This window comes from Sphingobium sp. TomTYG73, from assembly GCF_055394245.1.
On sequence record NZ_AP027340.1, the window covers coordinates 285,001 to 342,330 of the forward strand.

Annotated in this window: 46 protein-coding genes, 1 tRNA gene, 2 rRNA genes, 5 pseudogenes and 1 other annotated feature (2 of these 55 cut by a window edge); of the genes and pseudogenes, 25 read left to right on the forward strand and 29 right to left on the reverse strand. The window is 61.1% G+C overall.

The window, feature by feature from the left end:
- The 4 genes from ACZ5TH_RS14220 to ACZ5TH_RS14235 all read left to right on the forward strand — a co-directional run.
- Positions 1-1,762: ribosomal RNA gene (locus tag ACZ5TH_RS14220) — 23S ribosomal RNA — on the forward strand (it extends 1,037 nt beyond the left edge of the window).
- Positions 1,763-1,896: 134 nt separating this feature from the next.
- A 5S ribosomal RNA gene (rrf, locus tag ACZ5TH_RS14225) occupies positions 1,897-2,011 on the forward strand.
- Between the two features lie 85 nt (positions 2,012-2,096).
- A tRNA-Met gene (locus ACZ5TH_RS14230) sits at positions 2,097-2,173 on the forward strand.
- A gap of 160 nt (positions 2,174-2,333) precedes the next feature.
- Positions 2,334-2,549 (forward strand): hypothetical protein, encoded by a 216-nt coding sequence (locus ACZ5TH_RS14235; RefSeq protein ID WP_464795624.1) that lies wholly within the window; start codon positions 2,334-2,336, stop codon positions 2,547-2,549.
- A 261-nt stretch (positions 2,550-2,810) separates the two neighbouring features.
- Here ACZ5TH_RS14235 and ACZ5TH_RS14240 read toward each other — a convergent pair.
- From ACZ5TH_RS14240 to ACZ5TH_RS14270, 7 genes and pseudogenes are all read right to left on the reverse strand, one after another.
- Positions 2,811-2,867: pseudogene (locus ACZ5TH_RS14240) on the reverse strand (hypothetical protein); the annotation flags it as partial.
- Positions 2,868-3,018: 151 nt separating this feature from the next.
- A pseudogene (locus ACZ5TH_RS14245) lies at positions 3,019-3,153 on the reverse strand (hypothetical protein); the annotation flags it as partial.
- Between the two features lie 11 nt (positions 3,154-3,164).
- Positions 3,165-4,234 (reverse strand): annotated as a pseudogene (locus ACZ5TH_RS14250) (IS3 family transposase).
- Positions 3,986-4,102, reverse strand: a sequence feature (AL1L pseudoknot). Its footprint overlaps the pseudogene before it by 117 nt.
- Positions 4,134-5,268: pseudogene (locus tag ACZ5TH_RS14255) on the reverse strand (IS3 family transposase). The pseudogenes ACZ5TH_RS14250 and ACZ5TH_RS14255 overlap by 101 nt, the downstream one beginning before the upstream one ends.
- Before the next feature lie 236 nt (positions 5,269-5,504).
- The gene (locus ACZ5TH_RS14260; protein WP_464795625.1) at positions 5,505-6,386 is read right to left on the reverse strand and encodes an ankyrin repeat domain-containing protein; all 882 of its coding nucleotides are present in this window, start codon (positions 6,384-6,386) and stop codon (positions 5,505-5,507) included.
- A gap of 343 nt (positions 6,387-6,729) precedes the next feature.
- The gene (locus tag ACZ5TH_RS14265; RefSeq protein WP_464795626.1) at positions 6,730-7,104 is read right to left on the reverse strand and encodes a hypothetical protein; all 375 of its coding nucleotides are present in this window, start codon (positions 7,102-7,104) and stop codon (positions 6,730-6,732) included.
- Positions 7,105-7,665: 561 nt separating this feature from the next.
- On the reverse strand, positions 7,666-12,462 hold the full coding sequence (locus ACZ5TH_RS14270) for an autotransporter domain-containing protein (protein WP_464795627.1): 4,797 nt from the start codon (positions 12,460-12,462) through the stop codon (positions 7,666-7,668).
- 292 nt (positions 12,463-12,754) lie between these two features.
- Here ACZ5TH_RS14270 and ACZ5TH_RS14275 point away from each other — a divergent pair, with 292 nt between their 5' ends.
- Complete coding sequence (locus tag ACZ5TH_RS14275) at positions 12,755-13,765, forward strand: helix-turn-helix transcriptional regulator (protein ID WP_464795628.1); 1,011 nt, start codon at positions 12,755-12,757, stop codon at positions 13,763-13,765.
- Positions 13,766-15,207: 1,442 nt separating this feature from the next.
- On the opposite strand, the gene ACZ5TH_RS14280 is transcribed toward ACZ5TH_RS14275, so the two are convergent.
- On the reverse strand, positions 15,208-16,050 hold the full coding sequence (locus ACZ5TH_RS14280; RefSeq protein ID WP_464795629.1) for an SDR family NAD(P)-dependent oxidoreductase: 843 nt from the start codon (positions 16,048-16,050) through the stop codon (positions 15,208-15,210).
- Positions 16,051-16,204: 154 nt separating this feature from the next.
- Between ACZ5TH_RS14280 and ACZ5TH_RS14285 the strand changes: the two genes are divergently transcribed.
- The 6 genes from ACZ5TH_RS14285 (at position 16,205) to ACZ5TH_RS14310 (ending at position 27,451) form a co-directional block, all read left to right on the forward strand.
- Positions 16,205-17,008, forward strand: coding sequence for an SDR family NAD(P)-dependent oxidoreductase (locus tag ACZ5TH_RS14285; protein ID WP_449469658.1), 804 nt, complete (start codon positions 16,205-16,207; stop codon positions 17,006-17,008).
- A 237-nt stretch (positions 17,009-17,245) separates the two neighbouring features.
- A complete protein-coding gene (locus ACZ5TH_RS14290; protein ID WP_464795630.1) occupies positions 17,246-18,958 on the forward strand; it encodes a type I secretion system permease/ATPase in 1,713 nt (570 codons plus the stop codon).
- Positions 18,958-20,325 (forward strand): HlyD family type I secretion periplasmic adaptor subunit, encoded by a 1,368-nt coding sequence (locus tag ACZ5TH_RS14295; RefSeq protein WP_464795631.1) that lies wholly within the window; start codon positions 18,958-18,960, stop codon positions 20,323-20,325. Before ACZ5TH_RS14290 ends, ACZ5TH_RS14295 begins: the two co-directional genes overlap by 1 nt.
- 145 nt (positions 20,326-20,470) lie before the next feature.
- Positions 20,471-24,208 (forward strand): cadherin domain-containing protein, encoded by a 3,738-nt coding sequence (locus ACZ5TH_RS14300; protein WP_464795632.1) that lies wholly within the window; start codon positions 20,471-20,473, stop codon positions 24,206-24,208.
- A 477-nt stretch (positions 24,209-24,685) separates the two neighbouring features.
- On the forward strand, positions 24,686-25,960 hold the full coding sequence (locus tag ACZ5TH_RS14305; RefSeq protein ID WP_464795633.1) for an MFS transporter: 1,275 nt from the start codon (positions 24,686-24,688) through the stop codon (positions 25,958-25,960).
- 186 nt (positions 25,961-26,146) lie between these two features.
- Positions 26,147-27,451: an NtaA/DmoA family FMN-dependent monooxygenase gene (locus ACZ5TH_RS14310; protein ID WP_464795634.1), complete on the forward strand. Its 1,305-nt coding sequence runs from the start codon at positions 26,147-26,149 to the stop codon at positions 27,449-27,451.
- A 60-nt stretch (positions 27,452-27,511) separates the two neighbouring features.
- Here ACZ5TH_RS14310 and ACZ5TH_RS14315 read toward each other — a convergent pair whose 3' ends face one another.
- The 5 genes from ACZ5TH_RS14315 to ACZ5TH_RS14335 all read right to left on the reverse strand — a co-directional run bounded on the left by ACZ5TH_RS14315 (position 27,512) and on the right by ACZ5TH_RS14335 (position 32,393).
- On the reverse strand, positions 27,512-27,886 hold the full coding sequence (locus ACZ5TH_RS14315) for a group III truncated hemoglobin (protein ID WP_464795635.1): 375 nt from the start codon (positions 27,884-27,886) through the stop codon (positions 27,512-27,514).
- Positions 27,887-27,904: 18 nt separating this feature from the next.
- Positions 27,905-29,089 (reverse strand): cytochrome P450, encoded by a 1,185-nt coding sequence (locus ACZ5TH_RS14320; protein ID WP_464795636.1) that lies wholly within the window; start codon positions 29,087-29,089, stop codon positions 27,905-27,907.
- A gap of 147 nt (positions 29,090-29,236) precedes the next feature.
- Positions 29,237-31,183, reverse strand: coding sequence for a flavin-containing monooxygenase (locus ACZ5TH_RS14325; RefSeq protein WP_464795637.1), 1,947 nt, complete (start codon positions 31,181-31,183; stop codon positions 29,237-29,239).
- Positions 31,184-31,242: 59 nt separating this feature from the next.
- Positions 31,243-31,662, reverse strand: a complete 420-nt coding sequence (locus tag ACZ5TH_RS14330) for a VOC family protein (RefSeq protein WP_449469672.1) — start codon at positions 31,660-31,662, stop codon at positions 31,243-31,245.
- Complete coding sequence (locus ACZ5TH_RS14335; protein ID WP_464795638.1) at positions 31,659-32,393, reverse strand: TetR/AcrR family transcriptional regulator; 735 nt, start codon at positions 32,391-32,393, stop codon at positions 31,659-31,661. Before ACZ5TH_RS14335 ends, ACZ5TH_RS14330 begins: the two co-directional genes overlap by 4 nt.
- A 214-nt stretch (positions 32,394-32,607) precedes the next feature.
- Here ACZ5TH_RS14335 and ACZ5TH_RS14340 point away from each other — a divergent pair, with 214 nt between their 5' ends.
- Genes ACZ5TH_RS14340 through ACZ5TH_RS14350 form a run of 3 tightly spaced genes read left to right on the forward strand, consistent with a single transcriptional unit; the run spans position 32,608 to position 34,082 of the window.
- Positions 32,608-32,934, forward strand: coding sequence for an SDR family NAD(P)-dependent oxidoreductase (locus ACZ5TH_RS14340; protein WP_464795639.1), 327 nt, complete (start codon positions 32,608-32,610; stop codon positions 32,932-32,934).
- Between the two features lie 32 nt (positions 32,935-32,966).
- A complete protein-coding gene (locus ACZ5TH_RS14345) occupies positions 32,967-33,353 on the forward strand; it encodes an SDR family oxidoreductase (protein ID WP_464795640.1) in 387 nt (128 codons plus the stop codon).
- Positions 33,354-33,377: 24 nt separating this feature from the next.
- On the forward strand, positions 33,378-34,082 hold the full coding sequence (locus ACZ5TH_RS14350) for a pentapeptide repeat-containing protein (RefSeq protein ID WP_464795641.1): 705 nt from the start codon (positions 33,378-33,380) through the stop codon (positions 34,080-34,082).
- Between the two features lie 58 nt (positions 34,083-34,140).
- Here the strand turns inward: ACZ5TH_RS14350 and ACZ5TH_RS14355 are convergent, their stop codons facing one another.
- The 4 genes from ACZ5TH_RS14355 to ACZ5TH_RS14370 all read right to left on the reverse strand — a co-directional run bounded on the left by ACZ5TH_RS14355 (position 34,141) and on the right by ACZ5TH_RS14370 (position 37,359).
- Positions 34,141-34,464, reverse strand: coding sequence for a hypothetical protein (locus ACZ5TH_RS14355; protein ID WP_464795642.1), 324 nt, complete (start codon positions 34,462-34,464; stop codon positions 34,141-34,143).
- Between the two features lie 110 nt (positions 34,465-34,574).
- Complete coding sequence (locus tag ACZ5TH_RS14360) at positions 34,575-35,132, reverse strand: PRC-barrel domain-containing protein (protein WP_464795643.1); 558 nt, start codon at positions 35,130-35,132, stop codon at positions 34,575-34,577.
- A gap of 150 nt (positions 35,133-35,282) precedes the next feature.
- Complete coding sequence (locus tag ACZ5TH_RS14365; RefSeq protein ID WP_464795644.1) at positions 35,283-35,696, reverse strand: GlcG/HbpS family heme-binding protein; 414 nt, start codon at positions 35,694-35,696, stop codon at positions 35,283-35,285.
- A 79-nt stretch (positions 35,697-35,775) separates the two neighbouring features.
- A complete protein-coding gene (locus tag ACZ5TH_RS14370; RefSeq protein ID WP_464795645.1) occupies positions 35,776-37,359 on the reverse strand; it encodes a hypothetical protein in 1,584 nt (527 codons plus the stop codon).
- Positions 37,360-37,563: 204 nt separating this feature from the next.
- On the opposite strand from ACZ5TH_RS14370, the gene ACZ5TH_RS14375 reads away from it, so the two are divergent.
- Complete coding sequence (locus tag ACZ5TH_RS14375) at positions 37,564-37,959, forward strand: polyketide cyclase (RefSeq protein WP_464792947.1); 396 nt, start codon at positions 37,564-37,566, stop codon at positions 37,957-37,959.
- Positions 37,960-37,974: 15 nt separating this feature from the next.
- On the opposite strand, the gene ACZ5TH_RS14380 is transcribed toward ACZ5TH_RS14375, so the two are convergent.
- Entirely contained in the window at positions 37,975-38,514 is a 540-nt protein-coding gene (locus tag ACZ5TH_RS14380; RefSeq protein WP_464795646.1) for a pseudouridine synthase, read from the reverse strand.
- A gap of 3 nt (positions 38,515-38,517) precedes the next feature.
- Entirely contained in the window at positions 38,518-39,657 is a 1,140-nt protein-coding gene (locus ACZ5TH_RS14385; protein ID WP_464795647.1) for a JmjC domain-containing protein, read from the reverse strand.
- A gap of 163 nt (positions 39,658-39,820) precedes the next feature.
- On the opposite strand from ACZ5TH_RS14385, the gene ACZ5TH_RS14390 reads away from it, so the two are divergent.
- Positions 39,821-40,630, forward strand: a complete 810-nt coding sequence (locus ACZ5TH_RS14390; protein ID WP_464795648.1) for an SDR family NAD(P)-dependent oxidoreductase — start codon at positions 39,821-39,823, stop codon at positions 40,628-40,630.
- 52 nt (positions 40,631-40,682) lie between these two features.
- Here the strand turns inward: ACZ5TH_RS14390 and ACZ5TH_RS14395 are convergent, their stop codons facing one another.
- Positions 40,683-41,336, reverse strand: a complete 654-nt coding sequence (locus tag ACZ5TH_RS14395) for a TetR/AcrR family transcriptional regulator (RefSeq protein ID WP_464795649.1) — start codon at positions 41,334-41,336, stop codon at positions 40,683-40,685.
- Positions 41,337-41,456: 120 nt separating this feature from the next.
- Positions 41,457-41,927: an Lrp/AsnC family transcriptional regulator gene (locus ACZ5TH_RS14400; protein WP_449469697.1), complete on the reverse strand. Its 471-nt coding sequence runs from the start codon at positions 41,925-41,927 to the stop codon at positions 41,457-41,459.
- Between the two features lie 109 nt (positions 41,928-42,036).
- Here ACZ5TH_RS14400 and phhA point away from each other — a divergent pair, with 109 nt between their 5' ends.
- The 5 genes from phhA to maiA are packed head-to-tail and all read left to right on the forward strand — an operon-like array spanning position 42,037 to position 47,170.
- Entirely contained in the window at positions 42,037-42,885 is an 849-nt protein-coding gene (gene phhA / locus ACZ5TH_RS14405) for a phenylalanine 4-monooxygenase (RefSeq protein WP_449469698.1), read from the forward strand.
- Positions 42,886-42,890: 5 nt separating this feature from the next.
- A complete protein-coding gene (hppD, locus tag ACZ5TH_RS14410) occupies positions 42,891-43,922 on the forward strand; it encodes a 4-hydroxyphenylpyruvate dioxygenase (RefSeq protein WP_449469699.1) in 1,032 nt (343 codons plus the stop codon).
- Positions 43,923-43,929: 7 nt separating this feature from the next.
- On the forward strand, positions 43,930-45,231 hold the full coding sequence (hmgA, locus tag ACZ5TH_RS14415; protein WP_464795745.1) for a homogentisate 1,2-dioxygenase: 1,302 nt from the start codon (positions 43,930-43,932) through the stop codon (positions 45,229-45,231).
- Positions 45,231-46,529, forward strand: coding sequence for a fumarylacetoacetase (fahA, locus tag ACZ5TH_RS14420; RefSeq protein WP_464795650.1), 1,299 nt, complete (start codon positions 45,231-45,233; stop codon positions 46,527-46,529). The genes hmgA and fahA overlap by 1 nt, the downstream gene beginning before the upstream one ends.
- Complete coding sequence (gene maiA / locus ACZ5TH_RS14425; RefSeq protein ID WP_464795651.1) at positions 46,526-47,170, forward strand: maleylacetoacetate isomerase; 645 nt, start codon at positions 46,526-46,528, stop codon at positions 47,168-47,170. The genes fahA and maiA overlap by 4 nt, the downstream gene beginning before the upstream one ends.
- Here the strand turns inward: maiA and ACZ5TH_RS14430 are convergent.
- From ACZ5TH_RS14430 to ACZ5TH_RS14445, 4 genes and pseudogenes are all read right to left on the reverse strand, one after another.
- A pseudogene (locus tag ACZ5TH_RS14430) lies at positions 47,167-47,820 on the reverse strand (glutathione S-transferase family protein). The gene maiA and the pseudogene ACZ5TH_RS14430 overlap by 4 nt on opposite strands.
- 58 nt (positions 47,821-47,878) lie before the next feature.
- Positions 47,879-48,598: a 7-beta-hydroxysteroid dehydratase Hsh3 gene (gene hsh3, locus ACZ5TH_RS14435; protein ID WP_464795652.1), complete on the reverse strand. Its 720-nt coding sequence runs from the start codon at positions 48,596-48,598 to the stop codon at positions 47,879-47,881.
- A gap of 26 nt (positions 48,599-48,624) precedes the next feature.
- Positions 48,625-49,386: an SDR family NAD(P)-dependent oxidoreductase gene (locus ACZ5TH_RS14440; protein WP_464795653.1), complete on the reverse strand. Its 762-nt coding sequence runs from the start codon at positions 49,384-49,386 to the stop codon at positions 48,625-48,627.
- A 57-nt stretch (positions 49,387-49,443) separates the two neighbouring features.
- On the reverse strand, positions 49,444-50,208 hold the full coding sequence (locus tag ACZ5TH_RS14445; RefSeq protein WP_464795654.1) for an SDR family oxidoreductase: 765 nt from the start codon (positions 50,206-50,208) through the stop codon (positions 49,444-49,446).
- Between the two features lie 102 nt (positions 50,209-50,310).
- On the opposite strand from ACZ5TH_RS14445, the gene ACZ5TH_RS14450 reads away from it, so the two are divergent.
- On the forward strand, positions 50,311-51,198 hold the full coding sequence (locus tag ACZ5TH_RS14450; RefSeq protein ID WP_464795655.1) for a helix-turn-helix transcriptional regulator: 888 nt from the start codon (positions 50,311-50,313) through the stop codon (positions 51,196-51,198).
- Between the two features lie 76 nt (positions 51,199-51,274).
- Here the strand turns inward: ACZ5TH_RS14450 and ACZ5TH_RS14455 are convergent, their stop codons facing one another.
- Genes ACZ5TH_RS14455 through ACZ5TH_RS14465 form a run of 3 tightly spaced genes read right to left on the reverse strand, consistent with a single transcriptional unit; the run spans position 51,275 to position 54,181 of the window.
- Positions 51,275-52,216, reverse strand: a complete 942-nt coding sequence (locus ACZ5TH_RS14455) for a haloalkane dehalogenase (protein WP_464795656.1) — start codon at positions 52,214-52,216, stop codon at positions 51,275-51,277.
- Positions 52,217-52,218: 2 nt separating this feature from the next.
- A complete protein-coding gene (locus ACZ5TH_RS14460; protein WP_464795657.1) occupies positions 52,219-53,394 on the reverse strand; it encodes a sulfotransferase family protein in 1,176 nt (391 codons plus the stop codon).
- A 40-nt stretch (positions 53,395-53,434) separates the two neighbouring features.
- Positions 53,435-54,181 (reverse strand): SDR family NAD(P)-dependent oxidoreductase, encoded by a 747-nt coding sequence (locus ACZ5TH_RS14465; RefSeq protein WP_464795658.1) that lies wholly within the window; start codon positions 54,179-54,181, stop codon positions 53,435-53,437.
- 143 nt (positions 54,182-54,324) lie between these two features.
- Here ACZ5TH_RS14465 and ACZ5TH_RS14470 point away from each other — a divergent pair, with 143 nt between their 5' ends.
- The gene (locus tag ACZ5TH_RS14470; protein ID WP_449469716.1) at positions 54,325-54,783 is read left to right on the forward strand and encodes a nuclear transport factor 2 family protein; all 459 of its coding nucleotides are present in this window, start codon (positions 54,325-54,327) and stop codon (positions 54,781-54,783) included.
- A 185-nt stretch (positions 54,784-54,968) separates the two neighbouring features.
- Complete coding sequence (locus tag ACZ5TH_RS14475) at positions 54,969-55,637, forward strand: TetR/AcrR family transcriptional regulator (protein ID WP_460988485.1); 669 nt, start codon at positions 54,969-54,971, stop codon at positions 55,635-55,637.
- An 18-nt stretch (positions 55,638-55,655) separates the two neighbouring features.
- Here the strand turns inward: ACZ5TH_RS14475 and ACZ5TH_RS14480 are convergent, their stop codons facing one another.
- Positions 55,656-56,657, reverse strand: a complete 1,002-nt coding sequence (locus ACZ5TH_RS14480) for a cyclase family protein (RefSeq protein ID WP_464795659.1) — start codon at positions 56,655-56,657, stop codon at positions 55,656-55,658.
- A 522-nt stretch (positions 56,658-57,179) separates the two neighbouring features.
- On the opposite strand from ACZ5TH_RS14480, the gene ACZ5TH_RS14485 reads away from it, so the two are divergent.
- Positions 57,180-57,330, forward strand: partial view of a TonB-dependent receptor gene (locus ACZ5TH_RS14485; RefSeq protein ID WP_464795660.1) — the beginning only. It continues 2,411 nt past the right edge of the window; 151 of the gene's 2,562 nt are visible here — the first part of the coding sequence; its start codon is at positions 57,180-57,182; its stop codon lies off the right edge, out of view.

A 57,330-nucleotide genomic window follows, 5' to 3' on the forward strand; every position in this document is an offset into this window, starting at 1 on the left:
CCCCAAGTCACGTCTAAGTGGGAAAGCATGTGGAACTTCCAAAACAACCAGGAGGTTGGCTTAGAAGCAGCCATCCTTTAAAGAAAGCGTAACAGCTCACTGGTCTAAATAAGAGGTTCTGCGGCGAAGATGTAACGGGGCTCAAGACGTGCACCGAAGCTTAGGGTGTGATCGTTTACGATCACGCGGTAGCGGAGCGTTCCGTAGGCCGTTGAAGCGATCTGGTAATGGGTCGTGGAGGTATCGGAAGTGCGAATGCAGACATGAGTAGCGATTAACAGTGTGAGATGCACTGTCGCCGAAATTCCAAGGGTTCCTGCTTAAAGCTAATCTGAGCAGGGTAAGCCGGCCCCTAAGACGAGCCCGAAGGGGGTAGTCGATGGGAACCACGTTAATATTCGTGGGCCTGGAGGTGTGTGACGGATGGCGTAAATGGTCTGGCCTTATTGGATTGGTCCAGGCTGTGAAGTTGTCCCAGGAAATAGCCCCTCCGTATAGACCGTACCCTAAACCGACACAGGTGGAATGGTAGAGTATACCAAGGCGTTTGAGAGAAGTATCCTGAAGGAACTCGGCAAATTGCCTCCGTACCTTCGGAAGAAGGAGGCCCCACATCAAGGCAACTTTTTGTGGGGGGCACAGGCCAGGGGGTAGCGACTGTTTAGCAAAAACACAGGGCTCTGCTAAGTCGGCTTCAAGACGACGTATAGGGCCTGACGCCTGCCCGGTGCCTGAAGGTTAAGAGGAGGAGTGCAAGCTCTGAATTGAAGCCCAGGTAAACGGCGGCCGTAACTATAACGGTCCTAAGGTAGCGAAATTCCTTGTCGGGTAAGTTCCGACCTGCACGAATGGCGTAACGACTTCCCCACTGTCTCCAGGATATGCTCAGCGAAATTGAATTCTCCGTGAAGATGCGGAGTACCCGCGGTTAGACGGAAAGACCCCGTGCACCTTTACTGCAGCTTCAGAGTGGCATTAGGAAAGAACTGTGTAGCATAGGTGGGAGGCTTTGAAGCGATGACGCCAGTTGTCGTGGAGCCATAGGTGAAATACCACCCTGTTGTTTTCTGATGTCTAACCTCGCACCGTTATCCGGTGCAGGGACCCTCTGTGGCGGGTAGTTTGACTGGGGCGGTCGCCTCCTAAAGAGTAACGGAGGCGCGCGATGGTGGGCTCAGGACGGTTGGAAACCGTCTGTTAGAGTGCAATGGCATAAGCCCGCCTGACTGCGAGACTGACAAGTCGAGCAGAGACGAAAGTCGGTCATAGTGATCCGGTGGTCCCTCGTGGAAGGGCCATCGCTCAACGGATAAAAGGTACGCCGGGGATAACAGGCTGATGATTCCCAAGAGCTCATATCGACGGAATCGTTTGGCACCTCGATGTCGGCTCATCACATCCTGGGGCTGGAGCAGGTCCCAAGGGTTTGGCTGTTCGCCAATTAAAGTGGTACGTGAGCTGGGTTCAGAACGTCGCGAGACAGTTTGGTCCCTATCTGCCGTGGGCGTCGAAATTTGAGAGGAGTTGACCCTAGTACGAGAGGACCGGGTTGAACATACCTCTGGTGTACCTGTCGTCCTGCCAAGGGCGCAGCAGGGTAGCTATGTATGGACGGGATAACCGCTGAAAGCATCTAAGCGGGAAGCCTCCCTCAAGATAAGATTTCTTCGAGCGGTCGTAGACCACGACCTTGATAGGCCGGATGTAGAAGTGTGGTAACATATGGAGCTAACCGGTCCTAATTGCTCTGATCGCGCCTGAGAGTCCCACCATCAATGACAATGCTGGAAACAGCGTCGGCCATTGAGCGTGGTGATCACCTCAAGCCAGATAACAAATACAAACACCAAATACCGTGCACGGCATCGATTATAACCCAAAGCGCAAGCTTCATTGCTTGGTGACCATAGCGTCTGTGACCCACCCGATCCCATCCCGAACTCGGCCGTGAAACCAGACTGCGCCGATGGTACTGTGGCTCAAGCCCCGGAAGAGTAGGGCGTCGCCAGGCATTGAAGCTTGCGCTTTTGGAAATAAAAACCCATCACATGTTCACAAAAGGGCGGCCCATAAAGCCGCCCTTTTGCCTTTGGTGACGCGGGATGGAGCAGCCCGGTAGCTCGTCAGGCTCATAACCTGAAGGTCGCAGGTTCAAATCCTGCTCCCGCAACCAACGGTGTACCACTTAAAGGCCCAGTTCCATGGAACTGGGCCTTTCGTGCGTTCTGAACCTTGACGCTTCCAGCAACAGCAGCCTCAGTAAGCGCGACCATTTGGAACAGGTCGCCGTGCAACTCTAGTCGGCGATGCTTGCCGCGCCGGCAGTTGCCCGCGTGGACAACCACACCCTCGATCAGTGCGCGGATCGCGCTACGCGAGACATTGGCCTCACGCGTGGCCAGATGCTGCTTGAGTTCGGCGATAGCGGTGCGGTAGATAGCTTCGTAATTGGTAGGGAGGCGGATCACCGTGCGCTCCGGCAGCTCCGCCAATTCGCGTTCCAGCTGTTCCTCTTCGGCCTCCAGCTCCTTGAGCCGTGTGGTGAGTGAGCGCGGTGCAGCCTCGTCCTCCTCGACCCGGCGGAGAATTTTGGCGGCGCGTTGACGCGTCTCGACCAGCGCGTCTTCGAGTTCATAGCGGCGGCCATAGGCCGCACGCTGCTCCGCATCGAGCTCGCGTTGAAGATGCACAGCGAAGCGGCAGATGATGTCTGGAGTGAGCAGACGGTCCCGCCGGCCGGACAAAGCCCGCTCTTCAAGATGGTTGCTGGTGATCGAGCTGTTGCTACACGCCTGCCTATTGGCGGCCTTGCACCGCCGCCGACCGCCGACGCTGACGAAATCGTCGCCGCAGAAGCCGCAGCGCACCAGACCGCTGAGAAAAATAGGCAGCTCGCTTGGCGCCAGCAAGTGGATTTCCGATGAGGCCGAAGTTCACGTCCCGAGCCGCGCGGGCTTCCGCCTGGCGAGCTTTGACCCGGCCCCAGAGCTGCTGATCGATGATGCGCAGGTCTGGTTCATCGCGCACAATCCATTCGCTTTCCGGATTGAGGCGCGGGCGGCGTGAGAAGCCGCGATTCTCGTTCGGAATCTCGACCCACTTGCGACGGTTGAAGACGCGCCGACCGAACCGCGCCGGGTTTGCCGGAGGCATAGGGTTGTGAGTCACGCTGCCCTACCGATGTTGTCTGCGGCAGCATAATATTGATCTTCGGCTTCGGCAGGCGGGATGTTGCCGATGGGCTCCAGCAGTCGGCGATGGTTGAACCAATCGACCCACTCGAGCGTGGCATATTCGACAGCTTCGAAGCTGCGCCACGGTCCTCGCCAGTGGATCACCTCTGCCTTGTAGAGGCCGTTGACGTCTCGGCCAAAGCATTGTCGTAGCTGTCGCCGACGCTGCCGACCGATGGCTCGATCCCAGCTTCTGCGAGGCGCTCGGTGTATTTGATAGACACGTATTGCGACCCGCGGTCGCTATGATGGATGAGGCCGCCCCGATGGGTCGGCCGTCGATCGTGAAGCGCTTGTTCCAGGGCATCGAGGACGAAACTGGCATGAGCCGTCCTGCTGGCCCGCCAACCGACGATCCGCCTGGCGTAGGTGTCGATGACGAAGGCGACGTAGACGAACCCCGCCCAAGTCGCGACATAGGTGGAGTCCGACACCCACAGCATGTTCGGCGCTGGCGCGTAGAACCTGCGGTTGACGTGATCGAGCGGGCACGGCGCGGCCTTGTCGCTGATGGTCGTGCGCATCGGCTTGCCACGGATCACCCCTGCCAAACGCATCAGTCGCGCAACGGTACAGCGGGCGCTCGGAAAGCCCTCCCGCATCATCTGCCGCCAGACCTTGCGGACGCCGTAGACTGCAAAGTTCTCCGCGAACACGCGGGCAATCTCAGGCTTGATCGACTGGTCCCGTTGAGCCCGCGCCGACAGGCGTGTCGGATCGCGACGCTGCGCGACGCGCTCGTGATATGTCGATGGGGCGATCGGCAGAACGCGGCAGATCGGCTCGACCCCAAAGGCATCGCGGTGATCGTCAATGAAGGCGATCATCGCCTGAACGGGCGGTCGAGTTCTGCCTGGGCAAAATGGACATGTAACGGTTTTGTGCCTGTCACTTATCTCATTATGCCACCTTGGCTTCGAAGGCGAGCGGGCTAATGCCGCCCAGATATGAATGGCGACGACGGGCGTTGTAGAAGCCGTTGATGTATTGGAAGATGGCAGCTTCTGCCTGCCGTCGCGTTGGCCAGCGCTGCCGCCAGATGAGTTCCGCCTTCAGGGATTTGAAGAACGTCTCGACGGAGGCATTGTCGTAACAATTACCCTTGCCGCTCATTGATGGACGCAGGCCATAGGCCTGCAGCTTTTTCTGATAATCGTAAGAACAATATTGGCTGCCGCGATCCGAATGGAAAAGGCAGCCCTCTGGTGGCTGGCGCAGGCGTACCGCCATATCCAGTGCCCTGATCGCCAAATCCTTCTTCATCCTGTCGCTGACAGCCCAGCCCACGACGCGGCGGCTATGCAGATCGAGGATGACAGCGAGGTAGAGCCATCCCTCCGACGTCCAGATATAGGTGATGTCGCCGGCCCATTTACGGTTGGGCGCATCGGCGGCGAAATCGCCGTCCAGCCAGTTTGCCGCGACACCCAGGCGATGGTGGCTGTCTGTCGTAACCTTGTGTTTGCGCGTGCGGACCGGCCTGATCCCGTTGATGTTGGCTACGCCGCCCTTCGGGTCATAAGGCGCTCACCCACATCGAGCCCCACCTCTTTTAACTCCATCGTCATGCGAGGACGGCCGTAGCTGCCAAGGCTCAGCCTGTATTGTTCGCGGATATGAGCCAACACCTTCATGTCCGTCCGGCCCCGGCAACTGATCGGGCGCGAGCGCCAGGAACGATAGCCGCGTTCACTGACAAGCATGACACGGCAGAGCAGTGCAACGGGCCAGCGATGCCGCCAGCTATGCACGAAAGCGAACTTCACGGCCTTTGGCTCGCGAAGAACTGCGTGGCCTTTTTTAGGATTTGCCTCTCCTCCCGCAGCACGCGGTTCTCAAGGCGAAGCCGTTCATTCTCGCGCGCCAGATCTGCTTGCGGCGCTGAAACCAGATCACTGGGCCGATACTGCGACACCCACTTGTTCAGCGTCGATTTGCCAACCCCCAAATCCAACGCGACCCGCTCCCGCGGCAACCCACTGGTCAGCGCAATCCGCACCGCCTCCTGCTTGAACTCCTCGCTATGTTTGATCATCTCGTCGGTCTCCTTGAACGAGCTTTAAACTCTCAAGTGACCGGCACAAAACCGTTACATGTCCAGACCTACCATGGAGATGGCCGTAATCGTGACCAGCCGAATGCTGCCAAGGCGCCACACAGCATCTCGACCTGGCCACCGTAGGTGCGCCTGCGCCGGACAGGGCCCGCTCGGCTTAATGCCGGATGCAGGCTAAAAACCGTCAGGGATATCCGTCAGCGGCTCAAAGAGTTTCACCAGTAACGGCCTGTATCCAGGCACTGTTGCCATCGTCGCATGGCGCGCATCTTTCCTGTCGTGTCGGAGGAGAGAGCAGCGTCTGCCCGATATTTCTGCTGACATTCCACCTTGCGGCTGGCTGCGGGCGCCGTTGTAGTGGCAGGCTTAACAACCGCAGAACCCAGCAGCGCCTTCATCTCCGGCGAGGTAGCGAGTTGGGGCGCGGTTTGGCCATCCTTGTTGCGAATATTCCGCTTAGCTCCGTGATCCAGAAGGATCTTGGCCAAGGCAACCCGATCCCGATCGGCTGCATGGTGAAGTAGCGTCCAGCCATATTGATCCTGATCGTCAACGCCTACACAGTCCTCGATCAATCCGACGAGTTGGTCGGGATGATTGTACCAGATCGCATCCTTCGCTTTCAGAAACGGGCGGATGGCAGGGGAGCGCCCGTCATTCACGGGTTCCGAGCGCACCATTGCGCACATGCCATTTCCACCAGAGGTAGTTGGCTGCGAGCGGACGCCCGCAGCGGCTCCCACCTGACCTGTTATTCCCGCTACGGTCGAAGCTTTTGCCATGGCCTTGCGGATCTCTGCCTGCACCATGGTACCGATAGCCATCTGATAAGGCGTGCTGCCGGATCGTGATTTTAGGCTTGGATCGGCACCGCGAGCGAGCAGCGCTTTTACCATCTCGAGATTGCCGGCGTCGGCTGCGTAGTGAAGAAGGCTGTATCCCTCCTCGGTTTGCATGTTCACATCGAACTGCCCGCTATCGACAATCTTCAGCGCCTCCGCATTTTGTTTAACACCGAGATAATAACGTGCATCTTCGAAGGGATCGCCGGCAACAGCGGAAGAAGCCATACATAAGGCCGTCAGCCCGATCATCATTCTACGGATCAACTTATCTACTCCCCAGAGTGGCGCACCCATCCCTTGCCACCTCGTTCAGCGAGGTGCGGTCGCAATACGCGCGTTAATGACTGTTTCCTGCACCCCCGCCACGCGCCGCGAGTGCAGAACCCGGCGATCGCCGCAGTAAAGGCCGCTGAAGCGGTTCCTGCCAGAAAGACGAGGAAACCGATCAAAATCCAGCCGGCCCATGCGGCTCCGCCGCCCGCGCTCGCGCAGCAACGGACACTTGCAACCGCGTAGGCGATGGGGGCTAATGAACCTACGGTCGCCGTGAAAGCCAGGGCGGCCGAGATCTTCGCCATCCTCCCGAGATGCAGCTTCAGTTTTGCACCCAAACTTTCATGTTCGCGCCGCCAGCCGAGACGACATTCGCCCCTCCGGCTGACACAACGTTAGCGCCGCCCGCGGAAACGACCCCTGCGCCACCGACAATCGGATATTTCTGGCCGTTAAATTCCACAACCGCCGCACCGTCCTTGACGTGGACCTTGGCTCCCGCAGGTACGCGCATATCGACCTGCTTCTTACGGTGATAGGGGAATTGCGGCCCATTATTATTGTCCCAGGGAGCGCAGCCCCAGACGAAGATGTTGACCACGCCATTGCATCCAGTGCCAGCCTCAGCCGGTACGATGGCCAGGCCGGTTGCCAAAAGAGCCGCAGCAACTGCAGCGGCGCGAACATGGAAACGCACAGAATTCCCCCTGTAGTCATAAAGCAGACAAAATCCAGTAAGTCTCTTTTAGCAGTTGGAATGTCAAGTAAAAGTAAAAAGCAAGCAGCGTTGCAAAAGAAAGCCAGTCTCCTGGGTACTGAACCTCGAAGAGAAATCGTTGAGTACGTCATTCCGATTATTAAAATAGATCAATGATCTTGATTAATCCGGCATACTGTTCAGCATTATCTCTTAGAATTGATTGGATCTCTGGCGTCATTATGTGGGACGCAACGGAACTTCAAAACTGGTTTCGCAGATTTCCCCGTCGCGAAGCACTGACGGCAGAGAGCGCGCCCCCGGAAACCCTCGGCACCGCAAGCGCTGTCAATTTCCGGCCTGCTGCATCAGGGTAATCTGACGGGATCGTGATTATGAATAAACGGCTGGCATCGGGAACGCTTACTCGGCCTGAACGAGCATGTGTCGTGCTGGGCGTTCTCAAGGCGATTTTCTCCCGAAAGCGCTATAAAGTTAGCGCTGCCGACCTTGCGGTCAGCAGCGCCGTTGCGAATTCAAGAGTTCTCGTAGAGCTTGCTATTAGAAGGCGAAGCGCACGCCAACGTTGACGTTGTGGCTCTGACCTCCGCCAAATTCGCCTTGATAAGCGCCATAGAGGCTGAGTCCCGCAGCAAGGTCATAGCTAGCGCCAGCGCCAAGCGTTGCCATGGTTTCCTTGCGGCCCGCCCCGATGACCGTGAACCGTTCGGCGTTGCCGACAAACCCCGCGCGAGCGGCGGAGCGTTCACCTTCGAGCTGGTGACGCAGACCTACCGATGCCCATGGGTGGAACATCGTGCTTTCACCAATGCCACCCTTCAGCTTGATGGCGCCGTCGACAAAGGTCGCGCTGGTCTTCTTGCCATCCACAGACAGGGCGAAAGCGGCGCTGCCTGTCTCGCTCGCCGAGCCACGACGGGTGGAGATATGAGTGACGCCCACTTCGGGATGGACCCCCCAACTGCCCATAGGGAAGCTGTAGCCGACCGTACCGTCGAGCACCAAGCTGCGGAGGCGATAGTCGCCGGAGAGGGCGGTGGCGCCGGGTACCGCCCGGCGGGTGTTCGCCTCGCTCCAATCATAGGCGATCGTCACTGTCCCGTCGAAGCCACCGCTCAGGAAGTGACCCGAAAGACCGGCAACCAGGCCATCGGCGTTCGTCCGTGCACTAAGGCGCGCGACAGTCTGGCGACTGTCGATATAGCCTATGAACGCGCCGATGGATCCGGTCGCGCTGCCAAAGCCGATGCCACCAACGACGCCATAGCTGTGGCTCTTGGCCGTCGATGTGCCAACTGACCCACGACCTTTAAGCGTGCGCCAGTCGCCCAGACCTTGCGCGAAGCTGAAGAGACCCGCGGTCTCGCGCGTGGTTTCGGCAAGTCCTGCGCGGCCCGCCTTGGCGAGCGCCAGTCCCTGCTCCACGCCAAGTTGAGACGCACTGGCATAAGCTTCTGGCGTCAGCTGCCCGAAGGCCGCTGCGTTAGCGGTGCCACCGCTCAACAGTGTCGGAACGGCATTGATCAGCGCAGTGCTCGCGGTTCCCGCGATCAGCAGATCGTTGACATAGCCGACAGCAGCATTGGCCTGGGTGGAGATCCCGGTGGGCGCCACGAAGGTGCCGAGCAACTGCAAGGTGGAGCCATTGTTGCGGAGGACGCCTACAATGCCCGGATCACGATTGACGATGTCAAAGTCGCCAGTGATGGCGCCGCCGCCGTTTACCACGATCAGGTCACGCGACGCGCCAGGTGTCAGCGAGCCGGTGAGATTGACAGTCGTGTTATCGCCGATCGTCACCGAGCCGCCATTGACGATGATCTGATCGCTCTGCCCGACAGGAACGAACTCGAAGGTGGTGGTCGTGCCGTTGGCGATGGTCAGATTGCCATTGATCGTCATGATAGCAGGAGATGCGCCCGGCGACAGCGTGCCGCCCGTGCCGATCGTAACATCGCCGCTGACAGTCCCTGCGGTGCCGAAAGTTCCCCCGCTGGTGACATCAACCGATCCGGTCAGGGTTGATCCTGCCTGACCGATGAAGCGGCCGCCTGAAACGGTTACTTCCTCGACATTGAGGTCGCCAGTGAAGCTGTTGACGCCTGCTGTGTTATTCACCTGCTCGAAGCCCGTGAACGCCGAACCGTCGATCGTCGTCTGGGCCGCATAGCTGCTGCCGGTATTGAAGGCGAGGACATCGGTCCCGCCACCTGCAGCAACCGTGCCGCCGAAGCTGCCGCCGGTGCCGATCGTCAGCATATCGGCGCCCGCACCAAGATCGACATTGCCCGAGATAGTGCCGCTATTGACCAGGCTGTCGGTGCCGCTTCCAGCCACGACATTCCCGTTGATCGTGCCGCCCTGGTTGCTGATCGTGTTCGCGCCGTTGCCGATGATGATGTTCCCGGTGATGGAGCCGCCGGTCGCGTTGGTCAGAAGATTGTCGCCTTCGCCAAGGTCCACATTGCCAACGACCTCGCCGCTATTCGAGATGCTGACGCTTTGCGTGCCGCCGCTGATCGCGGTTTGACCCGGCGCCACGACGATGCTCGACCCTTGAGTCAAGTTCAGCTCACCACCGCCAGAGACTTCCACCGTCTGCTGAACGACGACCTTGCCTGTGCCAATGATCTTCTCGACTTCAAAGCTGGCGAACAGCTGACGGAGTGATGGATCAATCGACCCGGTATAGGTCGTGCCGGTGATATCGAAGGAGAGCGTGTCCTCCCCCGCGCCGCCATCGACCGTTCCATTGAGCACGGCTGAGCTCAGCAGGTGCGTGAAGCTGTCATTGCCCTCGCCCATCCGTACCGTTCCGGTGATGGTGCCCGCATTGACGATCGTGTCATTGCCCTCGCGCATGTAGATATCGCCGCTGATCTGCCCGGCATTGTCGATGCGGTCATCGCCAGCGTTCAGGTCGATCGAGCCGATGATGACGCCGGTGGCGGTGTTCGTCACATGATCGGTCGAGGGCAGATAGCCGCTCTCATCCTCGAGCTGATTGCCGCTGGTATGGATGGCTCCTGCAAGATAGCCGTTGGGCTGGCCGATCGCATTGTCGATGATCGGCGTGTTGGGGAAGTAATTGGTGCCAGCGCCGCCCTGGATAGTGCCGCTGTTGACGATGTTGACCGTCTTGGCCGCGACAGCAACAGCGACAGTGTGGCTGCCTTCGGTATTGGCGACCGGACTGTAGACCCAGACCGGTTGCGGAATGCCCTGGGGCTGCGCACGCACCACAGCGGTGAGTCCGCCGCCTGCCTGGATAAGCCCGCCTTCCAGATTTTCGATGTTGACTGTGCCAGCGCCGGTACTTTCGACATCCACGCCCAGCGCCGCGATCTGCGACACATAGGCGGTGTCCTGTCCAAGGCCAATGAACTGGCCCGGTGTTACCGTTGCGCCTCCGGTCGCCTTAATCGTACCGCGGTTGACGAGATTGACTGTCGCACTGGCCGCCGGATTGCCAACGAGCTCATCATCGCCAGCCTCTACGCCGAGAACAAGGCCCGAGCCACCCTTGTCCTGACCGAGGATGTTGCCGCTGTTGTTGAACGTGATCGTCTGGCTTTCGTCGGTCTCGGACTCCACGTCAAAGGCCGACATGCCGCCAAAGCGCGGCGGATCAGCCTGATTGATGGCAAGTTCGGTGCGCGTCACAGTGCCGCTATTGTCAAAGCTCGCCACTCGGTTGGCGATATTCACCTCGGTCGCGCCTTCGATGATGCCTGTGTTGGTGAAGGCAAAGTTCTCGGCGGCGATGTCCACGACATCGTCGTCATCCGGACCATCATCCTGCAACAGGCCAGTGCGGATGAGCAGTGCCTGACCGCCCTCACGCGCCGAAGCCGTGATCGTGCCGTGGTTTTCGAAATTGAGGCTTTGAGAAGCGACCGCGGCGTAGAAGCCGTCCCTGATCTCACCATCCGCCGTGTTGATGATGGAGGCGTTGTCCGCGTTGAATTCGTCGTTGGCATTCGGCAGCACCAGGTCCAGTGCCCCGACTTGAAGCGTCAGGCCGCGCTGGAAATAGCCATTCGTATCGATGCCAGCGATTAAGCCGCTATTAGTGAACGAGAAGACATCCGCCGCAACATTGGCATCCAGTCCGCCGGTGATGATGCCGCTATTTTCAATGGTTGCGCCCGCCAGAGTGGTAGTCTCGAGGGCCTGGCGGATTCGGACGGCCGCGTTCACGCCACTATCAAATTCCCGCTCAATGTCCGTAGTGAAAGAGCGCGAGCCGGTGAAAGTCGTCTCGATGGTTCCTGTATTGCGGAACTGGAAATCATCCCCTGCCGAAGTCGTGATGATCGAACCGATGCCGCTGGTAGCGAGGTTGATCTCGTCATTGTTGACGAAACTCGCCGCAGCGATCCGGATGTCGCCATTGATGGCGCCTTCATTGATGAAGCTGGTCAGCGCGTCGCCATAGGTTGGCGTGTAGAGCGGAACAGTGCCCGGCGGCACATTGGAGCGTTGGAAGGTCGCAAAGCGCTGCTGATAATAGCCAACTGCGGCCGGAACGATGGTTACGGCCTGCGGGTACAGGCCAGCGGTGTCGAGCAGGTTGATCGTGCCGTTGTTGACGACGTTGCCGTCGCCCATCAGGCTGATCGATGTTCCCTGTCCTGACAGCGTCAGCGTGGTAGCGGCGCCTCGTGCTTCGAACCCTTCTATTTCGAAGGTCGTGGGCAGCGCGCGTGCGCCGAGCTCAAGCGACTGTGACTGGCTGTAGCTGTGCGTGTAGATGTCGATGCCGCCACCAGCGGCAATGGTTCCGGTTACCCCGTCATCGCTGCCGCGCTGGACAAAATTGGCGGTGCTGAAGCCCGTGCCGAGCTGCAGATTGCCGTTCAATGTACCGCCATCGGACACATAATAATAAACCGCGCCAGCCAGTGGGTTTTGAGGCGCGGTAGGGGTGGGTTCGACATAGGACACGTTGCCGTTGATCGTGCCAGCGTTGGTCACATTGAAGCTGAGCAAGGGAATGCCGGTCCGGGCAGGCGCTATGATCGCGTTCGTACTCCCGCCAATGGCCCCACCGCTCGCATTATTGACCGCAAGCACGACGGCCTGACCCGCGCTGATTGCCGGATCGCCAGCGATCGTGCCGCTGTTATTGACGATGATGGCGGTACCCAGTGTTCCGGTGATCGGCCCTGTCGATCCGCTATTGCTAATGACGCAGAGTGGACCAGCGCTGCCGTCGGGACAGGTCAAGGTCGACGCCTGTTGCGCAAGAGCGCTGCTCGCACCAAGCGCGAGAACACTGACGCTCAGACCAAGCCCAAGGCGAATAGGCGCGCGCACAGAATTTCTGCCGATCATGTAAAACCCCCTCCAGACGATTGGGGACGGGGATAAGCAAAACGCATTCCTGTTCGCATCCCCCGATCGGGGTATCGGACCGCCGCAGCTAAAATATTGTGTTTCTTCCTAGACCTGCCTAAATCCGCTTGCTGCCCACGCGCTCTCACGCTGGATCAGCCAAAGATATTTACGTTCTGACCGGGTCGCGGAACAGGAACGAAACAGGGTGGAAGATAAGATTTGGGCGCTGGGCGAGCGTTTCGCCATGGCTGCAATCGATGGAAATGAGTGGCTGGGCGCGTTGCGGGCCATGGCGGAACTGACTGGCAGCACGCATGGCCAGCTCATTGGTTTTGCGCCCGGCGAGGTGCCCTTCAACTGGATCAATGATATAGGTCAAGATGAGGTCGCGCGCTTCGTCCAGCAGGAGCGCGGCGATCCCAACATCAATGTTCGCGTGCGCGCCTCGCTCAATGACCAGCCTTTCGTCATTCGCAGTGAAGCAGACTATCGCGCGGTCGGGCGCGGCTCTGGTTTCGATCTCTATCGTGAGATGTGCGACGCCTATGACATCATGGACGGCTGCCAGACCAAATTGCTTGAAGGGGGAGGTCGGTTTGTCGGCCTCGCTCTCAACCGTAGTCGGAAAGACGGCAGGACCGATGCAGAAACGCGCGAGCTTTTCGCCGCGATTACGCCGCATGTGCGTAGGGCGGTCAAAATCCAGATTGCGCTCGAAAATCGCGGCGCGGCCTTGGCGAATGGCGCGCTCGAATATGTTGGCCTGCCGATCTTTATTTGCGATGAAGCTGGCGATTTGAAGGGAGAGACTCCCGAAGCCACCGCACTGCTCTCGGCTGGACGTTTTAGGCTAGTAGACGGGAAGATCGGCCTTCCGCATCCACGTGACGACGCAGCGTTGTTGAAAGCCCTCGCGCGGCGGCATCGTCAGCCTCTCGGGATCGAGACGTTGCTGCTGGGAGGCGCTGTCCAGCAGATGGCTATGGTGGTTGATGTCTGCCGCCTTCCCTCCCAGCCTTACCGGCTGAGCCTTGCCTCACAAATTCTTGTCATCGTCCGCTCAGGCCGGCGCTGGCACGAGGCCGCCCCTGCTGTTTTGCGCGCGGCATTTGGTCTGTCTGCTGCTGAAGCCGAGGTCGCATTGGCCCTCGTTAGAGGCGAGACGCGTGATCAGATCGCCGCTGCACGGGATACGAGCACCCAGACCGTCAAGACCCAGATTAAATCCATTTACTCCAAACTTGGGGTCTCTCGGGAGATGGATCTGATGGCGATGCTCAGCGACATGCTCCGGCGGTAAGGGCTCGAAGCATCGGCCAAACGCCCAATCAACTTGACCGCTAAGAACAACCCTCAGGATGAAATATTCCGTAGCTCTCCCCCGGTCGGGGTATGACCAACTTCAGCAAGGTCGATAAGGAAAGCTCGCGACCCGAGGGCTCACGGCATAGCCGTTGAGACTTTCAACTGGCCCGGCTGCCATCATGACGGCCGGGCTGTTTTTCGCACTTTTGGTCGCGGCTCGAACCTTTTATCACTGCTTATCGAAAGGCAGCACCGTGGGCGAACACGCAGAGCGCTTTTGCGTTCGGCGGTCGCAGCATCGGGCCTGAGACAGAAGCCTCTCAAAGGGAATATGGATGTTGATCAATTCCACTGGGGAGGTTTTTCTTGAAATCCGGGGCGGGCATTTTGAAACTTGAAGATCACAGGTTGCTACCCGTCGGCCGTGGCTGACCGACATGGATGGCCTGCCAAATTGTTGGGTTGGCTGTGTAGATCACGAGATGCGGTACACCTGCGGGAATGAATAGGTGATCACCTGGGATTAGGCTTCTCTGCCCAAATCCCTCCAGAGTGACTTCGGCAGAGCCTGCCAGGATCAGCATCCATTCATCCCACTCCTGCACATAAGGGCGGTCAGCGGGCGTCGTTTGTCCCTGCGATATAATGCGTTCGATGCGTACACCGGTCGGCGTAGCAGATCTTCGAACAGCTCGTGCTCTTCGCGTCCGCGCGACACTTCCAGCAGATTGCGAAGCGTCGCAGTGGATGAACTTATTTCTGATCCCATGGCCCGACAGCAAAACGGAGGAGGAGAAAGGAGAGGTTAATCGCACATTTCGCAAATACCGAGTGCCGGGGATCGCGTGGCATAGTCCCCGAGCGTCGTCCCTGCGGTGGTTGAGGCGAAAATAGTGGTCCAATGCAGCCACGGGCTGAAACGCCAAGCTTGAATTTGCAGCGACACCTGCAAGACTAGAGCATGATCCGATCAGACTGAATCGGATCATGCTCTATTTGTCTTTTGTTTCCCGCATTTTCCGAGCCAGCAGATGATGCCATCTGCTTCGAAAATGCTTTAGTGACAAGCCGAAAATGACGGTGCCGATAAGATAGGCGCTCTCAGCTGGCATATGATATAGCATAGGCCAGGGAGCTGATATGGGTGCTAAGCGTCGCGTCAAGCTGTTCAAGATGGGCCGCCATCAAGCTTTCCAGGTCCCGGACGGATCTATCTACCGTGTGGCGATGCGATAACGGGCGAAGAGGGTTCACGCGTTGTGTCGGCATCCAGACTGGGAACTTCTCTCCTGAGCTTGCTAACGACCTTCGTGCCCATTGATGAGGTTTTTGGAGGCCAAGCGCCGGGACGAGGTTGCAGCGGACCGTCCCTACGACGGAGGCGCCGCGTCAACCAATTGAGCTATTGCACTGTCGGCACAGGCGCCAATCCCGGGATCATCCCGGCGGCGCGATCCCTCGTTCGGTGAAGAAGTCCGGCGCGTTGATCATTTCTGGTCCGGCCAGGTTCGGTGCGTCCGCATGGCTCGCCAACCACACGACAGTCTGTGCGGTTTCCTCCGGATCGCGCGCTGCTTCTCCCGATCCGAGCGTTTCAGCCTGATCGCCCATGGCCGCGCGCAGCGTGTCCGTCATGGTGAAGCGCGGTTCGATCAGGAAGGCGCTGATCCCATCCTTGCCATGCTCCTGGTTGATGTGGTCCGGGATACGATTGAACGCTGCCTTGGGCGCAAGATAGAAGAGCCCGACCCCCGGGGAGCGGGCGGCGGGTTCGATGGAGGACAAGGTCGTCATGAAGATCATTCGTCCTGAACCCTGTGCCACCATCGTCTTCAGCACGATCTGGCTCAGGTGAAATTGGTTCAGGAAATTGCCGGTGATCGCTCTTTCCGCGTCTTCCAGCGCGACGTCCATGATCGGTTGGAGGATAACCGGCCCCTGGTAGATGCCATTGTTCACCAGAACGTCTATCCGCCCCCAGCGGTCGAGTACCGCCGTGACCCCTTCATCGATGGATGCGCGATCGAGCAGGTCGATCCGCGCGCCCATTGCCTGACCGCCAGCCGCCCTTATCGCTTCCACCGTCGATGCCACGCTGCCCGGCACAGGCGTGTTCCCCATGCTCTCCATACGGCCAGCGCCTTCCGCCATGGTGCGCCCGGTCACTGCGACGGCGAAGCCCGCGCGGCCAAGGGCGATGGCTATTGCACGGCCGATGCCCCGCGTCGCCCCGGTGACGAGCGCCACGGGTGGTTGAACTTCTTCACTCTGTTTCATCATCGGGCCATACCCCCCAAACCTCTCCCGGACTTTGCCGACTATCGCCTGTAAACCATGGCCGAGCGATAAACCACAGGCTTAGTTTGTTGACAAGAGTCATCGTTTGATTAACCCTGTCGCCAGGAACGATGCAATAGATGTAGGAGATGTAGGCGTGAGCGTGGGAAAAAGGCTGGCCGGGCGTTCAGCGCTGATTACCGGAGCGGCGGATGGAATTGGCCGGGGCATGGCGCTGCGGTTTGCGCAGGAAGGCGGGTCGATCCTGGTCGCGGATTTCAATGCGGACAAAGGCGTGGAGGTCGTGGAGGAACTGCGCGCTCTTGGGGTGGATGCCGACTTCCGCAAATGTGATGTTACGGTGCGTGATGACGTCGTCGGTGCCGTTCAGGCCTGCGTCGATCGGTTCGGTTCTATCGACGTCCTGGTCAATAACGCCTTTAGCGGCGGCGGACTGCAACGCATCGAAAACCTGTCCGACGCGCAGTTCGAATCCTGCATGAACATGTGCCTTTACGCTGCGAAATGGTCGATGGAGGCGGCGTTCCCGCACATGCGCAGCAGACATTGGGGCCGCATCATCAACATCGGGTCGCTCAACGGCGTCAACGCGCATATGGGGACCGCCGAATATAATGTCGGCAAGGAAGCCCTTCGCGCCTATACGCGCAGCGCGGCAAGAGAATGGGCAGGTTACGGAATCTGCGCCAACATCATCTGCCCCGCCGCCGTTTCTGCCGGTTACCGGGAGTTTGAACGTACGGAGCCGGAGATCGCCGCGGCCACCACGGCAGCTAATCCGATGGGCCGAATGGGCGACCCGGAGGCCGACATCGGCGGCGTTGCCCTTTTCCTGGCCAGCGAAGACGCGCGATACCTGACCGGCAACACGCTGTTCGTCGATGGAGGTGCGCATATCAATGGCGCTGCATGGGTGCCCGACCTCGGCCCGGATAGCTGAACATCACAGGGTGAGCGACGCGGAGGCGACCAAACCCCGCCTGCGCGTCGCACGGCCGATCGCAAGAGTTTGTCTGACCAACCCAATTTGCCACCCTGCATCCCTTTGCGCTGTTGATCGGTAGCGCGTTCGACGGGATGAGTTGGGCTGAACCGTCGCGCTTTGGGGAGGTAGGATGGCGCTGCCAGTTTCAGTCGTCGTCGGCAGCCTTTGCCCGCGCGTTGGCGAGGCCGCGAGATGAGAGCCGTGCTGAACGCGGTGCGGGCGCATGTGATGTGGGCCGCCCTGTTCAGCGCGCTTGCCAATCTGTTGTTCCTGGCGCCGACGCTGTACATGTTGCAGGTCTATGATCGCGTCGTGCCGACCCGTGGGGCCACGACGCTGGGGTTCCTGACCATCGTGGTGCTGATGGCTTTCGCCACGCTGTCGCTACTGGAATATGTTCGTTCGCGCATCATGGTGCGGGCAAGCATCGCGCTGGACCGGCGGTTTGCGCGCACGCTGATCGCCGCTGCCCTGCGCCAGCCGCCAGCCGCAACGGGCCAGCACAGGCGGCAACAGCCCATCCGCGAATGCGACCAGCTTCGGCAGGCGTTGACCGGCCCGGTCATGAACGCGCTGTTCGATGTGCCGTGGACGCCGATCTACATCATCGTGTGCACCATCATCCATCCCTGGATCGGCCTGCTGGCGCTGGTGGGCAGCGTGGTGCTGCTTGTCATAGCGTGGGCGAGCGAGCGGGTGATTTATTCTCCGCTGGCGCAGGCCAATGCGGCGGCGAGCCAATCCTATGCCAGCCTGGACCAGAGCATGCGCGGGATGGAAACGATCCGCGCGCTGGGCATGCGCAGCCCGATGGTGCGCCGCCACCTGGCCGAGCGGGCGGATATGCTGAAGTGGCAGGCCAATGCCAGCTTCGCGGCGGGAAGGTGGGTGATGGTCAGCCGTTTCCTGCGCAACGCGCTGCAATCGGGGGCACTGGGCCTGGGCGCCTTGCTGGCGATCGACGGGCAGATTTCGGGCGGCGCGATATTTGCCTCATCCTTTCTGCTGGGGCGTGCCTTGTCCCCTATCGACCAGCTGGTCGGCCAATGGCGCAGTTTCGTGCAGGCGCGCGAATCCTATGCGGAGATCAAGATCTGGCTGGAGGGCGAGTTCGATCCGGCGCCGCGTACCGCCTTGCCCGCGCCGACCGGCCGGGTGGATGCCCAGAATATTTCCGTGCATGATCGCCAGTCGGATCGGCTGATCATCAACAATGTGTCCTTCACCATCGCGCCGGGCGAATTGGTGGCGGTGATCGGGCCGAGCGGGGCGGGCAAGTCGACCCTGGCGCGCCTGACCGCCGGGGCAATAGGGATCAGCCGGGGCACGATCCGCATCGACGGCGCGGACTATGCGCAATGGGATGACGAGGCGCTGTCGGCGCATATCGGTTATATGCCCCAGCAGCCTTCGCTTTTTGCCGGAACGATCCGGGACAACATCGCCCGCTTCGCCTTTGAAGAGGGAAGCGCCGCCGCCGACAGGGACAGGATCGATACCGAGGTGATCGCCGCCGCCCGATTGTGCGGCGTGCATGAGATGATCCTGGGATTGCCGCGAGGCTATGAGACGATGCTGGAGTGGGGCGGCACGGGGCTGTCGATGGGACAGGCGCAGCGGATCGCGCTTGCCCGGGCGTTGTTTCGCGATCCGGCCCTGCTGATCCTGGACGAGCCCAATGCGCATCTCGATTCCGATGGAGAGGCGCGGTTGATCGACGCGCTGCGGCAGGCGAAGGCGCGCGGCGCCGCGATCATGGTGACGGCGCATCGCACCAGCCTGCTGGCGCCAGCGGATCGGATATTGGTGCTGGACCGTGGCCGCATGCGGATGAATGGCCCGCGCGACAAGGTGCTGAACGCGCTCACCGCGACACGATCACTGGCTTCGGCGGAGGGGGCGTGATGTTGATGCGGTCGCGGCGCGTTCTCCTGTTGACCAATGGAGAGGGTGGGACGGTGCCCGCCGTGGGGCCGGATATCCGCCGGGAAGTGCGGGCCGGTCTGTTGATCGCGGCGGCATTTTTCCTGTTGTTCCTGGGCTGGGCCGCGTTTGCCCGACTGGACGCGGCGGCGCTGGCGCCGGGTCGTGCGACCGTCGCGGGGCAGCGGCAGAGCGTCCAGCATCGTGACGGCGGGATCGTCGCTGCGATATTGGTGAAGGAAGGGCAGCAGGTCCGGCAGGGCGACGTGCTGATCCGTCTTGCCGCACCGGCGGTCACGGCGCAGGAGCGGGTGCTGGCTTCACAGGCCATCTGGCTGATGGCGCAGCGCGCTCGGCTGAGGGCGGAGCTGGCGGGGACGGCGATCGCTGTGCCGGTCGAGTTCCAGTCGCTGACCGGGGCGGACATCGCGGATGCCGACGCCGCCATGCAGGCGCAACGGGCGCAAATGGGCGCGCGATCGGCGCTGCTGGCGACGCAACAGGGCGTTGCCATGCAGGAAGGCAGCCAGGCGGGATCGCAGGTGCTGGGCTATCGCGAGCAGGTCGCGGCGGTGGTCGAGCAGGAACGGCTGATCAGCGACGAATTGAACAGCCTGCAAGATGTCGCGGCCAAGGGATTTGTCAGCAAGACCCGCATTCGCGCGCTGGAGCGGGCGAAGGCCGACCTGATCGGGCAACGCGCGCGGTTGCTGGCGGCGCGCGACAGCTCCGTCAGCATGGCCGGGGAAGCGCGGCTGAAGGCGCTGGAGGCGAAGCAAGGGTTGCAGGAGAAGGTGACGGCCGAATTGCGGGACGTCGAAACGCAGCTGGGCGATGTCCTGCCCAAATGGACGGCGGCCCGTGATGAAGTGGCGCGGACGCAAGTGCGCGCGCCGGTCAGCGGGACGGTGGTCGGATTGTCGGTGCATACGGTGGGGGGCGTGATCGCCGCCGGTCAAGTGTTGATGGACATCGTGCCGCGCAACGGCGCCGTGGTGATAGAAACGCGCTTTTCCCCCGCCGACATTGACGACCTGGCGGTGGGGCAAAGGGCGGAGGTGCGCTTTGCAGGGTTTCCGGCGCGCAGCCTGCCCATCATCGACGGGCGGGTGACGCGGGTATCGGCGGACAGCTTCGTCGAGGAAAAGACAGGCGTGTCCTATTTCGTGGGGGAAGTGCAGATACCGCCGGAGCAGATCGCGCTCATCCGGCGCTATGCGCGCGGCGATTTCGTTTTGAAGCCGGGCATGCCGGTGGAGGTGGTCGTGCCCCTGCGGCGGCGGACGGCATTGCAATATATGTTCGATCCGTTGACCGACCTGATGTGGCGGTCGTTCCGCGAGCAATAAGCCTATTGGTGGAGCCTTACCCTTAAGGGTGGCACCTTTATCCCGATGATCTTCGCGGCGCAGGCCGTTTCGAGGGTATCAGCTTTCCATACGCTCCGGGCCGGGGGCAGGCCCCAGCCATCCTGGCACGAGATGGGGAGACGATATGGCCAGCTATTATAATGTTGTCGGCAGCTCGACGGTCACCGGCACGGCCGAGAAGGACCTGTTCTTTGCCTTCACCCGCCTGTCCAACCTGGACATCGTGCGGCCCGACGCCGTGCTGGCGCAGCTGGTGTGGAACACGGCGATTCTGACCGATGCGGGGACCCAATATCAGATCGCCGCGTCCAATATCCAGATTTCCATGGATATGCTGCTGGGCAGCACCGGCACCGATATCGTCTATGGGTCCAACCTGTCCGACGCCATATTTTATAATAACGGGACCATTTCGGGCGGCTTTGGCGGCTTCGACAATATCGAGCAGTTCTGGCTGGGCGATGGCGATGATGTCATCGACCTGACCAACCATGGCGTCGGTGGCATCGATTATGCCAAGGACGTGCTGGTTCAGGGCGGCGCGGGCAACGACATCATCGTGGCCGGCGCGGGCAAGGACAACCTTCAGGGTGACGCAGGCGACGACATCATCTTCGGCTGGCGCGGCAGCGACAACATCTCAGGCGGGCTGGGCAACGACCGGCTGTATGGCGACGATCTGGGATTCAACAATATCTCGGGCGACGACATCATCGACGGCGGCGCTGGCAATGACCTTATCTGGGGTGGCCGGGGCAGCGACAAGCTGAACGGCGGGGATGACAATGACATCCTTTACGGCCAGGCAGGCGGCGACACGCTGTCGGGCGGCACTGGCGACGACATATTATATGGCGATGACGCGAACACATCCAGCAACGACACGTTGAACGGCGATTCCGGCAATGACCAGCTGTATGGCGGCGCGGGCAATGACGAGCTGTACGGCGGCACGGGCGACGATCTGCTCGATGGCGGGGCTGGCAATGATTATATGCACGGCGGGGCGGGCAACGACCGCATCCTGGCCGGGGCGGGCAACGACCTGATCGACGGTAGCGCCGACATCGACACGCTGGTCTTTTCCGGGAACCGGGCGGATTATATTTTCACGCTTCAACCCGACGGCAGCTATATTGCCGGTGATCTGCGTCCCGGATCGCCCGAGGGGACGAAGACGATCCGCAACGTCGAATTTTTCGAGTTCGCCGATGTGACGATCCCGTCGACGGGTCTTAACGCACCGCCGGTCATCACATCCAATGGCGGTGGCGTGAGCGCCGCGCTGTCCATCGATGAGAACAGCACGGCGGTCACCACCGTCGCGGCGTCGGATACGGACAGCGGCCAGACCATAGGCTTTTCGATTGCGGGCGGCGCTGACGCGGCGCTGTTCGCTATCGATGCCGTAACGGGCGCGCTGCGCTTTCTGGCGGCGCCCAACTTCGAAAACCCGGCGGACGCGGACGGCGACAATGTCTATCAGCTGATCGTCGCCGCCAATGATGGCAATGGCGGCGTGGATACCCAAAGCCTATCCGTCACCGTGCGCGACGTGGCGGACGGGGTCGCGCCGGTCATCACCTCCAACGGCGGTGGCGCTGCCGCCGCGATCACGATCAATGAAAATGCGACAGCCGTTACGACGGTGACGGCGACGGACGCTGATGGCCCATCGATCAGCTATTCGATCGCGGGCGGCGCCGACGCCGCGTTGTTCACCATCGACGCTGCGACCGGCGCCTTGAGCTTTAAGACGGGGCCGGACTATGAGGTGGCGGCGGATGCCGATCATAACAATGTCTATGACGTGATCGTGCAGGCCAGCGACGGCGCGAACGCCGATCGGCAGACGCTGGCGGTCACGGTCGCCAACCTCAATGACAATGCCCCGATCCTTACATCCTACGCCGGGGCGGCATCGGCGGCGCTGTCGGTTGCGGAAAACAGCCTGCTGGCGGCGACCGTGCAGGCGAGCGATGCCGATGGCACGGCGCTGGGATACAGCATCAGCGGCGGAGCGGATGCCGCGCTGTTCACGATCGATGCGGTGACCGGAGCGCTCAGTTTCAACGCGGCGCCCGATTTCGAAGCGCCCGGCGATGCCAATGGCGATCGCACTTATGATGTCGTCGTCACGGCCAGCGATGGCACCAACAATGTCGCGCAAACGCTGGCGATCAACATCACCAACGTCAATGACAATGCGCCGGTCATCACCTCCAATGGAGGCGGAGCCAGCGCGGCCATCAGCATGGCGGAAAACCAGACGGCGGTCACGACCGTGATGGCCGCCGATGCGGACGGGACGGCCCCGAGCTTTGCGATCGCGGGCGGGGCCGATGCGTCGCTGTTCACGATCGACGCGGTGACGGGCGCAGTGTCCTTCCTGACCCCGGTGGACTATGAAAACCGCCTGGATGCGGACCAGGACGGCGTGTATCAGCTGATCGTGCGGGCGACCGATGGCAGTTATGTCGATGACCAGTTGCTGTCCATCAGCATCACCGACATTTCGGAAACCGGCAAAACCATCATCGGATCGTCGGGCAACAACAGCATCAATCCGACGACGAGCGTGCTGGGTTACCAGACGACGGCGCTTAACGACACCATCTATGGCATGGCGGGTAACGACATCATCGATGGCGGCGCAGGCGCGGACTATATGGATGGCGGCACGGGCAACGACATCTTTTATGTCGATACCTATTCCGACGACGGCTTTGCCGGGAATGATGATCAGGTGATCGAACTGGCGTCGGGCGGCACCGATCTTGTCTACGCGTCGGTCAATTACAGGATGGCGGCGGAGGTCGAAAAGCTGACCCTGACCAGCCTTGCCCCGATCAATGGCATCGGCAACGACCTTGCCAACATCATCGTCGGGAATGAGGCAGCCAACCAGATTTTCGGCGGGCTGGGACAGGACAATCTGTCCGGCAATGGCGGCAACGACCTGCTGGACGGCGGTGACGATAACGACCTGCTGTTCGGCGGCGACGGGAACGACACGCTGATCGGCGGGCTGGGGAATGACAGCCTGGATGGCGGAGCAGGCGCGGACAGCATGACCGGCGGCCTGGGCGATGACGTCTATGTGGTGGACAGCTGGTCCGATGACGGCAATGCCGCCAATGATGACATTGTCATCGAAGCCGTGGGCGGCGGCACCGATCAGGTCAATGCGTCGGTCAGCTATCGAATGGCGGCGGAAGTCGAAAAGCTGGTGCTGACCGGCGCTGGCAATATCGACGGCATTGGCAACGATCTGGCCAACACCATGACCGGCAATAGCGGCGCCAACAGCCTGTGGGGCGGGTTGGGCAATGACTCGCTGGTGGGTAATGGCGGTAACGACAGATTGTTTGGCGAAGACGGCGGCGACCTTCTGGATGGTGGAGCGGGCGACGATTTTCTGGATGGCGGGGCATCGACCGACACGTTGAAGGGCGGAGCGGGCGCCGACATCCTGATCGGCGGCGGGGGCAAGGATACGCTGACGGGCGGCACGGAAGCAGATACCTTCGTTTTTGCAGGGCTGGCATCATCGCTGAACAGTTCCAGCTATGACCGCATCAACGACTTCCGTATCGGCGAAGGGGATCGCATCGATTTCGATTTCCTGAACGGCAGCCTGCCCACAGCCAATTATGCCGAGGCGGCGATCGCGACGAACATTTTCGCCGACGCGCTGAGCGCTGCCCAGGCGACGGCGGGCGTCAACCATGTGACCTTCATCGCCGGGACGACCGACGGCTGGATATTCTACGACGGCAATGGCGACGGCACATTCGAACAGAGCGTGATACTGGTCGGGGTCAATACGCTGGCGGGCGTGGATGTGAGTAGCTTTATCTAGAGCATGATCCGATCAGACTGGATCGGATCATGCTCTATTCGTCCTTTGTTTTCCGCATTTTCCGAGCCAGCAGATGATGCCATCTGCTTCGAAAATGCTCTAGGGACGCAAGATGCGCGCTTAGGTCGGTGCCGGCGCGGCTGAGTTCCTCGACCAGGACGCCGTTTGCTGGCAGCAGGACCGCCTGGGAACCATAATGACCGGTCCATGTTGAGGTCGAAGAACGGGTCTTTGGTGCGGCGTTCACGCATATTCGCGAACGAACCATGGCCATCATGGAATGGCGCCAGATGAAACAGTTGACGAACGTCAACGGGTGGGCCAGCATCCCGTCGATTCGCGCCGGGTCGCCGCCAACACTTTGCCTGAACTTTGGAAGAAGCGTTCGCTGGAGAAGTGATGGGCCTACCATCTTCCTGGCGGTGGTCGGACAATTTTAGGGACGATCGCTCGTCCAGTCGCAAAGGCGGTAAATGCATGACTGAAGTTGTGGGCATGGATGTAAAGGGCATCGCGCTGCAGCGACGCAGGCGCGGGATGCTTTTGCGGGCCATGTTCGCGCAAAATGTCGGGACGGGTTGTGCGTTCGGTGGTCTGGGCGTCAGCGTCCTTGCATTGCAGGATCGGTACGATGCGTCATTGGCCATGGCCACGATGGCTCTATCCCTTGCCGTCCTGTCGCTCACCGCCTTTGGTCCGCTGATAGCGGTTGCGATTGGTCGCTGGGGCCTTCGCCGGGTCATGTCGACCGGCGTCTTCATCTCCCTGATCGGATATACGGCGCTGGCCTATGCGCCGACCATGCCGATCGCGCTGGCTGTGTGCGGCCTTCTGATCGGTCCCGGCGCCGCCCTGTTTTCCGCCCTGCCGCCTGCGGTCCTGGCAAGCGGCTGGTATCCCGAAGCGCGAGGCAAGGTGATGGGCATTGCCTTTCTGCCCCTATTCGTGACGGTCCTGCCCGTCATTGGGGTGAGCATCATCCAAAATTATGGATTGAAGAGCTTCTTCCTGTTGCTCGCCGGCCTGCATCTGCTCTTGCTGCCGCTGACCTTGACGGTGATCGATCCTCCGGTCGAAGCGTCGGACGAATCCGGCTGGGCCGAGGGGGTGACATCGGGTCCGACGCAGATCGCCATTTTGAGCGGCGCGCTGTTCTGGCTGATCGCGGTCGGTGACGGCATCCTGAATGGCACGGCCATCATGGGTGGTGCACATCTTCTGCCCATCGTCGAGGGATATCATGGGTCTTTGCAGACGGGAGCAGTGCTGCTCGCCGTTTCAGGCGTGGCCAGCATCGTCGGCTCGCTGGTGGCGGGCTTTGCGTGCGACCGGGTCGGTTCGGCCAGGACTCTCGGCCTCGTCGGCCTGGGCTTCGCTGCGGCCTGGGCGATCATGGGCCTGTCAGGAGGGATGTTCGCATTGAATGTCGCGGCGTTACTGACCGGTTTTTGCGGTGCCTCGGTTTTCCCTCCGATCAGCGCGCTGGTCGTTCAGCTTTATGGTTTTGAGGCCTTGCCAAAGGTCCTGGGTTTGCTGAGCGTCATGACGCTGCCATTCTCTTTCTTCATGTCGCCTGCCGCAGGATGGCTGCGTGACTTTGCGGGCAGTTATGAACCGGTATTTGTCGGCGTGTTTGCACTCTGCACCTTTGCCGCTGCCATATTCTTCGGAATGAGCAGATATCATGCGCGCAATAGGGAGGTGCAGCTGGATATTCCCGACGCCGGGCTGCCGCCTGCGAAAGCAGCCTGAAAAAAGGCGTTCCGCAAGGGCGGATAAATTCACTCGCCATTTGGTTGAACATCGTCAACTATTGATAATGTTCAGCGAGCGTCGGGGCCGTTGAAGCGGGTCCGGCGGCATGTTTGCTTTCCCCATGTGCTGCGGACGCATAGGGGGAAACAGGCGTGGAAATACTGGTGAGAAAGGTTTCCGTCGATGGCCCACACGAAATTCCACCTTGGCTATTTCACGAAGTTCGGCGCGACGTCCTGGCCGGGCGATGGCAAGGAGCTTGGATCGCAATGGGCGGATGGTTCCTACCATAAGGAACTGGCCAAGATGCTGGAGGCGGCGAAGTTCGACTTCATCTTCTTCGAAGACACGGTGATCGTTGGCGATCGCTACGGCGGTTCGATGGAGCTGGACCTTAAGAATGCGACGCTGTCGCCCAAGCTCGATCCCCTGCCGCTGCTCCCGGTGATGGCGCAGGAAACATCGCATATCGGCCTGATCGCGACGGCTTCGACGACCTTCTATCCGCCCTATCTGCTTGCAAGGCTGCTCTCCACCATCGACTCCCTGACGAAGGGGCGCGCGGGATGGAACATGGTGACGTCGAGCGAGAAGAACGCGGCGTTGAACTTTGGCATGGCAAAGCTGCTGCCCCCCAGCGAGCGCTATGACATTGCGGATGAGTTTGTCGAACTGTGCAAGAAGCTGTGGGATAGCTGGGAAGAAGGGGCATTGGTCGCGAACACCGAGACAGGTGTCTATGTCGATCATACCAAGGTCCACACCGTCAATTTCGAGGGGCAGCATTTCCGTTCGCGCGGGCCGTTGAACACGTTGCGATCGCCGCAGGGCTATCCGGTTCTGGCGCAAGCGGGTGCATCCGAGCGGGGCCGTGATTTCTCATCGAAGAACGCCGAAGTCGTGCTGGGCATGATGACCGGCGGGGTGAAGGGCATGAAGGCCTATCGCGAGGACATCCGCAACCGCGCCGAAAAACAGGGTCGCGATCCTGATAGCATCAAGGTGTTCTTCCTGACGCCGGTCAACATCCTGCCCGAGGGCGGAGAGCCGCCCGAAATGACCGAGGCCGAAAAGCAGGCGGCGTTCGAGCATAATATCGTCATGGCTTCATCCTCGCTCGACATCGACTTTTCGCTCTACGATGTGGATGCGCCCGTGCCGCAGGACATTGTGGCAGGCGGCCACACCAGCGCACTGGAACATATGAAAAAGGCCGGGCGGGAGGAGGGCAAATCCCTTCGCGACCTGTTTTCCTCAGGGAAAGGGGGCAGCGGCTCCCGATTCAGGGGCACGGCGCAAGAGGTCGCGGATCAGCTGATGGCGGTCATGGACGAAGTGGGTGGCGACGGCATATTGATCGAAGGGTCCGGCTATAATCGCCAGCTGCCCGATCTGGTCAATGGGGTCATTCCTGCGCTTCAGAAGGCGGGCGCGGTGCGCACTGAGTATGAAGGCACCACGCTGCGCGAAATCCTGCGCGAATTTTGAGATCTGGTTGTCGGCATTGGTGGCGGACGGTTGCGTTGCGATCGTCCCTGCTCACCCGGCTTAAGCCTTCCTGTCGCGGTAGAATTGAACGCCCAATTGCAGGCTTTCCGCGATCCGGTCGGCCTTTTCCCGAAAGGCCGCGGCGACGTCTGGCGCGAGGATGTCGCCGCTCGTCTGTCGCCACAGGGCAAGCCAGCGGCTGAAATTATCGGCGGTCATGTGCGGTTCGTGCCGGACATGCGCAACCATCGGCTGGCCCTTGTACCGCCCGGTTCCCAGCATCACCGATGACCAGAATGCCTTCAACTTTTCCAGATGAAGCGGCCAGTCGTCGATCGCCTGATTGAATATCGGCCCAAGGATCGGGTCCGCGCGCACCCGATCGTAAAAGGCGGGGACCAGCCGGTCGATATCCTCTTCGCTTATCTTGCTCATCAGTCAGGCGGCATTCGCTCAATCGCAGGAAATGAGAGCATTGCGCAGTTCATAGCCTGTCACCAGCGGATTCCACGCCAGCGTCGGCGCGCGGTCGAGCTTCAGGCCCGGCACCTGCAACAGGCGTTCCAGGAAGAGGCAGCTTTCCTGAAGCGCGACTTGCGCGCCGGGGCAGCGATGTTCTCCATCGCCGAAGGACAGGCCCGCATTGCCATATTTGGCGCTGACTTCCCGGCCCGGCACAAACTCGCAAGGCCGCTCGCCAAAGGCCGTTGTGTCCGTGTTCGCGGCGCGTACGTCGATGGCGACAGCAGCACCGGGAGGCGCGCCCGCTGCCCCCGCCTCGTCGGCAGGCATGCGGCGGTAGAGATAGCCGACGACCGGCTCCAGCCGCAGCAGCTCCTCCAGCAGGGCGATCTTCCCCTTTTCATCCGCGGCGAGGAAGGCGGCCCTCAAATCCTCACGCTCCAGCATATGCCAGGCGGCCATCACGATGAACTCGCGCGTCGTCGCCATTCCAGCGGCGCCATAGACCAGACATTCGGTCAATATCTCCCGGCCATTATAGCCTTCGTCGATAAGGTGGGAGATGACATCGTCCCGCCGCTGCTTTCGCCGCGCGCGGATCGCTGGGGCGACGTCATGATAATAGAAGGACAGCACCCGATATTGGGATTGCACGAATTTGACCAATGACGCCAACTTGCCCGGATGGGGGCGGAAATCGCCGGTAAAGAACACGTCCAGCCGCCTTGCCAGCCCCTTGGGATCGCTGTCGGTCAGGCCGACGATATGGCTGGCGACGGCGACGGCAAGCTCAAGGCTGAGCTGGTCGAGGAAGGCGGTCTTGTCCTTCGCGAACCGGGAAACCAGCATGTCGCTGAGTTCTACCATCAACTCGCGATAGTGGGTGGTGACGATGCGGGGCGTGAAGAAACGGGCGGTGGCGCTGCGCTGAACGCGATGCGTTTCGCCTTCGAGGAACAGGATTGGCTGGCGCGTCGCGCTGCCGATCTTGCCGACCTGTTCGGCGAGGAAACCGGCCTGGCGTACATTTTGATTGCGAAGGATGGCACGCGCTTCGGCGAAATCGCGGGTGCGCATATCGGGATCGACGGTCCCACCGGCGTCGGCGGCTGCGGCTGACTTGCGGTCATCGCCCTCGCGATGAAAAGGACAGGCGGCGGAAAGGCGAGCGTCCATCAGCGTCGACCCTCATATGATGCACGACGAGCGCCTAACTTAGGCGCCCCCCGATGCCGGTCAAGGCCCCACCTGTCCTGATCAATCATTTGGGGAGGGGAGGCGCCTGGCCGCGCAGCAGCCCGGCTCCTCCCCCCGTCCTTACGGTCAGTCGAACTTATAGTCTTCCAGCACGGGTTCTTGCAGCTCGTTCCACATGTCGACGAGGCGGAAAGGCCAGGGACCGACGGGCCGACCCTTGCTGTTTTGATAATAGCTTTTCGACTTGGGATGGGTCCAGATCATGTGCTTCATCTGATCGTCGATCCGCTTGTTGTGGCGCAGGAAGGCTTCCTCCGTCACCTCGATCGTGCGGGCGCCGGTCGCGATCATGTGATCGAGACATTCGATCAGATAATGGACCTGCGATTCGCTGACGATGTTGAGGCCGCCTGCGTGGTTCGGTCCGATATTGGGGCCGGTCGACAGGAAGTAGTTGGGATAGCCCGGGATGGTCGTGCCCATATAGGCGCGCTCTTCCTCGTCCGCCCAGTCCACCGCCAGATCATGACCATCGCGGCCCTTGATCTCCAGATCCTGCACCAGCGACGATGCGTTGAAGCCGGTCGCGCAGATGATCACGTCGAGTTCGTAGAACTTGCCGTCGTTCGTGCGGATGCCGTTCGGCAGGATTTCGGCGATGCCCGCCGTCTCCAGCGTCGTGTGCGGCTGCACGAGGGCATCGTACCAGCCCGCGTCCATCACGACGCGCTTGGAGAAGATCGGGAAGTCGGGCGTCAGCTTTTCGATGAGGTCAGGGCGTCCCGCCAGCTTGTGATGCATGTGCGACAAGGCATATTGGCGCATGCCTTCATTGAGCGCCGACACGGCGATGCCGTCTTCGGGGTAGGACGGGTCCTTCACCACATTGGGATAGAGGCCGTCGGCCGCGAACCAGAACACGCGGAAGCGGAACCATTCCTTGTAATAGGGAATGTGCCGCAGCGCCCATTTCACCGGGTCTGGGACTTCCGCCTTCACTTCGGGATTGTTGATCATCCAGTGCTTGGTGCGCATGAAGACGACCAGTTCATCCACTTCCTTGACGATCGTGGACACGATCTGCGCGGAGCTGGCGCCGGTGCCGATGACGGCGACCTTCTTGCCCTTCAGGTCGATATTTTCGTCATAGTCGGCCGAGTGGGTGATGATGCCCTTGAAGCTTTCGATGCCGGGGATCTCGGGCAGCTTCCAACGGTCGGTGGTGCCGAACGCGTTGAACACGGCATTGGCCTTGATGACTTCGCGCTTGCCGGTGTTCAAATCCTCGATGGTGACGTTCCACACGGCTTCATCCTGATTGAAGACCAGGCTGTGCACCATGGTCTTGAACCGGATGTTGCGGCGGACGTCATATTTGTCGGCCACGGCGCGGAAATATTCGCGCATGTCCGCGCCATGCGGGTGGTAGTGGTTCCATTCCGGGCTGATTTCGAAGGAATAGGAATAGAAGTGGCTGGGCGTATCCACGCCGACGCCCGGATAGCGGTTCTTCCACCAGGTGCCGCCGACTTCCTCATTCTTTTCGATGATCACATGATCGTAACCGGCGCGCTCCAGCTCGATCCCGGCGAGAATGCCGGTAAGGCCCGCGCCGATGACCAGCACCTTGAAGCCAGCCGGAGGAGGCGTGCGGCCGGGCTGTTCCTTGCGCGCGGGGCTGCGCTTGAAGCCGCCTTGTTCAACGACCATGGGGACGAATTCGTCCTCCACCGGCTCGCCGACGCCGATGCTCATCATCTTTTGCATCAGTTCGATCGGTGGATCTTCCGACTTGGCCGCGCCCGGCGTCGTCAGCACATGGACCAGCTTTTCATGCAGGTCGTCGATGCAGTCCTGCGGGATCACATAGTCGGGGTTGGTGTAAGGGGGGTGAATGTGGACCTGGAAGTTCTGAAGCATCGATTCATCATGCGTCAGATGCACATAGACCATCAGCAAGGTCTGGAGATTGGCCGCCTTAAGCGCTGCGCGCAGTTCGGGGCCATCAGCCAGCGGAAGGGGGCGGCTGCCACTGTCAAGCATGTTCGGCAAAGTCTTCGTTCTCATATCCATATGTCTCTCCATGAGAGCTGGGGATCTGTGGGGGATGCGGGGGCGATGTCGCCCTGCCGTTATCTCGCCATCATCTCCACATTCTCGCTCAACCGTCCTTCAGGGTCGCTGGTGAACAGGACGCGCACGCCATGTTCGGGCATTTCGCGAACCGGGCCGACATGCTTGCCGCCGTGCGCGAGCACCCGTTCGGCAAGCGCGTCGAGGTCCGTGGTGATGAATCCAAGGATCACTTCCCGGTCGCGTGGAGCAGGCCTATCTAAAAAGTTGATCATCGTCAACGATTCTGCGCCCATGCTTTCACCCGGGCCCATAATCACTTCACGCAGGCGCCCCATAACGGCGGGATCGCCCGATTCCACGCGGTGCAGGCTGTTGAGCCCGTACACCGCGCCATAATAGGCGGCCATGGCTTCCTCATCCTGCACGATCAGCTTGGTGAAGCCGAATCGCGTGTCGCCTGCATTGCTCAAAGTCATTCTCCCGTCATTTCCGATTGCGCGTTCGCCGCCTCCGCGATGATGCGTTCCAGGCCGGCTATGATGTGGGTGAAGCCGTAGGTGAGGGCCGCTTTCCGATCGACCTGCAGCAGGTCGTGCTGAAGACCCTGCAACAACGCAGCCTCATAGGCCGTCAGGGCATGGATATGCGCGGTCGTCCGCTGGTGGTTGTGCTCCGGAGGAGGCGGCTGGGACGTGATGAAGCCGAGAGCCGATGTCGTGAACCACCGCACCGCAAAGGCAAGGTCGGGGCCGGTCAGCCCCTGCGCGCTGATCAATTCCACCACAGGTATCCATGTGCGCAACCAGCCCGGCGACGCATGGCCATCCCACAGGCTGAGCTTCATCGCGACGGGATAGCGCTGGAAGAGATCCTCTGTCGCCCACAGCCACTGGCGCACTTCGTCCTGCCAAGGCGCGCCCTTTGCCGGGTAATCGAACCGGCTGTATATTTCGTCGGCGACGGCGATCAGCAGATCGTCGCGGCTGGGGAAGTAATTGTAAAGGGTCATGACCCCGGCTTTCAGGCTCTTTGCGAGCAGACCCATGGAAAATCGGTCGATCGACATTTCGTCGAGCAGGACCAGTGCCGCCTGGATGATCGTGCCGCGCGACAGCCGGGGAGGTCGCCCACGCCCGCGCGCGGAAATACCCGGCTGAGAAGCAGCGTCGAGCGTCGTCCCGTCCCCGATGTTCAAACCGCCCATCATCTTGACCGCTCCCACTCTTATACCTTGTCAGAAATAAGGGTTTGGGCTCTTCTGTCAATTTACGTATGCTATACGAGATCATTGACGCCAGTTGGTCCGTAACGGAAACATCCTTGTTGATCGGCGGCGCGGCTGCGTCCAACTTCGCGATCAGCTTTTCCGCCAGGTGGGCAAGCCATGGATCAGAACAGATTGTCGAATGGAGAAAAGAGGCATGCAGAGGTTCGGGGACAAGTCCGTCGTCATTACCGGCGGTTCCAGCGGTATCGGCCTCGCCGCGGCCCAGCGGATCATGGAGGAGGGCGGATCGGTGCTGATCACCGGATCGAACCGGGAAAGACTGGACAGTGTCGCGGCGCAGTTGCCCGGCGTGCATGTCCTGCAAAATGACGCGTCCCGTCCGGAAGCCGCCGAAGCGCTCGCGCAGGAAGCTGCCCGCCTGTTTGGCAAGGTCGATGGCCTGTTCCTGAACGCAGGCGTCGGGGCAGGCGCGCCGCTCGGCCATATCAGTGCTGACCTTACCGGAACCTTATTGACCTGAATGTCGGCGGGCCGATCTTCGGGACGCAGGCGATGGCGCCGTTGATCCGCGACGGCGGCTCAATCCTGATCACGGCATCCGTTGCGAAGGATAAGGGGCTGCCCGCAAGCGCCCTTTATGGCGCCACCAAGGGGGCCGTCCGCTCGCTTGCAAGAGGCTTTGCCTATGAACTGGCCCCGCGCCGCATCCGCGTGAACACATTGAGCCCCGGACCGATCGCGACCGACTTTTTCAACCGCCTCGGCCTGCCCGAAGAGCATGTTGCTGCGGTCGAACTGCAGATGGCCGGGAACAATCCCTTAGGCCGCCTTGGAACGGCGCAGGAAGCGGCGGCGGTCGCCCTGTTCCTGCTGTCTGATGAGGCAAGCTATGTGACTGGGTCGGACTATTTCGTCGATGGCGGGGAAGCGCAGCTTTAGCATAGCTGGTCTGCCCGGGGGATCATGTCTAACAGCATCCAGATGCAGCATGTTAGTGACGACCAAGTGATCCGCGGGCAGACTTTGGCGCGCCAGGATATTGAAACGCTCATAGGCACGCCGCGTTCGTTGGCCGAGTGCGTGATCGAGGGTGCGGACCTGTCGCATCTGGACCTGTCCCAATGGTCGTTTCAACAATGCGACATGCGACGCACCGATTTCACCGGCGCAAAACTTGATCGCAGCACCTGGCAGTCGTGCCGCGCCGCTTCGGCCAATTTCACGGGTTGCGATCTGGGCGAAGCGCGCCTTGCCAACAGCGACCTGAACGGTGCTTCGTTGAAGCGTAGTATGTTGCAAGCGGTGCATTTTTTCGGCTGCAAACTTACGGGCGCCGACCTGTCGGATGTTCGGGCGCTAGACATCCATTTTGAAGAAACGCTGTTGATCGGCGCGAAGCTGACCGGGCGTTCCTTTATGAAGGCGAGGCTCGCACGGGTCGATTTTTCTCAGGCGGACTTGCGCAAATGCGATTTTCGGATGGCATCGTTCGAGGATTGCAGCCTGCGGGAGGCGCTGCTGACCGGCGCCCGGTTCGAAGGCGCGGACCTGCGCGGTGCTGACCTTGGCGGCGTAAGGCTGGAGGACGCGTCCCGTTTTCGTGGCGCGACCATATCGCGGGAGCAGGCGGGGCAATTGCTCAGCGAATTGGGATTGAACGTGCGATGAGGGTTCGAGTCCTTCGCTCGCGCCGCTCAAATTGGACGGGTGTCGGGATCATGCACCCTTAATTGTCGCAATATTCCCAACGCCCGGCGTTGCAGGCCGCCACTGCGCGCCGCCATGACGCCATCTGGCGATCATAATCCGCGCGAGCATCGGCATAGCCTTCGCCGCCGCCCTGCGCACGGCGATAGTTGCGCATGATCCGCGCATCGCGGTCGCGAACATAGGCGAGCTGCTGCTGGTTCATCTGCCGGATGATTGCCCGGTCACGTGCCCGTGCCGCAGAACTGCGCATGGTGGGGTCATGCGGATCGTCCGCGAGCGCAACTGCTGGAAGCAGCGCGGCACCGAGCGCGGCCACGCATGCGACTATCCTGACCTTCATGGACCCTTGCCCCTCTTTTTTCCCTTTCCCTGCTAATCGCGATCCGTTCCGCCGAAGGCAACGGATTTGCGACGAACGGCAGGTCGCAGCCTTCCCCCCTTACGCTTCGGTCATGGTGCATCGCCCTGGGGCAGTTCGGCGGGGGCGGCTGGCCAGTCGCCATCCTGTAGCGGCGGCAATGCTTCGAACCAGGTGCTGTCCCGATTGAGTGTGAAGCGATCGCAGGAAAAGCGGATATCGTCACGGGCCACGGCGCGCAGGACTTCATGGATGCCGCCCACCCCGCTGGCGCTGATGACGACATAGCTGACACTGCCGTTTTCGCAGGTGACGAGGGCTTCGACGACCTTGCCGACCGTCTGTCCGTCGGATGCCGCGACCGGAACCCCCGCGATGCCGGTGGCCGTGAAGAGGGTCGGGTAGGGCGATCGGCGGCTGGATTGGGCGGCCGACTTGCCCCCATCCTCATAAGCGCGCTGGCGACCGAGCCATCGCCATACGCCGATCAGGTTGACGAAGGTGAGGAAGCCGTTCGTCGCGACGAGGTTCGTCTGCCCGGACGACAGGCCGACGACCGACCATGCGATCGATCCAAAGGTGAACACGACGAAACCCCAGCCGGTGGCGCGCGCGCCCAGATTGGCGGCGGTCATCATCGCGGCGATCATGGTCGCTATGGGCGCGACCCAGCCAGCAACATTTTCCAGAGCAGGCTCCTACATTCGAAGCGAATGATGCTTCAACGCGCGCCAGCCATGTTGGTGGCGGCGTGATGCAGGGGCTTTGCAAAAATGGGTGGCGAGAGTCGCGGCCCTTGCCTAGCCCTGCGGCAGGATCGCGGCGATTCCGGCGCGTGCGACCTGGGCGTCCTGATCCGACTTGACCCCGGAAACACCCACGGCGCCGACATAGTCACTGTCGATGACGATCGGGACCGCGCCTTCGAGCATGGCGGGCATGCCGGGTGCGGACAGCATCGAAACGCGGCCGTTGAGCACCAGATCCTCATAGACCTTCGTTTCCCGGCGGCCGAGTATGGATGTCGATGCCTTTGCCTCTGCCATCTTCACGGTGCTGGCGGCGGCACCATCCAGCCGGATGAGGCCAAGCAGATGCGCACCGTCATCGACGATCGCGATCGTCACGGCCCAGCCGTTGGCCAAAGCTTCTGCTTCGGCTGCGGCGAGGATCGCCTTTACATCGCTTGCTTCAAGGCAGTGCTTGGTCTTCATGCCGTTCGATCCGTTATTGATGCGCCGGGGGCGGGTGAGGGAAAGCGCGCCTTATCACCCGCCGCGCGTCTTGCCAGCATTATAGAGGGGGAGGCGGCTGGGAGAGGCTCTGATCCGCTTCGACGGGGATGGTCAGCAATTCGGGCTTTTCCCCGCCGAACGACTGGATCGCGACGATCACATTGCCTGCCGTCGTGACGTCTGAGAGAGGCATGTCGATGGCAATGGCGTCGTCGCCGGATGCCTGCCATTTTACCGCGACGCTCCGCCCTTCCGGCAGCTGGACGGCAACATTCCTCACGCAAGCCGTCGTGGGGCCGGTCAGCAGCAGCCTGTCATTCTTTCCCGCTATCAGGCGCTGGTCGGCGGAGGGCTGCAAGCTGCCCGCTTGCGGGAATTGGAGGGCGAATTCCGGCCCGTCAAAGGATTCAAAACCCCAATGCCCGTGCAAGCGGCCCTTCATCGGCCCGCTCAAGTCCTCAACCTTGAAGGAAGGCGCGAATATGTAGCCGCCTTTGTCGGCTCGCGCGATGAGCGGTGCTTCGACCATGTGGCCGTCCTTGTCCGTCAGCCGCAAGACCATGTTGTGGGCATAGTCGGTGGCAAAGACGAGCGGCGCGCCATCGACGCCCAGGACGATGCCGGGCCGGGAGCCGCAGATGGGAACGTCGCTGCTCCGGCGTAGGGGTGGGGGAACATTCTTTTCGATCGCGGGCAAGGCGGCCACGAGCACGGACTTGGGCTTGCGGAAGGAGGGCGCACTGTTCAGCAACAAGGACACGGACTTGCCATTCTGAATGCCGAGCGCGGGCAGATAGTTGAATTCCGGATTGTTGAACGCGCCGAATATGCGCGCAAGGTCGCGGACTACGCCGATATAAGGGCTGTAAAAGCCATAGCCCCCCTCTCGCGTCGCGCTGAGTTGCAGGGCGAGGTCGGTGGGCGCGCCGATGATGGTTTCGGTGAGCGAATTGCTGTGGATGTCGCCCAGCACCAGACTGTCGCGATTTTCGACGAGGCAGGCGGCCTGAAACTCGACGATTTTCGCCAGGCAGTCGGGGTTCAGTTTGACGGCAAGGCTTGAGGACAGGATTGGCGCAACGGTCCTCAGATATTCAGGGTGGCTGTTTTCCTGCGATCGGATGCCCAGGATGAAGGCGTTGAGCCTGCTCCGGTCCAGTGAAGCCTTGTTGATGTCCTGCGTCACGCGGACGAATTCGCCGGGGCGGCCACGGATCGCGTCGGAAATGGTGCTGAGGTCGCCGCCGGTATCGGGCACCATGAACAACACTAGCTGGCGCGCATGATCCGGCACGGTCAGTTTCAATATCCGTTTCCGGTCCTTGCTCTGCCATGTTTCGGCGCTGGAAATCCAGCTTTTGGGCGGCGGGTTGGTGACGCCGCGCAGGAATGCCGACACCAGGCGATAGCGGATCGACTGGTCTTCGGGGAGATTGGCTTCGATCCTGACGACGTCGCCCGACGCCAGTGCGGGTACTTGTCCGATCGGTAGGGTTCGCCCAGCGCGGCTGACCGTTACCAGCAGTTCGGGGCCGGGGAGGTCGAAGGGTGCCGGGTCTGCCGCAGACGCCGCGACGGACGCCATGCAGGTGGCGAGGGCGAGGATGCAAAGGCGTATCGAACTGATCCGGCGGTAGGTCATGCATTCTCCCTGCGCAGGTAAGTCGAGCCGTCAAGAGAGAAGGCGGCCCTTTTCGCTTTGCCGATCCGCTGGGAAGGCAGGATGTGCGGCGAAGGAAGGCATCGTCGCGGCGTTAAGTTCCTGGGTCGCAAGCTTTGCGGCCTTTCCGGGCATTCATGAAACAGGCTAAAGGGGTTTCTCGTTACATCACGACAGGAGACAGCAGTGTTACCCGCCCGGACTTTCAGCGTGTCGATCAATCAGGAATGGCGGGCTCTTTACGAAAGGATTTGGCGTCCCGAATTTTTCCCCCAATGGGCCTCTGGCCTGGCGGAATCGGGTTTGCGCGAAGATGGGGACGGTTGGCTGGCCGATGGACCGGAAGGGCCGATCCGTATCCGCTTCACGCCCCATAATGATCTGGGGGTGATGGATCATCAGGTGGATCTGGGAGGTGGCGATCAGGTCCATGTCCCCTTGCGTGTCGTGCAAAATGGGGAAGGCGCGGAAGTCATGCTGACGCTCTTTCGCCAGCCGGGCATGGATGATGAACGGTTCGCAGCAGACATTCGATGGGTCAACCGCGATCTCAAGGCGTTGAAACGGCTGATCGAAGGCTGAGTGGCCTGCGGGAGATCATGCCTCCCGCCATTGTCCCTGCTCAATGCCGTCCAGCGTCCAATCTCCGATGCTCCACCGGACAAGGCGCAAGGTGGGGTGGCCGACGGCTGCCGTCATCCGGCGCACCTGCCGGTTACGTCCTTCGCGGATCGTGAGGCGCAGCCAGCAGTCGGGCACGCTCTTGCGAAAGCGTACCGGCGGGTCGCGTGGCCAGAGGGCAGGCGGGTCGATGCGTTCCACCAGTGCGGGCAGGGTAAGGCCGTCCTTCAACTTGACCCCGCGTCGTAGCGCCTCCAGTTCCGCCTCGCCGGGATCGCCCTCCACCTGAACCAGATAGGTTTTGGGCGTCTTGAACCGGGGTTCGGCGATACGCGCCTGCAATCGCCCGTCATCGGTCAGCAGCAGCAGCCCTTCGCTGTCGAGGTCGAGCCGCCCGGCAGGATAGACGCCCGGCATGTCGATGAACGCCGCGAGTGTTGGCCGTGGGGGGCCGGTGCTTTCATCGGTAAACTGGCACAGCACGCCATAGGGTTTGTTGAAGAGGATGAGGGCCATTGATCAATCATCCTCTTCGAAGGCGAGGCTGCCCTGATCGATCAGCGTCTGGATGAGGCCGATCGCGCCGGGGTTTTGCGCAAGGTCCGGATTGGCGGGAATCATGGGGCTTGAGCAGAGCTGTTCGGCAAGGGAGGCAGTGTCGGCCCCGCAATCGAAGCAATGGCCGTCCACGAAAAGCAGGACCGAGGTTCTCTGCCGGATGAAGGAATAACGGCTGGCCGGGTTGCGCTGGAGCGATGCCCCTTGGGCAAGCCATGCATCGGCTGCAATCGGTTCATCGGGCCGCCAATCGGCATCGGAATATTTAGGCGCGCTGGTATGAAGTCCGAACCAGCGGGCGAAGGCATCGCGATCGGCCAATGCCTCCATCACCATCGCATGTAGCCGGTCGAGCGCAGGCGCGGTGATTTCTCCCGGATTGGACTGTCGGGCGAGATCGGGGTCGGCGTAACGATCCTCCTCCGCCATCCCGTCCGCCTGATGTGCGGACCAGCCTTCGACAAGGTCGGCGCGGGAAGGCGCGCGAAACCCGATCGAATAGGTCATGCAATCATCACCAACCGCCACGCCATCATGGGCAAAGCAGGGTGGCACGTACAGAATGTCGCCGGGCTCTAATATCCAGTCACCTTCTGCTTCGAAATCGGCGATCAGGCGTAGATCGTCATGCGGCAGCAACGGTGTCGACGAACCGCATTTTGGCCCAACGCGCCAGCGCCGTTTGCCGAGGCCCTGCACCAGAAAGACGTCATATTGATCGAAATGCGGCCCGACGCCCCCCCCGTCCGTGGCGTAGCTGACCATCACATCGTCGATGCGCCAGTCGGGGATGAAGCGAAAGGGCTCCAGCAGGGCCGCGACGCCGGGGGCGTGGTGGTCCACCGCCTGCACCAGCAGTGTCCATGGCCCGGTTCCGAGTTCGCCAAAGCGCGCCTCCGGTAGGGGACCGCTTTCCATCGTCAGTTGAATAGCTTGTCGCGTGATAAGACGGGATTCGACGCCCTCTTCGCAGGCGAGTCCGGCCAGTTCGTCCGGGTCGAGCGGATTGTCCCAGCCGTTCCACGGATTGCGGATCAGCAGCGGGCGCTTTTGCCAATAATCGCGGAGGAAAATGTCGATGTCGAAATGGGCAAGTTGCATAGGATGCCCATGCGCTCCCGGCAGGCGGCTGTCAAAAAACTCGGCTCAGCCTGACGTATCGGTCTGGCGCATCCTGTCATGGCTTGAAATCCATATTCTCGCCTTGACTCGTTATGGAACTCACCGATACCCATTTTGTGAAATGTGGAAAGGATGAGGAATAATGGCGCGTTTGGAAGGCAAGGTCGCGATCGTAACGGGAGCAGGCCGCCAGGGTAATATCGGCGTGGCGGTATGTGACGCATTCCTGCGGGAAGGTGCGCGCGGGGTGATCGCCACCGATCTTCGTACAGAGGACGCGGTCAGCAGCGAGATGGAAGCCAAGCATGGCGCTGGCCGGTTCAAGCTCGTCGCGCAGGATGTGACGCTGGAAGCGGACTGGGCCAAGCTGGTATCGATGGTCATGTCTGAATTCGGCGCGATCGACGTGCTGGTGAACAATGCCGGTATTTCCATCCATGGCGGTATCGAAGCCACGTCGCTGGAGGACCTGCGCAAGGTCATGGCCGTCAACCATGACAGCGGCTTTTTGGGCATGAAGCATTGCGCGCCTGCTCTGGCCGATGCCGTGAACCGCTTTTCGGGCGGTGGTTCGGTGATCAATACCGTGTCCATGGCGTCTCACATGCCCAACGCCCATAACCTCAGCTATCATGTGTCGAAGGCGGCGCAGCGCATGTTGACCATGTGCGGCGCGATCGAATTTGGCCCCAAGCGCATCCGGGTCAATTCGGTGCATCCGGGGCAGACGACGACGCCGCTGCTGAAGGAAGGCTATGAGGGATATGTACAGCTGGGCCTCTACGAATCGGCGCAGGCAGGTATTCAGGAGCTGGTGAACATGTGTCCGCTGGGCATCGAAAGCTTCCCGGAAGATACGGCCCATGCCTTTGTCTATCTGGCGTCGGATGAGTCCCGCTTTGTGACTGGGGCCTCCATCTATCATGATGGTGGACTTGGCCGTCAATATTGAGCGGCAGTGACGAGGGGCGGCCAAGGCCGCTCCTTATCGCGCTTTAAAGGGGTCAGGCCTTGTCCGCTTTAGGCATCAATCCCTGCGCGATCAATTCTGCCACGCGTCGTGCCTTTGCATCGGCTTCTTCGTCGGTCAGCGGTTCGACCGTGCCCGCAGAAACGGCGTCGACCATGTCCTGCGACAATATCCACAGGAACATCGATGCGATCTCTTCAGAGTCGACGGGGCGGATAAGGCCCCGTGTTTGCAGTCGCTCCAGATAGGAACGAAGCGGCGCCTGCTGCCGGGCCTGCCGCGCCTCTTCCATCGCATCGCGGAATTCCGGGAAACGCAGTCCTTCGCGCATGCTGATCGCGGTGACGGCATGCGCGGCCTTGGTTCGGGTGCTGCGCATGATCATGCGAGCCCACTCGTAAAGGCCCTCCACCGGGTTGTCGCGATCGAGCAGGCGGAGATCGGCGGCCATGTTCCGGTCGGCAATCCGGTCCAGCACGGCCCGCAACAATCCGGGTTTGCCGCCATATTTGGCATAGATGGTCTTTTTGGAAACGCTCGCGCGCTGGGCGATCAATGTCAGGGTGGCGCGTTCATAGCCCAATTCTATCAACGCCTGTTCGGCCACTTCGAGCAAGGCTTCCGCGCGTTCTTCAAGCTCTGCCGCGCGCGGCCGACCCGCGCCGCTTCGCCTTTTTCCCTGGTGCATGACCCTTGCTTGGCTTGATCGGCCGCCAAGCGCAAGACCCGGCTGCCCACGAAAAGCGTCCCGTCTTGTCCCAGAAGGCGGACGCTATGCTCCTGACGATCGCAGGCCGCTACCTGCTGCTCACACGGGTAGGGCGGTCGTATATTTGGTCATCGACAGGGCAAAATGGGACGCAGCGCTGGCGACGGACGGATGGCCCAGCAATGTGTGCATCAGGAACAAATTATAGTCCGCGACGTCGGCAACCACGATGCGGAGCAGATAGTCCCACTCGCCCGACATGGAGAAGCACTCCACGATTTCCGGGTGGCCATCCACGAAATCCTCAAACGCCTGCCTTGCGTCGCGCGCATGGCTGCGCATCCGGATGTTGCAGAGCACATTGACGCCGCGATCGACCTTTTCCGGGTTCACAAGGCGGACTGCGCCAATGAGGATGCCGACCGTTTCCAGCGCCTTTATCCGGCGCCAGCATGAAGCGGTAGAGGCGCCGACCTGTTCGGCCAGTTCGGCATGGCTGACCGTGGCATCCTTTTGGAGAATCGAGATGATCCTGCGGTCAATCTCATCAATCTGACGAAAATCTTTCATGGTGTGGCCTGATGTGACGATCGTATTTCTCAAACTCGCCCATTTCGCGTGAAATTGGAACCCCCTTACATGGGGGGCGTGTCATAACCTCCAGATGGTCGCTTCAACGATGGAACGCCCCGAAGGCGCTGCGGAGGATTGGACAATCCCGCAGGACTGGGAAAGCTATACGCCCCAGGAGCATGCCGTTTGGGATGAGCTGTTCGCCCGACAAGCGGCCATGCTGCCGGGCCGGGCGGTGAAGGAATTTACGGACGGCCTGGATATTCTGCGGATTGCGAAGCCGGGCATTCCCAATTTCGAGGAATTGTCCGAACGATTGATGAAGAGGACAGGCTGGCAAGTTGTCGCGGTGCCGGGACTGGTGCCGGACAGGACGTTCTTCGAGCATCTGGCGAACCGGCGGTTTGTGGCGGGACGCTTCATTCGCAGGCCGGATCAGCTGGATTATCTGAAGGAGCCGGACGTTTTCCATGACGTGTTCGGCCATGTGCCGTTGCTCGCCCATCCGGTTTTCGCCGATTACATGCAGGCCTATGGCGAGGGTGGGCTGCGCGCGGATGGTCTGGGTGCGATCGAGAAGCTGGCGCGCCTTTACTGGTACACGGTCGAGTTCGGCCTGATGCGCGAGGGGCCTGACCTGAAAATCTATGGTGCGGGGATCGTCTCTTCCCATGGCGAGTCCCTGTTTGCGCTGGATGACCCATCGCCCAACCGGATCGGTTTCGACCTGAAGCGGCTCATGCGCACCAAATATCGGATCGATGATTATCAACAGTCCTATTTCGTCATCGACAGCTTCGATGACCTGCTGCGCCAAACAGTCGAGATGGACTTTGCCCCGCTTTATGAAGAGCTGAAGCAAGAGGAGTCCATAGAGGCGGACGAAATCATCCCTCAGGACCATGTCTTCAGCCGGGGAACGCAGGATTATGCAAGATCAAGGAAAAGAGGGTGATGCAAATGGCTGACAATCCATTGGGCCTCAACGGGTTTGAATTTGTCGAATTTACATCGCCAGACCCCGATGCAATGGCGGCGCAGTTCGAGCAGTTGGGCTTTGTCCCGACGCATCGTCATCCTTCCAAGAACATCACGCGGTATAAGCAGGGTCGCATCAACCTGATGCTGAACCGGGACGATGCGGGGCGGGTCGCGGCGTTTCGCGGCGAGCATGGCCCGTCGGCCAGCGCCATGGCCTTTCGCGTGGCCGATCCCGAAGCGGCGATGGCGTGGGCGCTTGAACATGGCGCGCAGCCGACCGAGGAGGATGATACGGTCATTCAGGGCATTGGGGGATCGTATCTCTACTTCGTCAGGGACGGCGAAGACCTTTATGAGAATTGGGCGGAGTTCCCCGGATGGAGGTGGGCGGAGGCCGCGAACAATGTGGGTCTCGATATGCTCGATCACCTGACGCACAATGTCCGGCGCGGGCATATGCGGGTGTGGAGTCAGTTCTACCGCACGCTCTTCAACTTCGAGGAACAGAAATTCTTCGATATCAAGGGACAGGCTACCGGGCTGTTAAGTCAGGCGATGATCGCCCCGGATCGGGCGATCCGTATTCCGCTGAATGAAAGCCAGGACGACAAGAGCCAGATTGAGGAATTCATCCGCCAATATCATGGCGAGGGTATCCAGCATTTGGCACTTACCACGGATGACATCTACGCGACGGTGGAAAAGCTGCGTGCGCGGGGCGTTCGGCTGCAGGATACTGTCGATACCTATTATGAGCTGGTCGATAATCGCGTGCCCGGACATGGCGAGGATCTGGAGCGGTTGCGGAAGAACCGGATACTCATTGACGGTGACGTGGAGCGAGAGGGCATATTGCTCCAGATCTTCACGGAGAATATGTTTGGGCCGATCTTTTTCGAAATCATCCAGCGGAAAGGCAATGAAGGTTTCGGTAACGGCAATTTTCAGGCATTGTTCGAAAGTATTGAGTTGGACCAGATACGGCGCGGCGTAATCACTGTTGACGAGTGAGGCTGACATGACGCTTTGCGGTTTCGGCAATGTCCATTCGACGGAAGCGGTGGCGGGGGCGCTGCCGATTGGGCGCAATTCGCCTCAACATGCGCCTTATGGCCTCTATGCCGAACAGCTTTCGGGCACGGCCTTTACCGCGCCCCGGCACCTGAACCAGCGGAGCTGGCTTTACCGGATGCGGCCATCGGCGGAGCATGGTCCGTATCAGCCATATGACGGTGCGCGGCTTTTGCGGTCCGGGCCGCTCCCTGACGGCCTCCTTTCGCCGAACAGATTGCGGTGGGACCCGTTGGGCATGCCGGAAGCGCCGACCGACTTCATCGACGGGCTGGTTACTTATGCGATGAATGGCGACGTGACGCAGGGATTGGGTTGCGCCGTTCATATGTTCGCCGCCAATCGGTCCATGATCGACCGGGCCTTCTTTTCTGCTGATGGCGAAATGCTGATCCTGCCGCAGCAAGGGGCGTTGCGGATCGTGACCGAAATGGGTGTCCTGACGGCTGCGCCATTGGACATGATCCTGATACCGAGGGGCGTGCGTTTTCGTGTCGAGCTGCTCGACGGGGCAGCGCGGGGATATGTCTGCGAAAATCACGGGCCGCCCTGTCGGCTGCCAGAGCTTGGGCCGATCGGGTCGAACGGGCTTGCCAATGCGCGGGACTTCGAAGCGCCGGTTGCGGCTTATGAAGATGTCGAGCGGCCGTTCGAGGTCGTGCAGAAATATATGGGGTCGCTCTGGACAAGCAGGGCGGACCATAGCCCGTTCGACGTGGTCGCATGGCACGGCAATCTGGCGCCGTTCCGCTATGACCTCCGCCGCTTCAACACGATGGGTACGGTGAGTTATGACCATCCCGATCCATCGATCTTCACGGTTCTGACGTCGCCCAGCGATACGCCCGGCACGGCGAATGTCGACTTCGTGATCTTTCCGCCGCGATGGATGGTGGCGGAGGATACATTTCGCCCGCCCTGGTTTCATCGCAATGTCATGAGCGAATTTATGGGCCTGATCGAAGGGGAATATGATGCCAAGGCGTCAGGCTTCATGCCCGGCGGCGCCTCGCTCCACAATTGCATGTCCGCGCATGGGCCGGATGTCGAAAGCCATGGCAGGGCGGTTTCGGCTGAGCTTGCCCCGGTGAAGACAGACGCGATGATGGCATTCATGTTCGAAAGCCGGTTGCCCTATGCGCCTACTAGATGGGCGATGGAGACGCCGCTGCTTCAGCGCGATTATGATGGCTGCTGGAAGAGCTTTGCCAAGGCGCAGCTTCCTTCGCCGCCGGAGGAGGAGCGCTGATGAACTGGTGGGAATGCGATGAGACCCATGATCCCGCGCTGACCAGTTGGGTTGAAAGCGCGCAGGGGCATAGGGACTTTCCGATCCAGAATCTGCCTTTGGGCATCTTCGCGCCGCGTGAGGAGCATGGACGGGTCGGGGTGGCGATCGGCGACATGATCCTCGACCTGCGGGCCTGCGTGGAGGCTGGGTTGCTTGGTGTCGAATGGCAGGACGTCTGCGCGGAGCCGGTGCTGAACCGGATGCTCGCGCTGCCGCCGGAGCAGAGGCAAGCGATGCGGCGGCGGATCAGCGCATTGCTATCCGATCCGGCGAACCGTGCGGCGGTGGAGTCGATGCTCTATCCATCGGGCGAAGTCACCATGCAGTTGCCCGCGCGCATTGGCGATTACACCGACTTCTATGTGGGCATTCATCATGCGAACAATGTCGGACGGCAGTTCCGGCCCGATAATCCGCTGCTGCCCAATTATAAATATGTGCCCATCGGCTATCATGGCCGTGCGTCGTCCATACGCCCGTCCGGCGTGCCGGTGCGGCGGCCGTGTGGACAGCGCAAGCCGCCAGATGCGCGGGAGCCTGTTTTTGGCCCGACCGCGCGGCTGGATTATGAGCTGGAGTTGGGCGTCTGGATCGGGACGGGCAATGATCTGGGCAGCCCGATCCCGATCGATGAGGCGGGGGATCATGTCGCTGGATTCTGCCTTTTGAACGACTGGTCTGCGCGGGATTTGCAGGCGTGGGAATATCAGCCGCTTGGCCCGTTTCTGGCGAAGAATTTCCAGTCCACCATCTCACCCTGGGTCGTGACGGCCGAAGCCATGGCGCCCTTCCGTATGGCGCAGCCAGCTCGGCCGGAGGGTGATCCGCTGCCATTGCCCTATCTTTCCTCAGACGCGGACCCGCGACATGGAGCGTTGGCCGTGACGCTGGAAGTATTTATCCAGACGCAGCACATGCGGGAGAAGGGGCAGCCGCCATTTCGCCTCAGCACCGGGCCAGCCAGCAACATGTATTGGACGGTGAACCAGATCGTGACGCATCATGCGTCCAATGGGTGCAACCTCAATCCGGGGGACCTGTTGGGTACGGGCACGATCTCCGCGCCGACACGGGAAGGTTATGGCAGCATGTTGGAACTGACCGAAGGTGGGCGAGAGCCGCTGATACTGCCTGATGGAGAGAAGCGTTCCTTTGTCGAAGATGGCGACGAGATTTTCCTGCGCGCGACGGCTAACGCGCCGGGTTTCGTTTCGATCGGCTTTGGCGAATGCCGGGCCGTGGTGATGCCCGCATGACCGCGCCTGTCACCCTGCACGGATATTGGCGGTCGTCCGCCGCCTATCGCGTGCGCATCGCGCTGAACCTCAAAGGCGTCGACTATGTTCAGGTCAGTCATGACCTGCGCGCGGGGGAGCAGCGGGACGCCGATTACCTCGCTATCGCGCCTCATGGCTTGGTGCCCGCTTTGGAGGCGGAGGGTAGGACCCTAATAGAAAGTCCCGCCATCCTCGAATGGATCGACGGCAAGTGGCCCGATCCGCCTTTGTTGCCCCACAATGCGGATGAGGTTGCGGTTGTGCGTGCGATGGCGGCGCTGATCGGTTGCGACATCCATCCTCTCAATAATCTGCGTGTCCTCAACCGATTGCAGAGCCAGTTTCACGCATCCAAGGATCAGGTGAAGGAGTGGGTGAGGCACTGGATCGCCGAGGGCTTTGCGCCGCTTGAGCAGTTGGTTGCGCAGCATGGAGCGGGCTTCGCTTATGGGGACGGGCCGACATTGGCCGACTGCTATCTTGTGCCGCAGCTTTATAATGCCGGGCGGTTCGGGGTCGATTTGTCGCCCTATCCCCGATTGGTGGCGGCGGGTGAGGCTGCCCTGGCGCTGCCTGCTGCTCAGGCCGCGCATCCGGATCGGCAGCCGGATGCGGGTTAGCCCGCCTGTTCGGACTTGTTGAAGACCGCGAGTTGATCGGCAAAGGCGCGCTGGTAGGGGGAGCGGGCTTCGCCGCGCGCGATATAGGGCGGGAGGTTGGGGTAGAGTTCCAGCAGCCCTGATCCGGTGAGCCTGCGCAGGACGGTGACCATCAGCAGGTCTCCGGCGCTGAAACCGCCTTCCAGCCATTCGCGGTCGCCGAGCCAGTTGGAAAGCTGCGACAGACGCTGTTTCACGCGGCTGTCCAACAGCGGCATGTGGGCTTCATACCAGCTTTGGTCGCGCTCCAGATATTTGGGCATTTCCCGTTCGAGGATCGGGGGTTCGACCGTGTTTAGGGCGGCGAACATCCAGGCAATGGCGCGGGCGCGGCCGTGGGCATCGCTGGGCCAGAGACCGCCATGCCGATCGCCGATGTGCAGGATGATCGCCCCGGATTCGAAGAGAGTGAGGCCATCTTCTTCATAAGCCGGTATCTGTCCGAAGGGCTGGGATGCGAGTTAGCTGGGCTGCTTCATCTCCTCAAAGGAGAGGAGCCTGACTTGGTAGGGCACACCTGCCTCTTCGAGAGCCCATCTGACCCGCATGTCGCGCGCCATGCCCCGGCCGCGATCGGGGGAACGTTCGAAGGCGGTGATGGTGATGGTGATGGTCATCCTTCAACTCCGGCTGGCCACTGTTCGTCTTTCAGATGGCCCCCCGAAGATTTCACCTGCCGTCCAGATGCGCGAAGTCGAACTGGCTCGTCGGGATGATGTCGATGCGCGAAAAGTCGATGAAGCCCGCGCAACTTTCCGCCATGTCCTTTGTATTGCGCGCGAATTTTTCCTCATCGCCCACCGCGTCGAAGAAGGCGGGGGAAACGGTCATTGCTTCCGGCGAGAAGCATTCCTCGACAAAGGCATCATAATCGGGCGCGTCAGACGTTAGCGGGCGGACGATGATATTCTGGACATATTCGAAATTCGCCTGCGTATCGATGGCGACGCGGGTGTGGTGACTGTGCCAGTGCGCGACGGCATCGTCCCAGCTCATGTCGGAACGGAAGGAGATGAAGCTGGCCTGCGACCAGCCCCAGGTGCGCGCGCCTGCCTGCGGCACATGATCCCGGTTGGGGATGATGGTGGATTCCGCAACCAGCCATGCCGCGAACCGGCCGCTATGTTCGGCCATTATGCTATCGATGGGGCCATGGAAATGGGCATTGGAGGTGGGCAGCCAGAATTGCACAAGCGCGTCCTGCTGCGGCTGTTGCCATGTCTGCAGGAGTGGCGCGGCGGGTTCCACGGTTGCGTCGCGGACATTGAGGCGGATCGCACTGGCGCCCGCTTCCTTGAGTGCGGCGGGAAGTGTGGCCTTCAATTGTTCCGCATAATCGGCGCGGCTTACGCCCTCCGGCGCCCAAAGAGCATAGATCAGCTTTTCCATTCAGATCTCTCCATCAATCTTTCAGGTCAGTCGAAATTGGCCTGTCCGCCGTCTAGCGGAATGGTGGCGCCAGTCAGATAGGACAGGTCCGATCCGCACAGGGCGACGATGGCCCGACCGATATCTTCCTCCAGCCGACCGATGCGGTCGAGCGGGATGGTGCGGAAGAAGGCCTTTGCCTCTTCGGGATTATTTTCGATCCACCATTTGAGGCCCGGCGATTCAGCATGCGGCGCGATGGTGAGGACGCGGATATTCTGGCGCCCCCATTCCGCCGCACCCGCGCGCGTCAGGACGCGGGTCGCCTGCTTCACCGCGCCGTAACAGCCATAGCCGGTCATGTCCCAGCGGATGCCAGCGGACGAGGCGAAGTTGAAAATGGTGCCGCCGCCGCGCGACGCCATATGGGGACGCACCAGCTTCATCAGGCGGAAGGAGGCGAGTGGCCCGGATTCAAATCCGGCGAGGAAAGCCTCGTCCGTCACTTCATCGAGCAGGCCAAGCGGCACTTCCTGCGCATTGTTGATCAGGATGTCGACGCCGCCCAGATCGGTGACCGCCCTGTCCACGGCGGTGGCGAGATCGTCCGCGTCCTTCACGTTGCAGGCGACGGCGACGGCGCGTACGCCGCGTTCTTGCGCAAGCTGCGCGGTTTCCTGCACCTTCTCAAACGTCCGTCCGGCGAGGAGCAGGTCGACGCCTTCACTGGCGAGGGCGAGGGCGATGCCCTGCCCGATGCCCTGTCCCGCCCCGGTTATCAGGGCAACCTTGCCTTGCAGAGCCGACATCGCTCTTCCTTTCCTTGGCCTAGTTTCTGTTTATCGTGGGCCGCCGCCCCTTTGGCGTCAGACTTGCTGAGGCCGCAATATTGCGTCGCTGCCGCCGTCGATGAAGATCAATTGGCCGAGAAGATAGTTATTTTCCATGTTGAGCAGGAAATCGAGCAGTTCGGCAATGTCTTCGGGTCCCGCATAATCCTTGATCGCGATCGGATTGCTCTGGTTGATCAGCTTGACCATTTCCGGTTGATCGAGCAGCGGCGTCGTCATCGGCGTCTTTACGACGCCCGGCCCGATGCCGTTCAGCAGGATGCCCGCGCCGCCCCATTCAGGTCTTACCGCTGCACGGCGCATCCAGTGGGACAAGGCGTTTTTCGACGTGGCATAGGCGTTGCCCCCGTCGGCGGCGATGGCGTCAAGCGCGGCCTGTTCCTTATCGGCGAGGCAGAGTTCGATCACTTTGCTGTTCGATGGCAACATGGCGGCGGTGGAGCAGATGGCGACGGCGCGGGGCCGGGCGGATTTCGCCAGCAGGGGTCGTAGTCCTTCCAGCGTTGCGACCGCGCCGAAATAATTGATGGCGATGGTTTCGCGGTCCATATCCTGACGTGAGATGCCCGCGCCCGCGAGCACGGCATCGACGCCATCGGGCGCAAGGCGCGTCACCTGATCGATCATGCTGGCCCGGCCTTCGACGGTGCCCAGATCGGCATCGATATCGGAATTGCGCAGATCGACGCCAATGACGCGATGGCCGCCACGTTCCAGCCTGTCGCGGGTGGCGGCGCCGATTCCCGATGCAGCGCCGGTTACGACTATGGTTCTGCTCATGAAACACTCTCCATCTTTTGCTTTGTTGCGTTGTAGATGGCAGTTTTTTCTGCGCATAGCCAGTGCTTGTTCTCTCGGTCGCATGAGATTATCGTTGTGGTTATGACGCAGCAGCTTTTGACCGATGCCAAAGCTACGCCGAGCGGCCATGGCGGGCCGTGGACGGTGCTGGCCTCTGCCGTCAGCAGTGCTGCGCGTGTCGAACTTCGCCGTTATGAGCTGCCCCGGCCCAATGAGATGTGGGAACTGGACGAAGCGCCGATCCTCTCGATCGTCATGCCCCGCGCCGAAGGGACGCAGGGCGAGATCATGTTCGATCTGGGCGATCGGCGGCGGCACAAGGTTGGCCGCCTGATGCTGCGGCCGGGTGGCATCGCGATGCATTCGCGGGGTGATGGCGGGATGCTGGATATATTGACCTGTCGGTTCGATCCGGTGCGTTTTGCCGCTGTAACGGGATTGTCAGACTGGGACTCGCGGCGGTTGAGCCGGTGCGCGTCGATCAACTCACCTGTGCTGATGGCGCTGGCGGAGCGGCTGAAGCAGGAGACAGTGACGCCGGGCTTTGGCGCGGAGATGGCGGTCGAGGCGCTGGTGCAGCTGGCGATGGTGGAACTGGCGCGGCTGTTCCGGCGGACGCGGCAGCCGGACGCGACGCAGGGTGGCCTTGCGCCCTGGCAGCTTGCCCGGATTGAGGAAGCACTGCGGTCAAGCGATGGGGAATGGCCGACGACGCAGGCGCTTGCGAGCCTGTGCGGGATCAGCCGGTCGCACCTGTCGCGATCCTTCGCCGCGACGACGGGAACGGGGCTGTCCGACCATGCCGCCGCGATCCGGATGGAACGGGCGCAGGACATGATCCGGGGCGGGCTGCTGCCGATGAACCGGATCGCACAGGCGTTGGGCTTTGCGACGGCGAGCGCGTTCAGCGCGGCGTTTCGGCGGGCTACGGGCCTGACGCCGCGCGCGTTTCGGCAGGGGTTTCATTGAGCGAACTCCGTTCGTGTCGAGCGAAGTCGAGACACGATGTGCGGCGGCTTCTCGACGTCGCTCGAAGCGAACGGACTTAGTGATTGGCCTTTAGAAATTCGATCAGCACCTGCGCCAGCGCTGTGCCCTGATCCTCCTGGACGAAATGGCCGCCATTGGGGATGCGGGTGTGCGGCTGGCCTTTTGCGCCGGGGATGCGGTGTTGGAAGACCTCTTCCCAGGCAATGGTGGCCGGGTCCTGATCGCTAAAGGCGGTGAGGAAAGGCTTGTCCCAGCTTTCGAGGAAGCGCCAGGCGGCGCGGTTTGCCTCCAGCCCTTCGGCACCTTCGGCGATCGGGATGCCGCAGGTGATCTGGAGCATGCCCTTTTTGTAGGTGGCGTCGGGGAAAGGCGCGGCATAGGCGGCGAGGACTCGCGCCGGAACGTCGGTGGCGCAGGCACGGCCGACAAGCAGGTCGAGCGGTAGGTCTTCGCTGGTGCGGCAGGTTTCGACCCAGGCGGCGATCTGTTCGCTCGGCCAGCCGGGAACACCGAGCGGCGGCGGGTCGCAATTCTGGAGGAGCGTGTTGGTGGCAAGGACAGCGCTGAAGCGGTCGGGACATTCGGACAGAACGCGCAGTCCAATGGGGCCGCCCCAATCCTGGCAGACGAGGGTGATGCCGCTGAGGTCGAGCGCCTCTACAAAGGCTCGCATCCACTGGACGAAGCGGTCGAAGCCGTAATCCGCGCGGCTGGCGGGCTTATCGGACTTGCCGAAGCCGATCATGTCGGGAGCGATGACACGGTAACCCGCCGCCGCGACCGGGCCGATCATGTGGCGGTAGAGGTAGCTCCAGGTCGGATTGCCATGCAGCATCAGGACGACGGGCGCGCTGACTTCCCCTTCGTCCACATAATGCATGCGCAGCGGCCCGAGCCGTGCGTCCTTTACCTCCACATAATGAGGCGCGAAATCATAGCCCGGCAACGCATCGAAACACGCATCGGGCGTGCGCAATATGCCGGGCCGGACTTCCATCGTCAGGAGATGTAGCGTTCGCGATAGGCGGCAAATTCGCGCTTGATTGCTTCTTCGTCCAGACCGAAGCGTTCGAGCGAATAGTCGTGCATCGGGCGCTGCTCGCGCTTGTTGCCGGCGAGGAATTCGGCGAGCACCTCCTCCAGCTGCGCATCGACGGGGATGCCCATGCGGGCAAGGACGCGCTCGGCCTGCGCCATCGGTTCCTTGCCGACCTCGCGATAGTCGATGTCGATGAAGCGGTCCTCGCCGATCCGTTCACGCGCCGCTTCGAACATGCGCATCCATTCGACAAGGCGCGGGAACCAGAAGGCACCGACTTCCGCGTCGGTGAGGGTGGCGCTGAGCTTGTAGAGCGCGGCCTGCATGGAGACGTATGAGGGGACGGTCTGCAACGGGTCGCGATGCGTCATGATGAGCAGCGCGTTCGGGAAAGCCTTGGCCGCGACCTCGGCATAGGGGAGGTTCGAGGGGCTCTTCAATATCCACTTGCGGCCCTTGCGCGAAGGGTCCTGCCATTGGAGATATTTGAGGACGGTCTTGAGGTCCTCATGCCCCTTGGACTGGTCGTAAGTGTTCAGCCAGCGGGTGAAGCTGGGCACATAATTCATGCCCTCGATCATCGTGCTGACGAACATCTGGCCAAGGACCAGGATTTCTTCGTCCGGCGCGTCGGGTTCGAGCGGATGGATGGACGCCAGTTCGGGTGAAAGCTGGAGCCAGCCGTCGATCATCGCCTGCGCATAGGCGCGGCGGTCCACCGGATTGCCGCGTTCTTCGCCGGGGAAGGGCGCGAAATTCTGCGCCTCGTACCAGCGCAGGCCCGTCATGCCCGGCGCGCTGGCGAGCAGGCGCTGGAAGATGGTGCTGCCGGTGCGCGGCAGGCCCAGGATGATGCCCGCGACATCTACCTGTTCGTCAAGGATTTCAGGGTGGCGCTTGATGTCCTCCACCATGCGCAGGCGGCTGACCAGGCCCTTGACGATCACTTCCGTTGTCGAAGCGCGCCCGGCCGGGGTCAGGCGTCCTTCGCGGTTCGATGCTTCGATGAAGTGATCCATCGGTTCGAAGAACCATTCGTCCCCGAAGTCGGCGAGCCCTGCCCTTTCACGCGCCTGTTGCAGCAGCGCCTCCCGTTCGAGGGGCTGGGTCTGGATCTGGTCGGGCTGGGTCGCCATGGTCGTCACTCTTCTTCAAAAAGCTTGGGGTTGGATAGGATCAGCCTGCTGTCTGGCCGCCGTCGACGGGGAAGGCGACACCAGTGATGCGCTTGGCCTCGGCCGACGCAAGGAAGGCGACGGTGTCGGCGATGTCGTCGGTGGTCGCCATCGCGCCGCTGTCGAGCCAGGAGGCCGAACGCATGACCATCTGCCAGTCGATATTTTCCGGCGGAGTTTGATGCAGCATCGGCGTGTCCACGCCGCCCGGGCAGACGGCGTTCACGCGTACGCCTTCCTTCGAAAATTCCAGCGCCAGCGCGCGGGTCAGCCCAACCACGCCATGCTTGGACGCAGTGTAGGCCGAATTATAAGGCACGCCGACAAGGCCAGCAGCGGACGCCATGTTGACGATATTGCCGCGGCGCTCAACCAGGTGAGGCATAGCGGCGCGGCACATCTGATAGACGCCCGTCAGGTTGACCGAGATGACGCGGTCCCACCGGGTGCGATCAACATCTTCGAAGCGGCCGAAATCCAGCACGCCAGCGATGTTGCAGAGGATGTCGAGCCCGCCATGAAGCGCGACCGCGCGATCAACTATGGCCTGGCAGGATGCTTCATCCGCGACGTCGAGCGCGAGGGCGGTAGCCGCCGAACCGATGGCCTGTGCCGTCTCCTCTACACCCTGCGCGTTGCGATCGCCGATGATCACCTTGGCGCCGTCGGCCGCCAGCCGCTTTGCCACCGACAGACCGATTCCCGAAGCCGCGCCGGTCACGATCGCCGTCTTGCCTTCCAGACGCATGCTACCTCTCCTTAACCTGTCATTTTGTTGGTTGATGCTTGCGTCAGTTTGCTACGCAATTCAAGGCTCATACACGGAAAAACTTGACAAGCGCGAACCCGACGGGCCTGTTTCGGTTTATAAAATCAGAAGGAGGATGTCTGATGCTTTCGCTTCAGGAAATATCGGATCGGCTGGAGATTCAGGATCTTCTGTCGCGCTATAGCTATGCCATTGATGAGCGGAACTGGGATGGGCTGGACGACGTCTTCACGCCCGACGCAGTGATTGATTACAGCGAAACCGGCGGCGCGAAGGGCAGTGTCGCTCAGATCAAGGCATGGTTGCCCGTGGCCATGGAGCGATTCCCGCTATTCCAGCATATGGTGGCAACGACCAAGCTGGAACTGGACGGGGACACGGCGCGCAGCCGGACCGTTCTTTTCAATCCCATGGTCTATAAGGGCGAAGATGGCGCGGAGCAGGTGTTCTTTATCGGCCTCTGGTATCGTGACAAGCTGATCCGCACCGACAAGGGGTGGAGGATCGCGGAACGATATGAGGAAATGGGTTACGCCCATAATGTGCCGGACATGCCGCCCGTGCCAACGGTCGTGGCATGAAGGCGCGCTAAGCGGCCTCCAACTTGTGCCCTGATCGGGTCCCCGCCCGGGATCCGCTGTCGGAAGCATTCTTGCGCGTTCCGCCACTATCTGGACCGGTCAATATATCCTATAGCCGAGCGTTAGAGCTGCACGGCGTTCGTGCGGGTTCATGGTGTCAGGCCAAGGGGGGACGAGGCCAGTCGATGATCAGCAGCGAGGCGGAAAAAAGGGTTGAGGGTGCAACGCGGCGGGTAGGCAGGCCCAATGCGCGCGAGGCTGAGCTGAAACAAGAGGCAATGCTGGAAGCGGCGCTGGAGGAATTTTCGAACCATGGTTTCCATGGTGCCTCGGTGCGCTCGATCGCCGAGCGCGCGGGCGTATCCACTCGGACGGTGTATAATCGCTATACCGACAAGGTCGCGTTGTTCGAAGCCTGTCTGGAAATGTCGGCCATCCGTCATCACTTCCCGGGGGATTGCAAGGGCACGCTGCGTGAGCAGCTGATGCGCTACGCGCTGCATGTAAGCACCCGGATAAACCATGACCGGCAGGTCAGGCTGGCCCGCATCATCTATCGCGAAAGCATCAGCTTTCCTCAACTGGAGGACGTGTCGCGCCGTCAGTTCGAGCGGTTCCAGCTTGATCCGTTGCAGCAGATTTTAAGGGAGCATGGTTTCAGCAAGCCGCGTGCTGAAACGCTGGCCGATTTGTATGTCGCCCTGCTGCTGCGGCGGTGGCAGTATCGCGTGATCTATAATACAAAGGCCATGACCCCGGCACAGATCAAGGCCAATGCCGAAACCGTGACGAGCCTGTTCCTGAACGGCGCAGGCGCAATGTTGAACGAGGATAGCGCCGCAAAGAAGAACTGACGCGGTTCCGGTTAGCCCTCATACGGTCGCGATCGGCGTCACGGGTGAACCAACACTGCCCGGCAGGCGGAGGGGCGGCGCGGTGAGCAGGAAAGCATGGCGCTTTCGTTCATGCAGCCATGCGGCCAGTTGCTCCAGATACCAAAGCTCGCCCAGGAAAATTCCCTGCCGGAAAAGACATAGGTCGTGGATGGGCAGGCGGATGGGGGGTGGTTCAGGCGAAAGGATGAGGTCGAGCGCCTCGATCGCGATATTGTCGGAGCAGATGGCGGTGATGCCGCTATCGACGATCCATTGGAGCAGGCTTTCGTCACGGCCGTCCAGCGCGCACCCCGCCATGGCCAGCGGCGTATCCTTGCCGCTCGCTTCCCGGTCGAGAACCATCCGGTCGACGCCGGTATAGAGGAGCAGGAAGTCGCCTGTACGCACCTCCACGCCCTGTGCATCCATCGCGCGCAGCAGATCGTCGCGGGAGATGGGCCGGTACTCCGTGCCATAGGCGGCTTTCAGGTTCACCATGACGCCGCGACCCTGCACGCCCGCCATCGCCAATGTCTCTATGCCGAGCGCGCGGGCGCAGGTCTCGCCAGCCGGGCCGCCGGGGCCGCTGATATGATCGCCAGCGCGGAAGCCGTTATAATAGACCAGCTCCGCCACGCCGTCGCCGTCCGCATCGAAGGCGCGACCGCGATGTGACAGCGCGTCCCACTGCGTCGAATGCTGGGTGTAGAGCAGGACCCGGTCATCGCAGGTGGATTCTTCGCCATTGGGGTCGAGGCGGTTGTACATTTCGCCCTCCTCATCGCAGGCTGCGCTGAGCAGCGGAGGGCGACGAAAAGGCGCGAGGGGAATGGTTGGGACGTTGAGCGGCAGGCTGAGCGTGAAGGCGATGCCTTCGACGACTTCCGCCATGGCGGCGCGGCGGCGTTCGGGCGTGATCAGGTTCATCCGGCCGATCTGATCATCCTCACCGAAATCGCCCCAATTCGACCCTTCGGGCCGGTGCACCCAGCGCGGCATGTTCACTCTCCTTTATGCTATCCGGTCAGGGTAAAGCTGTCCGATTACCCGACGCAAGCCTTCGCGCGTTAACGGTCTGTCCTGGCGTAGGGAAATTACCACATGAGAGGCAGTTTGATCTGCTTTTCCGTGGACGGAAGATTGGGATGTTGTGTTCAAAATAATGAATGAAATGCAGAATTGACAGCGGTTGAGATATTGATTTCACAACATGTCGTGTTAATAGGCCTGTGAAAGTGAGTGCTTACACAACACCCGGTGAACGGGGGTGGGGCACGGGCCTTAAAAAGGGGAGTTAGAGTGCGGCCTGCATGACATCGTGAGATGAACGCATACGAAGACGCCGCGGCACCATCCATTTCGAACATCGACGCGCCAGCCTGAACCATCGCCATGTCGGCGGGGGCGGGGCTGTTTCGGCCCTGTGGCGCCGATCAGCTTAACCAAAAAAACACAGTGGAGAGGATCGGGGTTGCGGTGAGAACGCCGCCAGCCCTGCATCATATGCATAGGAGAGTGTGAATGTCGTCTGTTATCCGCGCGCGGCGGCGGTTGCCGCTGCTTGCCACCAGCATGATGGCTGGTGTTGCCGTTACAATGTTTGTGCCGGCGGCCCTGGCCCAGACCGAAGCACAGCCGCAGGGCACGGACGAGAATATCGGCCTGACCGACA

Coding starts and splice junctions, on each gene's coding strand:
- ACZ5TH_RS14260 (WP_464795625.1), bottom strand. CDS start 6,386: ATGATGATCGGGCTGACGGCCTTATGTATGGCTTCTTCCGCTGTTGCC.
- ACZ5TH_RS14270 (WP_464795627.1), bottom strand. CDS start 12,462: ATGATCGGCAGAAATTCTGTGCGCGCGCCTATTCGCCTTGGGCTTGGT.
- ACZ5TH_RS14275 (WP_464795628.1), top strand. CDS start 12,755: ATGGCGGAACTGACTGGCAGCACGCATGGCCAGCTCATTGGTTTTGCG.
- ACZ5TH_RS14280 (WP_464795629.1), bottom strand. CDS start 16,050: ATGATGAAACAGAGTGAAGAAGTTCAACCACCCGTGGCGCTCGTCACC.
- ACZ5TH_RS14290 (WP_464795630.1), top strand. CDS start 17,246: ATGAGAGCCGTGCTGAACGCGGTGCGGGCGCATGTGATGTGGGCCGCC.
- ACZ5TH_RS14295 (WP_464795631.1), top strand. CDS start 18,958: ATGTTGATGCGGTCGCGGCGCGTTCTCCTGTTGACCAATGGAGAGGGT.
- ACZ5TH_RS14300 (WP_464795632.1), top strand. CDS start 20,471: ATGGCCAGCTATTATAATGTTGTCGGCAGCTCGACGGTCACCGGCACG.
- ACZ5TH_RS14305 (WP_464795633.1), top strand. CDS start 24,686: ATGACTGAAGTTGTGGGCATGGATGTAAAGGGCATCGCGCTGCAGCGA.
- ACZ5TH_RS14310 (WP_464795634.1), top strand. CDS start 26,147: ATGGCCCACACGAAATTCCACCTTGGCTATTTCACGAAGTTCGGCGCG.
- ACZ5TH_RS14315 (WP_464795635.1), bottom strand. CDS start 27,886: ATGAGCAAGATAAGCGAAGAGGATATCGACCGGCTGGTCCCCGCCTTT.
- ACZ5TH_RS14320 (WP_464795636.1), bottom strand. CDS start 29,089: ATGGACGCTCGCCTTTCCGCCGCCTGTCCTTTTCATCGCGAGGGCGAT.
- ACZ5TH_RS14325 (WP_464795637.1), bottom strand. CDS start 31,183: ATGGATATGAGAACGAAGACTTTGCCGAACATGCTTGACAGTGGCAGC.
- ACZ5TH_RS14330 (WP_449469672.1), bottom strand. CDS start 31,662: ATGACTTTGAGCAATGCAGGCGACACGCGATTCGGCTTCACCAAGCTG.
- ACZ5TH_RS14335 (WP_464795638.1), bottom strand. CDS start 32,393: ATGATGGGCGGTTTGAACATCGGGGACGGGACGACGCTCGACGCTGCT.
- ACZ5TH_RS14340 (WP_464795639.1), top strand. CDS start 32,608: ATGCAGAGGTTCGGGGACAAGTCCGTCGTCATTACCGGCGGTTCCAGC.
- ACZ5TH_RS14345 (WP_464795640.1), top strand. CDS start 32,967: ATGGCGCCGTTGATCCGCGACGGCGGCTCAATCCTGATCACGGCATCC.
- ACZ5TH_RS14350 (WP_464795641.1), top strand. CDS start 33,378: ATGTCTAACAGCATCCAGATGCAGCATGTTAGTGACGACCAAGTGATC.
- ACZ5TH_RS14355 (WP_464795642.1), bottom strand. CDS start 34,464: ATGAAGGTCAGGATAGTCGCATGCGTGGCCGCGCTCGGTGCCGCGCTG.
- ACZ5TH_RS14360 (WP_464795643.1), bottom strand. CDS start 35,132: ATGATCGCCGCGATGATGACCGCCGCCAATCTGGGCGCGCGCGCCACC.
- ACZ5TH_RS14365 (WP_464795644.1), bottom strand. CDS start 35,696: ATGAAGACCAAGCACTGCCTTGAAGCAAGCGATGTAAAGGCGATCCTC.
- ACZ5TH_RS14370 (WP_464795645.1), bottom strand. CDS start 37,359: ATGACCTACCGCCGGATCAGTTCGATACGCCTTTGCATCCTCGCCCTC.
- ACZ5TH_RS14380 (WP_464795646.1), bottom strand. CDS start 38,514: ATGGCCCTCATCCTCTTCAACAAACCCTATGGCGTGCTGTGCCAGTTT.
- ACZ5TH_RS14385 (WP_464795647.1), bottom strand. CDS start 39,657: ATGCAACTTGCCCATTTCGACATCGACATTTTCCTCCGCGATTATTGG.
- ACZ5TH_RS14390 (WP_464795648.1), top strand. CDS start 39,821: ATGGCGCGTTTGGAAGGCAAGGTCGCGATCGTAACGGGAGCAGGCCGC.
- ACZ5TH_RS14395 (WP_464795649.1), bottom strand. CDS start 41,336: ATGCACCAGGGAAAAAGGCGAAGCGGCGCGGGTCGGCCGCGCGCGGCA.
- ACZ5TH_RS14400 (WP_449469697.1), bottom strand. CDS start 41,927: ATGAAAGATTTTCGTCAGATTGATGAGATTGACCGCAGGATCATCTCG.
- phhA (WP_449469698.1), top strand. CDS start 42,037: ATGGAACGCCCCGAAGGCGCTGCGGAGGATTGGACAATCCCGCAGGAC.
- hppD (WP_449469699.1), top strand. CDS start 42,891: ATGGCTGACAATCCATTGGGCCTCAACGGGTTTGAATTTGTCGAATTT.
- hmgA (WP_464795745.1), top strand. CDS start 43,930: ATGACGCTTTGCGGTTTCGGCAATGTCCATTCGACGGAAGCGGTGGCG.
- fahA (WP_464795650.1), top strand. CDS start 45,231: ATGAACTGGTGGGAATGCGATGAGACCCATGATCCCGCGCTGACCAGT.
- maiA (WP_464795651.1), top strand. CDS start 46,526: ATGACCGCGCCTGTCACCCTGCACGGATATTGGCGGTCGTCCGCCGCC.
- hsh3 (WP_464795652.1), bottom strand. CDS start 48,598: ATGGAAAAGCTGATCTATGCTCTTTGGGCGCCGGAGGGCGTAAGCCGC.
- ACZ5TH_RS14440 (WP_464795653.1), bottom strand. CDS start 49,386: ATGTCGGCTCTGCAAGGCAAGGTTGCCCTGATAACCGGGGCGGGACAG.
- ACZ5TH_RS14445 (WP_464795654.1), bottom strand. CDS start 50,208: ATGAGCAGAACCATAGTCGTAACCGGCGCTGCATCGGGAATCGGCGCC.
- ACZ5TH_RS14450 (WP_464795655.1), top strand. CDS start 50,311: ATGACGCAGCAGCTTTTGACCGATGCCAAAGCTACGCCGAGCGGCCAT.
- ACZ5TH_RS14455 (WP_464795656.1), bottom strand. CDS start 52,216: ATGGAAGTCCGGCCCGGCATATTGCGCACGCCCGATGCGTGTTTCGAT.
- ACZ5TH_RS14460 (WP_464795657.1), bottom strand. CDS start 53,394: ATGGCGACCCAGCCCGACCAGATCCAGACCCAGCCCCTCGAACGGGAG.
- ACZ5TH_RS14465 (WP_464795658.1), bottom strand. CDS start 54,181: ATGCGTCTGGAAGGCAAGACGGCGATCGTGACCGGCGCGGCTTCGGGA.
- ACZ5TH_RS14470 (WP_449469716.1), top strand. CDS start 54,325: ATGCTTTCGCTTCAGGAAATATCGGATCGGCTGGAGATTCAGGATCTT.
- ACZ5TH_RS14475 (WP_460988485.1), top strand. CDS start 54,969: ATGATCAGCAGCGAGGCGGAAAAAAGGGTTGAGGGTGCAACGCGGCGG.
- ACZ5TH_RS14480 (WP_464795659.1), bottom strand. CDS start 56,657: ATGCCGCGCTGGGTGCACCGGCCCGAAGGGTCGAATTGGGGCGATTTC.